Source organism: Streptomyces sp. NPDC031265 (assembly GCF_055570295.1).
Genome location: NZ_JBVIHM010000031.1, coordinates 1 through 50,971 on the forward strand (window position 1 = coordinate 1; position 50,971 = coordinate 50,971).

At 69.5% G+C, this 50,971-nt stretch carries 47 protein-coding genes, 1 tRNA gene and 5 pseudogenes; 24 read left to right on the forward strand and 29 right to left on the reverse strand.

Features of this window, described 5'->3' with window-relative positions:
* Positions 1-224: 224 nt before the first annotated feature.
* A complete protein-coding gene (locus ACZ499_RS33180) occupies positions 225-2,624 on the reverse strand; it encodes an Orn/Lys/Arg family decarboxylase (protein WP_468679991.1) in 2,400 nt (799 codons plus the stop codon).
* 544 nt (positions 2,625-3,168) lie between these two features.
* Positions 3,169-4,035: an AraC family transcriptional regulator gene (locus ACZ499_RS33185; protein ID WP_468679993.1), complete on the reverse strand. Its 867-nt coding sequence runs from the start codon at positions 4,033-4,035 to the stop codon at positions 3,169-3,171.
* A 686-nt stretch (positions 4,036-4,721) separates the two neighbouring features.
* On the opposite strand from ACZ499_RS33185, the pseudogene ACZ499_RS33190 reads away from it, so the two are divergent.
* A pseudogene (locus ACZ499_RS33190) lies at positions 4,722-5,385 on the forward strand (glycosyltransferase); the annotation flags it as partial.
* 35 nt (positions 5,386-5,420) lie between these two features.
* Here the strand turns inward: ACZ499_RS33190 and ACZ499_RS33195 are convergent.
* A complete protein-coding gene (locus ACZ499_RS33195; RefSeq protein ID WP_385542048.1) occupies positions 5,421-6,065 on the reverse strand; it encodes a LysE family translocator in 645 nt (214 codons plus the stop codon).
* A 280-nt stretch (positions 6,066-6,345) separates the two neighbouring features.
* Positions 6,346-7,077, reverse strand: coding sequence for a hypothetical protein (locus ACZ499_RS33200; protein ID WP_468679995.1), 732 nt, complete (start codon positions 7,075-7,077; stop codon positions 6,346-6,348).
* A gap of 377 nt (positions 7,078-7,454) precedes the next feature.
* On the opposite strand from ACZ499_RS33200, the gene ACZ499_RS33205 reads away from it, so the two are divergent.
* A tRNA-Trp gene (locus ACZ499_RS33205) sits at positions 7,455-7,529 on the forward strand.
* Positions 7,530-7,872: 343 nt separating this feature from the next.
* Complete coding sequence (locus tag ACZ499_RS33210; RefSeq protein ID WP_468679996.1) at positions 7,873-8,595, forward strand: DinB family protein; 723 nt, start codon at positions 7,873-7,875, stop codon at positions 8,593-8,595.
* Between the two features lie 67 nt (positions 8,596-8,662).
* Here ACZ499_RS33210 and ACZ499_RS33215 read toward each other — a convergent pair.
* A pseudogene (locus ACZ499_RS33215) lies at positions 8,663-9,112 on the reverse strand (DUF4291 family protein); the annotation flags it as partial.
* Between ACZ499_RS33215 and ACZ499_RS33220 the strand changes: the two are divergent.
* On the forward strand, positions 9,098-9,412 hold the full coding sequence (locus tag ACZ499_RS33220) for a hypothetical protein (protein WP_468680146.1): 315 nt from the start codon (positions 9,098-9,100) through the stop codon (positions 9,410-9,412). The pseudogene ACZ499_RS33215 and the gene ACZ499_RS33220 overlap by 15 nt on opposite strands.
* Here ACZ499_RS33220 and ACZ499_RS33225 read toward each other — a convergent pair.
* On the reverse strand, positions 9,361-10,509 hold the full coding sequence (locus ACZ499_RS33225; RefSeq protein ID WP_468680144.1) for an RNA polymerase sigma factor: 1,149 nt from the start codon (positions 10,507-10,509) through the stop codon (positions 9,361-9,363). The two genes, ACZ499_RS33220 and ACZ499_RS33225, sit on opposite strands and share 52 nt — an antisense overlap.
* An 8-nt stretch (positions 10,510-10,517) precedes the next feature.
* The gene (locus ACZ499_RS33230; RefSeq protein WP_468679998.1) at positions 10,518-10,925 is read right to left on the reverse strand and encodes a YciI family protein; all 408 of its coding nucleotides are present in this window, start codon (positions 10,923-10,925) and stop codon (positions 10,518-10,520) included.
* A 273-nt stretch (positions 10,926-11,198) separates the two neighbouring features.
* Between ACZ499_RS33230 and ACZ499_RS33235 the strand changes: the two genes are divergently transcribed.
* Positions 11,199-11,702: a hypothetical protein gene (locus ACZ499_RS33235; protein WP_468679999.1), complete on the forward strand. Its 504-nt coding sequence runs from the start codon at positions 11,199-11,201 to the stop codon at positions 11,700-11,702.
* Positions 11,703-12,021: 319 nt separating this feature from the next.
* Here the strand turns inward: ACZ499_RS33235 and ACZ499_RS33240 are convergent, their stop codons facing one another.
* Positions 12,022-12,477, reverse strand: coding sequence for a hypothetical protein (locus ACZ499_RS33240; RefSeq protein ID WP_468680001.1), 456 nt, complete (start codon positions 12,475-12,477; stop codon positions 12,022-12,024).
* Between the two features lie 104 nt (positions 12,478-12,581).
* Between ACZ499_RS33240 and ACZ499_RS33245 the strand changes: the two genes are divergently transcribed.
* Both ACZ499_RS33245 and proP read left to right on the forward strand, forming a co-directional pair.
* Positions 12,582-12,767 carry a hypothetical protein gene (locus tag ACZ499_RS33245; protein WP_468680002.1) on the forward strand — a complete coding sequence of 62 codons (186 nt, stop codon included), beginning with the start codon at positions 12,582-12,584 and terminating at the stop codon, positions 12,765-12,767.
* A 229-nt stretch (positions 12,768-12,996) separates the two neighbouring features.
* On the forward strand, positions 12,997-14,523 hold the full coding sequence (gene proP, locus ACZ499_RS33250) for a glycine betaine/L-proline transporter ProP (protein WP_468680004.1): 1,527 nt from the start codon (positions 12,997-12,999) through the stop codon (positions 14,521-14,523).
* Positions 14,524-14,609: 86 nt separating this feature from the next.
* On the opposite strand, the gene ACZ499_RS33255 is transcribed toward proP, so the two are convergent.
* Positions 14,610-15,008 (reverse strand): Imm32 family immunity protein, encoded by a 399-nt coding sequence (locus tag ACZ499_RS33255; protein ID WP_468680007.1) that lies wholly within the window; start codon positions 15,006-15,008, stop codon positions 14,610-14,612.
* Positions 15,009-15,201: 193 nt separating this feature from the next.
* Positions 15,202-16,053: a hypothetical protein gene (locus ACZ499_RS33260; protein ID WP_468680009.1), complete on the reverse strand. Its 852-nt coding sequence runs from the start codon at positions 16,051-16,053 to the stop codon at positions 15,202-15,204.
* Between the two features lie 483 nt (positions 16,054-16,536).
* Here ACZ499_RS33260 and ACZ499_RS33265 point away from each other — a divergent pair, with 483 nt between their 5' ends.
* Together ACZ499_RS33265 and ACZ499_RS33270 are read left to right on the forward strand one after the other, a co-directional pair.
* Positions 16,537-16,743: a hypothetical protein gene (locus ACZ499_RS33265; protein WP_468680011.1), complete on the forward strand. Its 207-nt coding sequence runs from the start codon at positions 16,537-16,539 to the stop codon at positions 16,741-16,743.
* Between the two features lie 61 nt (positions 16,744-16,804).
* A complete protein-coding gene (locus ACZ499_RS33270; RefSeq protein WP_468680013.1) occupies positions 16,805-17,170 on the forward strand; it encodes a nuclear transport factor 2 family protein in 366 nt (121 codons plus the stop codon).
* A gap of 67 nt (positions 17,171-17,237) precedes the next feature.
* On the opposite strand, the gene ACZ499_RS33275 is transcribed toward ACZ499_RS33270, so the two are convergent.
* Positions 17,238-17,744 carry a carboxymuconolactone decarboxylase family protein gene (locus ACZ499_RS33275; RefSeq protein ID WP_468680015.1) on the reverse strand — a complete coding sequence of 169 codons (507 nt, stop codon included), beginning with the start codon at positions 17,742-17,744 and terminating at the stop codon, positions 17,238-17,240.
* 238 nt (positions 17,745-17,982) lie between these two features.
* On the opposite strand from ACZ499_RS33275, the gene ACZ499_RS33280 reads away from it, so the two are divergent.
* Positions 17,983-18,273 (forward strand): winged helix-turn-helix transcriptional regulator, encoded by a 291-nt coding sequence (locus ACZ499_RS33280; protein ID WP_468680017.1) that lies wholly within the window; start codon positions 17,983-17,985, stop codon positions 18,271-18,273.
* 71 nt (positions 18,274-18,344) lie between these two features.
* Here ACZ499_RS33280 and ACZ499_RS33285 read toward each other — a convergent pair whose 3' ends face one another.
* The 5 genes and pseudogenes from ACZ499_RS33285 to ACZ499_RS33305 form a co-directional block, all read right to left on the reverse strand.
* A complete protein-coding gene (locus ACZ499_RS33285) occupies positions 18,345-18,986 on the reverse strand; it encodes an endonuclease (RefSeq protein ID WP_468680019.1) in 642 nt (213 codons plus the stop codon).
* Between the two features lie 135 nt (positions 18,987-19,121).
* Positions 19,122-19,592 (reverse strand): universal stress protein, encoded by a 471-nt coding sequence (locus ACZ499_RS33290; RefSeq protein WP_468680021.1) that lies wholly within the window; start codon positions 19,590-19,592, stop codon positions 19,122-19,124.
* A gap of 393 nt (positions 19,593-19,985) precedes the next feature.
* Positions 19,986-20,969, reverse strand: a complete 984-nt coding sequence (locus ACZ499_RS33295; RefSeq protein WP_468680023.1) for a DMT family transporter — start codon at positions 20,967-20,969, stop codon at positions 19,986-19,988.
* Between the two features lie 198 nt (positions 20,970-21,167).
* Positions 21,168-21,332, reverse strand: a pseudogene (locus ACZ499_RS33300) (hypoxanthine oxidase); the annotation flags it as partial.
* Positions 21,333-21,417: 85 nt separating this feature from the next.
* Entirely contained in the window at positions 21,418-21,849 is a 432-nt protein-coding gene (locus tag ACZ499_RS33305; protein WP_468680025.1) for a hypothetical protein, read from the reverse strand.
* 573 nt (positions 21,850-22,422) lie between these two features.
* On the opposite strand from ACZ499_RS33305, the gene ACZ499_RS33310 reads away from it, so the two are divergent.
* From ACZ499_RS33310 to ACZ499_RS33320, 3 genes are all read left to right on the forward strand, one after another.
* The gene (locus ACZ499_RS33310; RefSeq protein ID WP_468680027.1) at positions 22,423-23,271 is read left to right on the forward strand and encodes an aldo/keto reductase; all 849 of its coding nucleotides are present in this window, start codon (positions 22,423-22,425) and stop codon (positions 23,269-23,271) included.
* 159 nt (positions 23,272-23,430) lie between these two features.
* Positions 23,431-24,018, forward strand: coding sequence for an RNA 2',3'-cyclic phosphodiesterase (gene thpR, locus ACZ499_RS33315; protein ID WP_468680029.1), 588 nt, complete (start codon positions 23,431-23,433; stop codon positions 24,016-24,018).
* Between the two features lie 520 nt (positions 24,019-24,538).
* On the forward strand, positions 24,539-25,000 hold the full coding sequence (locus ACZ499_RS33320; RefSeq protein ID WP_468680030.1) for a lamin tail domain-containing protein: 462 nt from the start codon (positions 24,539-24,541) through the stop codon (positions 24,998-25,000).
* Between the two features lie 105 nt (positions 25,001-25,105).
* Here the strand turns inward: ACZ499_RS33320 and ACZ499_RS33325 are convergent, their stop codons facing one another.
* Entirely contained in the window at positions 25,106-26,518 is a 1,413-nt protein-coding gene (locus ACZ499_RS33325) for an aminopeptidase P family protein (RefSeq protein ID WP_468680032.1), read from the reverse strand.
* Positions 26,519-26,659: 141 nt separating this feature from the next.
* Here ACZ499_RS33325 and ACZ499_RS33330 point away from each other — a divergent pair, with 141 nt between their 5' ends.
* Positions 26,660-27,643 (forward strand): LuxR family transcriptional regulator, encoded by a 984-nt coding sequence (locus ACZ499_RS33330; protein WP_468680034.1) that lies wholly within the window; start codon positions 26,660-26,662, stop codon positions 27,641-27,643.
* Between the two features lie 30 nt (positions 27,644-27,673).
* Here the strand turns inward: ACZ499_RS33330 and ACZ499_RS33335 are convergent.
* Positions 27,674-28,006, reverse strand: a pseudogene (locus ACZ499_RS33335) (helix-turn-helix domain-containing protein); the annotation flags it as partial.
* Between the two features lie 79 nt (positions 28,007-28,085).
* Positions 28,086-28,736: a TetR/AcrR family transcriptional regulator gene (locus ACZ499_RS33340; protein WP_468402047.1), complete on the reverse strand. Its 651-nt coding sequence runs from the start codon at positions 28,734-28,736 to the stop codon at positions 28,086-28,088.
* 142 nt (positions 28,737-28,878) lie between these two features.
* Between ACZ499_RS33340 and ACZ499_RS33345 the strand changes: the two genes are divergently transcribed.
* Positions 28,879-29,910, forward strand: coding sequence for a medium chain dehydrogenase/reductase family protein (locus ACZ499_RS33345; protein ID WP_468680037.1), 1,032 nt, complete (start codon positions 28,879-28,881; stop codon positions 29,908-29,910).
* Here ACZ499_RS33345 and ACZ499_RS33350 read toward each other — a convergent pair.
* A pseudogene (locus tag ACZ499_RS33350) lies at positions 29,897-29,968 on the reverse strand (hypothetical protein); the annotation flags it as partial. The gene ACZ499_RS33345 and the pseudogene ACZ499_RS33350 sit on opposite strands and share 14 nt — an antisense overlap.
* 54 nt (positions 29,969-30,022) lie before the next feature.
* Here ACZ499_RS33350 and ACZ499_RS33355 point away from each other — a divergent pair.
* Positions 30,023-30,463: a hypothetical protein gene (locus ACZ499_RS33355; RefSeq protein ID WP_468680038.1), complete on the forward strand. Its 441-nt coding sequence runs from the start codon at positions 30,023-30,025 to the stop codon at positions 30,461-30,463.
* Positions 30,464-30,561: 98 nt separating this feature from the next.
* Here the strand turns inward: ACZ499_RS33355 and ACZ499_RS33360 are convergent, their stop codons facing one another.
* Together ACZ499_RS33360 and ACZ499_RS33365 are read right to left on the reverse strand one after the other, a co-directional pair.
* The gene (locus ACZ499_RS33360) at positions 30,562-30,879 is read right to left on the reverse strand and encodes a hypothetical protein (RefSeq protein WP_468402050.1); all 318 of its coding nucleotides are present in this window, start codon (positions 30,877-30,879) and stop codon (positions 30,562-30,564) included.
* Positions 30,880-31,354: 475 nt separating this feature from the next.
* Positions 31,355-32,092, reverse strand: a complete 738-nt coding sequence (locus ACZ499_RS33365; protein ID WP_468680040.1) for an SDR family oxidoreductase — start codon at positions 32,090-32,092, stop codon at positions 31,355-31,357.
* Between the two features lie 448 nt (positions 32,093-32,540).
* On the opposite strand from ACZ499_RS33365, the gene ACZ499_RS33370 reads away from it, so the two are divergent.
* On the forward strand, positions 32,541-33,074 hold the full coding sequence (locus ACZ499_RS33370) for a putative immunity protein (RefSeq protein ID WP_468680041.1): 534 nt from the start codon (positions 32,541-32,543) through the stop codon (positions 33,072-33,074).
* A gap of 28 nt (positions 33,075-33,102) precedes the next feature.
* Here ACZ499_RS33370 and ACZ499_RS33375 read toward each other — a convergent pair whose 3' ends face one another.
* Positions 33,103-33,984, reverse strand: a complete 882-nt coding sequence (locus tag ACZ499_RS33375) for a LysR family transcriptional regulator (protein ID WP_468680043.1) — start codon at positions 33,982-33,984, stop codon at positions 33,103-33,105.
* A 174-nt stretch (positions 33,985-34,158) separates the two neighbouring features.
* On the opposite strand from ACZ499_RS33375, the gene ACZ499_RS33380 reads away from it, so the two are divergent.
* The gene (locus tag ACZ499_RS33380) at positions 34,159-34,989 is read left to right on the forward strand and encodes an alpha/beta fold hydrolase (protein ID WP_468680045.1); all 831 of its coding nucleotides are present in this window, start codon (positions 34,159-34,161) and stop codon (positions 34,987-34,989) included.
* Positions 34,990-35,058: 69 nt separating this feature from the next.
* Here ACZ499_RS33380 and ACZ499_RS33385 read toward each other — a convergent pair whose 3' ends face one another.
* From ACZ499_RS33385 to ACZ499_RS33400, 4 genes are all read right to left on the reverse strand, one after another.
* Entirely contained in the window at positions 35,059-36,639 is a 1,581-nt protein-coding gene (locus tag ACZ499_RS33385) for an alpha/beta hydrolase (RefSeq protein ID WP_468680047.1), read from the reverse strand.
* A gap of 340 nt (positions 36,640-36,979) precedes the next feature.
* The gene (locus ACZ499_RS33390) at positions 36,980-37,549 is read right to left on the reverse strand and encodes a chloramphenicol phosphotransferase CPT family protein (RefSeq protein WP_468680048.1); all 570 of its coding nucleotides are present in this window, start codon (positions 37,547-37,549) and stop codon (positions 36,980-36,982) included.
* 135 nt (positions 37,550-37,684) lie between these two features.
* Complete coding sequence (locus ACZ499_RS33395; protein ID WP_468680050.1) at positions 37,685-38,428, reverse strand: SOS response-associated peptidase; 744 nt, start codon at positions 38,426-38,428, stop codon at positions 37,685-37,687.
* 52 nt (positions 38,429-38,480) lie between these two features.
* The gene (locus tag ACZ499_RS33400) at positions 38,481-38,840 is read right to left on the reverse strand and encodes a hypothetical protein (RefSeq protein ID WP_468680052.1); all 360 of its coding nucleotides are present in this window, start codon (positions 38,838-38,840) and stop codon (positions 38,481-38,483) included.
* A 568-nt stretch (positions 38,841-39,408) separates the two neighbouring features.
* Between ACZ499_RS33400 and ACZ499_RS33405 the strand changes: the two genes are divergently transcribed.
* The gene (locus tag ACZ499_RS33405; protein ID WP_468680054.1) at positions 39,409-39,885 is read left to right on the forward strand and encodes a hypothetical protein; all 477 of its coding nucleotides are present in this window, start codon (positions 39,409-39,411) and stop codon (positions 39,883-39,885) included.
* Positions 39,886-40,179: 294 nt separating this feature from the next.
* Here ACZ499_RS33405 and ACZ499_RS33410 read toward each other — a convergent pair whose 3' ends face one another.
* The gene (locus ACZ499_RS33410) at positions 40,180-41,328 is read right to left on the reverse strand and encodes an MFS transporter (RefSeq protein ID WP_468680056.1); all 1,149 of its coding nucleotides are present in this window, start codon (positions 41,326-41,328) and stop codon (positions 40,180-40,182) included.
* Between the two features lie 18 nt (positions 41,329-41,346).
* Here ACZ499_RS33410 and ACZ499_RS33415 point away from each other — a divergent pair, with 18 nt between their 5' ends.
* From ACZ499_RS33415 to ACZ499_RS33430, 4 genes are all read left to right on the forward strand, one after another.
* Positions 41,347-41,670, forward strand: coding sequence for an acyl-CoA-like ligand-binding transcription factor (locus ACZ499_RS33415; RefSeq protein ID WP_468680059.1), 324 nt, complete (start codon positions 41,347-41,349; stop codon positions 41,668-41,670).
* 1,159 nt (positions 41,671-42,829) lie between these two features.
* Positions 42,830-43,159: a CU044_2847 family protein gene (locus ACZ499_RS33420; protein ID WP_468680061.1), complete on the forward strand. Its 330-nt coding sequence runs from the start codon at positions 42,830-42,832 to the stop codon at positions 43,157-43,159.
* 78 nt (positions 43,160-43,237) lie between these two features.
* The gene (locus tag ACZ499_RS33425) at positions 43,238-47,482 is read left to right on the forward strand and encodes an nSTAND1 domain-containing NTPase (RefSeq protein WP_468680063.1); all 4,245 of its coding nucleotides are present in this window, start codon (positions 43,238-43,240) and stop codon (positions 47,480-47,482) included.
* A gap of 699 nt (positions 47,483-48,181) precedes the next feature.
* On the forward strand, positions 48,182-49,744 hold the full coding sequence (locus ACZ499_RS33430; protein ID WP_468680066.1) for a S8 family peptidase: 1,563 nt from the start codon (positions 48,182-48,184) through the stop codon (positions 49,742-49,744).
* A gap of 90 nt (positions 49,745-49,834) precedes the next feature.
* On the opposite strand, the gene ACZ499_RS33435 is transcribed toward ACZ499_RS33430, so the two are convergent.
* Positions 49,835-50,041 carry a hypothetical protein gene (locus tag ACZ499_RS33435; RefSeq protein ID WP_468680068.1) on the reverse strand — a complete coding sequence of 69 codons (207 nt, stop codon included), beginning with the start codon at positions 50,039-50,041 and terminating at the stop codon, positions 49,835-49,837.
* Positions 50,042-50,495: 454 nt separating this feature from the next.
* Here ACZ499_RS33435 and ACZ499_RS33440 point away from each other — a divergent pair, with 454 nt between their 5' ends.
* On the forward strand, positions 50,496-50,822 hold the full coding sequence (locus ACZ499_RS33440; protein WP_468680070.1) for a hypothetical protein: 327 nt from the start codon (positions 50,496-50,498) through the stop codon (positions 50,820-50,822).
* The last annotated feature ends 149 nt before the right edge of the window (positions 50,823-50,971 follow it).

Genomic DNA, 50,971 nt, shown 5'->3' on the forward strand with positions numbered 1-50,971 from the left:
GGACCCTTCTCGCCCCCCCCCCGACCACCGACCACCGCCCACCCACCCTCCCCCCCCCCGCCCTTCGGGCGGACGACGCTACTTTCGAAACACGCCCTAGGACCCACGGTCCGGCGCCCGCAGGGATCAGCAGGTCGGCCGTCTCGCGCGCCGCGTCCCGCGCGCGGCCGGCGGTCTCCACCGCCTTGCCGCGCGCGGGCAGACCCGCGCGGATGTCCATCGACTCATACAGGCGGTTGGGAAGGCTCCGTACCTCGGCGCTGCGCCGGCGTCGACGCGCTGAGCGTACGCGAGCCGCTCGATACTTCGTCCGCCTCTGGGCGCAGGCACTCGATCAGGTAGTCGCCGGTGGCGGAGTCGAGAGTCACGCCGTGGGTTTCGCTGCGGAAGCCGGGGAAATGCCGGTCGAAGGACTCCAGTGCGGTGAGGTAGCGGAGCAGGGGGCCGTCCGGGTCGCCGACGCTCTCGCCGGGCATGAGCACGGGGATGCCGGGCGGGGTGACGGTGACCATGGCCGCCGCCACCCGGCCCGCCGCATCGACCAGCCGTACCCGCTCGGTGCCGCCTCGGATCAGGCGCTGATAGCACAGTTGAGGCGGCGCGACGGGCTCGGGAAGCTGCTGGAAGGCGGCGTCGAGCAGAGCGACCAGGCGGACCGAGCGCAGATGGTCGTGCATCTCCTGGCACAACTCGCGCAGGGTACGGCCCGAGTAGCGCTGCGGGTACTCGGCGACCAGGGCCGGCAGAACGCGGCCGAGCGGTGCGTCGTCGTCGTAGAAGGCCTTGAAGTCCATCAGGGCGTCCAGAAGCGTGCCCCACTTGCCCTTGGTGATGCCCATGGAGAACAGCACCAGGGTGGTGTAGCTGTCGGTCTTCTCCACGACGATCTTCCGCGTGTCCAGATACGCGGTGAGCACCCGGGCCGGGATGCCCCAGTCGCTCATGTCGCCGGTGGCGTTGATCCCCGGGCAGGTCAAGGTGACCTTGATGGGGTCGAGCATGCAGTGGCCCTCGGTGAGACCGGGGAAGCCGTGCCAGTCCGCACCCGGTTCGAGATGCCAGCAGGACGGCTCGGTGCGCAGCAGATCGGCCGATGCCTCGTCGAAGGGCACGTGTGCGCCACTCGCCGGGTCGGTCACCGCCTCGGGCTGCCACACCCCGAAGAACCAGGGGGGCCGGTCGCCTGCGGCCTCGATCCGCCGCCCGATGCGTACCATTTCCTGACGGAAGCGAATCGCCTCGGTCACCGCCTCGTCGATCAGCCAGCGGCCCTGCGCACCGTCCATCATCGCGGTGGCCACATCCAGCGAGGCGATCATCGGATACAGCGGTGACGTCGTGCCGTGCATCATCAACGCCTCGTTGAAACGGGCGTCTTCCACCGGGGCCCGGGGCGCGGGCCTGACGTGCACCATGGCGCCCTGCGACAGGGCGGCCAGCAGTTTGTGCGTGGACTGGGTAGCGAAGACGGTGGGCCGCTCGGGGCCGGGGAGGGTCTCCTCGTCCACCGACATGCCGTAGCGCCCGCGGTACAGGGGGTGGAAACGGGCGTAGGCGAACCAGGCTTCGTCGAAGTGGAGACGGGGGGTGCTGGCGGCGAAGGACCGGGCCGTTGACACCGCGTCGTAACAGAGGCCGTCGTAGGTGGAGTTGGTGAAGACCGCGTACTGGCAATCCAGGGAGGAGGCCTCCCGGGCCAGCGGGTTGGCGGCGACCCGGGACGCCACCGAGCTCGCCTCGATCTCGGCCGGCGGCAGGGGTCCGGCGAGGCCGTAACCGTTGCGTGTGGGGATGAGGAAGACCGGCCGGGCGCCGGAGACGACAAGGCCGTGCAGGACCGACTTGTGGCAGTTGCGGTCCACGAGCGCGATCTCGTCGCGCGTGACGCTGAAGTGGCCGACCAGACGGTTGCACGTGGAGTCGCCGTGCAGAACGAAGAAGGTGAGCTCGGAGCCGAACACGCGCGCCGCGTTGCGCTCCGCCTCACCGATCGGGCCGGTGTGCTCGAACAGCGACCCGAGTTCGCCGACCGAGATGGAGAGGTCACTGCGCAGCAGACGTTCCCCGAAGTAGTCGTGGAAGGCGCGGCCCACCGGCGACTTCAGGAACGCTACACCGCCGGAGTGCGCAGGGGTGTGCCATGAGTACTCGTGCGCGTCGTCGAAGCGGCGCAGGGCTTTGAAGAACGGTGGCAGGAGCGCTTCTTGGTAGGTGCGAGCGGCGGCGGTGATCCGTCCCGCGATGAAGGCCGGAGTGTCCTCCAGCGGCCACACGTACCCGATCACGGACTGCGACACCCACAGCGGCAGGTCGCGCAGGCTGTCGTCCCTCATGACGAGGAACACCGGAAGGTCCTCGAAGCGACGGCCGATCGCCCGCAGTACGGTCGCGCCACCCGGTTCGTCCTTCGCGTCGTGCCCCGCCGGAAGGTCCCAGGCCACGAGTACCGCCACGAGGCCCGCCTCCGTACGCAGCACCGCCTCGGCGTCGGAAACGCTCACCACCCAGCGGACGTCGTACCCCTGGGACTCGATGGCCCCACGAATCCTGTTCAGCTGATCCACACCGGCACTGTCGTCCCGCGGGTGTTCCGGTACCGCCACCAGAACAGCGTTGTCACCCATGTGTCCCCTCCCGGTCGGCTCCTGCCTACCTCGGTCAGTCTCGGCCGGACCGCGCCGGCAAGACCACCGAAACAGGCTTAAACCACCCGGCTGAAGGAATGTGGGGCCGTGGGGCTGACTTGCCGTACGCAACCTCGCCAACGGGCCGGCCGTCCCCGGCGACGCACTGCGCGGAGCCACCCGGCCATGCATTCCATGGCAGGGGGGCGGGCAGCCCTGTACGCCGCGTCGGCACTCCTCCGGCTCCCGGCCCGCTCGGCGGTCCGCCCGCGCGCGCCCCGGACGCCGACGGCCCTCGCCGACGACCACGAGCCGCGCACGGGACGCGTCCGCGGTCAGGCGTCGGCAGCGAACCGGTCGAGAGCTCCGAGTACGTGATCGCGCGTCGTCGTACCCCCGGCCCCGAGCTCCGCGGCTGCGGCGGCATCCGTTACGCGTCCGTCGGACCGCCGCGAGTCCTTCCGGGATCGTTCCACGAGCTCGATCACCGAGTTCGACAGACGTCCGCAGTGCGCGGTGGCCCTGGGCCGCCGCGCACCACGGCTCACAGCGCGGTCCGCTCCACGGGGATCCACAGCTCCGCGTCCGCCTGTGCCGCGTCCTGCGACAGACGTGTCCGCAGGATCTCGGGCCCCGGCCTGCTCCGGTACGGATTGGACGGGAACCACTGGGTGAACACGTCCCGCCACATGTACTGGAGCGCCTGCGGAAACGGCCCGGAACTCTCGAAGACGGCCCACGCCCCGGCCGGGACGGTGAGTGCGTCCATGTCCTCGGGCACGGCGGCGCCGGTCACCACACCGTGGTAGTAGTCGAGTTCGGTCCCTTCGGCACGACTGTCGTCCAGATTCTCAGTCACCGAGACGATTCCCTCCGGCTCCTGGTCGGACAGGCTGTGGATGCGCTGCAGCGTCTCCTGGCCGATGCCCCGGATGAAGTCGGCGATGGCCGGGTTCACCCCCTCGTGCACGAGGGGGACGCGCGCCTTCCTGCCCACCACACGAAACTCCTCCTTCTCCACGACCCTGTACCGCATGCTGCTGCTCCCTTCGACGACGAGGCGGAAGGACATCCGTGGCTGGGACTGCAGACTCGCACCGACCCGTCTGGCCTCTCCCGGACCGACGCCGTGCATAGCGCGGAACGCGCGCGCGAACGCCTCCCCCGAGGTGTAGCCGTAACGCACCGCGACCTCCAGCAGCGTCCGCTCGCCGGTCAGCACCTCGGCACCCGCGACCGTCAGCCGCCTGCGCCGGATGTATTCCGACAGCGGGATCCCCGCCAGCGCGGAGAACAGCCGCCGCAAGTGGTACTCCGACGTCACCGCGATCCGCGCCAGGTCAGCCGCCTCGATCCGCTGATCGAGATGGCCCTCGATGTGCTCCATGGCCTGGTTGAGCCGCTCCAGCACCCCGGTCTCCTTCCCTTTCGATCACTCACATTAGGAAGGACTCACCTTGCCGCACCCGACATCCTGTGCCCGGTCCGGTCGGGTACGGCTGACGACGGGCATCAGGGTCGGCACCCAGGTGGCCGACGCCTTGGAGGAGCTGCGCCCGACGGCGGCCTCGATCGAGGCCGTACTCGCCCTTCTCCGCCAGGGTGAGCATCAGCAGGCCGCGCGGTTGTTCGTGGAGGAGGTCGCGTTGGGCCCCGGTATGTGGGACCAGTTGCCCGGCATGGTTCACGACGGTCCTCGACCGGCCGGCCGCGGCACTGCCGCACGTGCAACGCCACACCATCGAAGGGGCGGGGCACCTCCCCCACGCCACGCATCCGCAGCAGTACGTCGCCGTTCTCACCCGATTCCTCCAGGGTCGGGAGGTCTGACACCCCGCGATGCGTGGTGCCGTGCGTACTTCCCGCACGCCTGCGATCCGATTGGCGCCCCTCTCCCCAAAGAGGTCGCCCAGACCAGAGCCGAGCGGCGCTGCCGTTCTCGTCCTGAACGTGACCTGAGGCAGCCGCCGGCCCAGCTCTGATTCAGCGACCCCGAAGGCTCCGTGCACGCTTCACGGCCGTGCCCCTGGCGAGGCCAGACGGGCCTCGGGCCCAGGCGTTCGGCAGTGGTGACGAAGGCACGCACGCGTGCGCGTCACCGACCAGCCGTTGCCGGCCACGGACCCGGTCCTGGCTGCGTGGCAGCAGTCGGCGGACCTCGACGTGGTGCAAGACCGGCGCGTGGGTGCTGCACGAACGCCCGCTCCCCGCCGAGCTGGTGGCGTTCCTGGACGCCGGCACACCGACGGTGTACGTGGGGTTCGGCAGCATTCCCGTCCGCGATCCGCAGGACGTCGCCAGGGTGGTCATGGCCGCGGTCCGCGCGCAGGGCCGCCGCGCGGTCGTCTCCCGCGGTTGGGCCGAGCTGGGCCTGATCGACGAGGGGAACGACTGCTTCCCCGTCGGCGAGGTCAACCACCAGGCACTGTTCCGCCGGGTGGCCGCCGTCGTGCACCACGGCGGCGCGGGCACGACCACGACGGCCACCTGCGCGGGCGTACCGCAGGTGGTGGTGCCCCAGGGCGGGGACCAGCCCCACTTCGCCAGCCGGGTGGCGGACCTGGGCATCGGCGCGGCACACGACGGCCCGACGCCGACCACCGAGTCCCTGTCGGCCGCGCTCAGGACGGCCCTGACCCCCGAGACCCGCGTACGGGCGACCGCCGTGGCCGAGGCGTTCCGTACCGACGTGGCGACGGTGGCCGCCAAACTGCTCCTCGATGCCGTCGGCCAAGGAAGGCCGCCCGCGGTGCCCGCGTGAACCTGGTGGGATGGTCGAGCGCGCCCAGCTTGCGCCTAATCGGCGTGGCCTGTCGCTGCCACGGTCACGCCCAGGCCGATCATCGCGATGCCGCCCGCCCCTCCGACCATCGACAGGCGGCGGTCCGAGCGGGCGAACCAGGAGCGGGCCGCCGAGGCGCCCAGGCCCCAAAGGGTGTCCGTGATCATGCCGATGGCGACCGGGACCAGCCCCAACACCATCATCTGGAGCGGCACATGGCCCGCCGAGTGGTTGACGAACTGCGGCAGCACCGCCGCGAAGAAGACGACGCCCTTCGGGTTGGTGACGCCCACGAAAATACCGTCCAGGACGGTGCGCAGATCGCCACGGCGCTCACCCGCCGGGGCCGCCATGTTCGACGCGCGCATCTCCTTGCGGTGCCGGAAGGCCTGCACGCCGAGGTAGACGAGATACACCGCCCCCGCCAGCTTCACGCCCACGAACACCGTGGCCGAGCTCTCCACCAGCGCGCCGAGGCCCCACGCCACAGCGATCACCAGGAGGTACGAGCCGATCAGGTTGCCGACGACCGTCGCGAGCGCCACGCGGCGGCCGTGTGCGAGGGCTCTACCGATCACGAACAGCACGCTTGGCCCCGGAATCACGATCACCAGCAGCGAAATCGCCGCGAACGCGAGAATGCTCTCCGTGGACACCATGTATCCGCTACCTCCTGCGATTGTCTCCCAGAGGTCATGGAAACAGACGGCGGGCCGTCCGCTCTAGACACATCCACCCACCAATATCACCGGGCACCGACAGGCACGGTCTCTTGACGCCGTGGGTGGGCGGGGACCCTGCGACCGTGTGGCATGTCCTACGGTGCGGCGCCGTACGGTCACTGCCGGAGCGGCGGGGCGAACCGGTTCCGGCCGGGAGCCGCCGCGTCACGGTGGCTCCCGGCCGGATGGGCTACTCCTGGGCGGGTGCAGAGGCAGGTCAGTACAGCGGGCAGCCCTTGGGGAGCTTGGGGAAGTCGGTGAACCCATACTCTGTGGGACCGCCTTGAGTCTTGGACTTCAGCTGCGGGTCCCAGCCGGACGGCTGCACTATCTCGGCGTAAATACCGGCCGACGCGGGCAGTTTGGGGTGGCTGCGGTTGAGCGTGCCGAGCCGCGTGACCTGGCTGCCGTCGGCCTCGTCGACGAAGGTGACCGAGGGGCCCTCCGGGCTCATCGTCAGCCGGGCGTCGAGGCCGGCGCCAATGCCGTCCTGATGGGAAACGGTGCATTGCTTGACGATCGTTCCCTCGTCGAGCGAGCAACCCTTGGGCAACTTGGGGAAGTTCTGGATCCCGTAGTAGCCGTCCCTGCCGCCGTTGGTTTTGGCCAACAGCTGCGGGGTCGAGCCATAGGGGTTGAGTATCTCCGCGTCGATGCCCGCATCCCGCGCCAGCGCCGGGTGACTGCGGTTGAGCGTGCCGAGCCGCGTGACCTGGCTGCCGTCGGCCTCGTCAAGGAAGACGACCGAGGGGCCCTGAGGACTCATCGTCATCCGGACGTCGAGGCCCGCGCCGACTCCGTCCCTCTTGACCACGGTGCACTGGTCAGCGGCCGTCGCGGCTGAGGCGCTGCGAGCACCATGGGAAGTGGCCGCGAAAGCTGCGGACGGGACGATGACGGATCCGGCGAGCGTGGCGACAGCTAAGCCGGCGCGAAGGGTGTAACGCATGACAACTCCTGTGCATGGAAGAACGGATGGCCGCGAGAGCGAGCAAGGACACGAACCGCCACCGTTCGGTCTGACCCGGTGTGTTGCGGCGGTGTATGAGTGAATCTATTGGGACATGTGCGACGGACGAGTGCACTCCATGTCACGGAACCGTCACGGCGCACCGGCGTATTGCACAGAGGCCGGGAACTGGGCATCTATCGCTCCGGGGGCGGGAGTTGCAAACCGAGCGGGCTTCGTCGGAGACCTCATCGGGCCGCGGGTAGATCTGCTCGGATGGCTACGGCCGCATAACCGCAACCGGCCTGCCTTCGAGTTCGACCGGCCGGCCCACAGCGTCCTGCGACACGCTTCACCGATACGATGCGGGGGCAGGCGGAGCCGTAGCGCAGAGGTCGACGCGCGCGGTCTCCAAAACCGCGAGGACGCCGGTTCGAATCCGGTCGGCTCCGTCTGCTGAGATCATGCGCCCGCTGTCAGCGGAAGTAGGCTTCAACATCGCCCACGTAGCCGCCGACTGGTGGCGCCGCCCCACCCGCTTGCACCGGTCACTGCCGACGCGCTCGTACGCAGAGCCATCATCGGGCGAGGTGTCGGGAACAGGAAGCCGCTGGCCTGCACGGAGGTGCCGACCTCCTGGTCACGGCATGGCCTGCGGTGGCGACGGCGCGGTGATGCGGGCGGTGCCACACCCCTCTGCGGGTGAGGAAATCGTTGGCGCCCCCGTGAGGTGAGCCGTTAGCTTCCGCCTGAGCGCAGTGAGGCAGGAGACGCGGACCGCGAAGGGAGCCATGTATGGAGATCGAGGGCATGCGGACCGACCGATTGGGCATATTGCTCGACCAGTTCGACCGGGCAAGGGAGATGGCGCACATACGGCTGACGGGGCTCGGCGACGAGGAATACCTGTGGGAGCCGGCGCCAGGTAGCTGGTCGATCCGGCGCCGGGAAGAGGCAGTGACGCCCCGGGCGTTCGGGCCGGGTGCGTGGGTGCTCGACTTGGGCGCCCCGGACATCCCGGCCAACGAGTACGCCGAGGTTGCCCGGCAGGCTGCCGACGGCATGACCGTCGCCAAGATCGCCGATGACTGGAGCGTGAGTGTGGAGCGGGTCGAGCAGATCCTCGCCCACACCGGTGAGCCGGAGCCTGACCGTACGCCGATCACGACCATCGCGTGGCGGCTGGCGCACCTGCACTTCCACTTCGCGGGCGCATGGGAGTGGACCTTCGGTGAACGGCGGCAGGAACCGAAGCTGCTGGTCGACTTCACACCCTCCGCCACGGTGGCAGTCGAGCGGTTCTGGGCGCTGATCGACCGCTGGCGCGACAGTGCCGCCACCCTGACCGACGCGCAGCTCGACACGGTCGGCTTCTCGCAGTACCCGTACAGCAACGACTCCGAATACCCCTACGTTGGCGTGCTGGCGTCAGCCAACCTCGAATTCATCCATCACATGGCCGAGATCGCGCTGCTCCGCGACCTGTGGCAGGCCCGCTCCACCACTGACGGGAGGTAGGTACGAGCGCGGTGGCGTGGAGCGTGAACGGCATTCAGCACCCACTCGCGCGCTTGATCAGCTCGGGTCAACCAATCTGCTCAGCAGCACTGTCCAGTGCATTGGCTTCGCCCCGAAGCAGCCCCTCGTCGATGGGGTAGGGCCGTTCGCCGGGCAGGAGTTGCCGGGCGGTTTCCAGGTCTCCGTCCCGTACGTGGGCGTGGACCGTGCGGGCGAGCGGGCGAGCGGGCGAGCGGGCGAGCGGGCGAGCGGGCGAGCGGGCGAGCGGGCGAGCGGGCGAGCGGGCGAGCGGGGTGACGTCGGTGATGGAGGCGATCCACTCGTCGGCGTAGAGATGTGCGGCTTCGCCGGAGAGGCCGAGCTGGAGCGCACGACGGGGAAGGGGCCGGGGGCGCGGGTCGCGTTCGGGGTCCCATTGCATTCGGGCTGGAGCCCGCTTCAGCCGGCGCTTCCACGCTGCGCGATCGGCGTGGAGGCCCTGCTCGTAGTGGGACAGGCAGGTGTGTTCCAGCGCCCACGCGTCGACCGGATCATCGAGGTCGCCCTGTCCGACAACGCCGACCTCGACAACGCCGTCGCCGCGAACGAGGCCGTTATCGCCGCCCATGCCACTCGCGCGGACCGCACCGAAACCCCCTTCTGGCCCCTCCTGTTCAGCAACGTCACCCTGCGGCTCTTCGGCAGCGCCGACTTCCCCGCCGAGGCCGAGCGCCAGGCCGCCTCCGGCCACCGGGCCGCGCCGAGCGCCGCTGGAGAGTCACTTCGTCAGCCGCGGCCCCGGCGGCCGTTCAGCCGAGCGGCCTGGCGAGTGAGGTGATCGCGCTCTGCGAGGTTGGGGGCCTTCTGGGCCGCCTCGGCGTACAGCCGTGCCGCGGTCGCCAGGTCGCCGTCGCGCTCGTGGAGGTACGCCGCCACCGCGGTATGGCGGGGCAGGGAGTCGTCCAGTGCCGCGAGTGCCGCCAGGCCGGCGCGCGGTCCGTCCGCCTCCCCGACGGCCACCACGCGGTTGAGCCGGACGACCGGGCTGTCGGTCAGGCGCGCGAGCTCGTCGTACCACTCGACGATCTGCGCCCAGTCGGTCTCCTCGGCAGTGAGCGCGTCGGCGTGGAGGGCCGCGATGGCAGCCTGGGCCTGGAACTCGCCAAGGCGGTCACGGGCGAGAGCCGCCTGGAGGATCGCGACGCCCTCGGCGATCGACTTGGTGTCCCACCGGCCGCGGTCCTGCTCGGCGAGCGGCACCAGGCTGCCGTCGGGCGCGGTCCGGGCGGCGCGCCGGGCGTGGTGGAGCAGCATGAGGGCGAGCAGCCCCGCCACCTCGGGGTGGTCGATCGCGGCCGCGAGCTGCCGGGTGAGCCGGATCGCCTCGGCGGCGAGGTCGACGTCGCCGGAGTAGCCCTCGTTGAAGACCAGGTAGAGGACGCGCAGCACGGTGGCGACGTCGCCGGGCTGGTCGAACCGTATGCCGGAAACCGTGCGCTTGGCCCGGCTGATGCGCTGCGCCATGGTCGCCTCGGGCACCAGGTAGGCCTGGGCGATCTGGCGGGTGGTCAGCCCGCCCACGGCGCGCAGTGTGAGCGCGACCGCGGACGACGGCGTCAGCGACGGGTGGGCGCACAGGAAGTAGAGCTGGAGCGTGTCGTCCACCGCGGGCGCGGGCCCGGGCGCCGGATCCTCGTCGGCGACGTCCTCCCGCCGGCGGCGGGCGGTGTCGGCCCGGGTCGCGTCGAGGAACCGGCGCCAGGCCACGGTGACCAGCCAGCCCTTCGCATCCCGCGGAGGGTCGGCCGACCAGACGCGGACCGCCTCGACCAGCGCGTCCTGCACGGCGTCCTCGGCCGCCGCGAAGTCGGCTCCGCGGCGGACGAGGATCCCGAGCACGCTCGGCGTGAGGCTCCGGAGCAGGGCCTCGTTCATCGTTGAGGTCACTCCGTGATGGTGGGCGACACGCCGTAGAACGGGCGCAGCTCCAGCCACTCGTGAATCGGCTTCCCGCCCGCCCCGGGTGCGGCCGACAGTTCCCCGGCCAGCTCGACGGCGCGGTCATAGCTGTCGACGTCGATCACCATCCAGCCGGCGATGAGGTCCTTGGTCTCGGCGAACGGGCCGTCGGTGACCGGCGGGCGCCCCTCACCGTCGTACCGGACCCATGTCCCCTCGGGGGCGAGCGCCTGCCCGTCGACGAACTCGCCGGTCCCCTCGAGCCGGGCCGCGAAGTCCTGCATGTACTGCACGTGCGCCGAGATCTCCTCCGGCGTCCACTGATCCATGGGCACGTCGTTGGCCGGAGCCGGAGCGCCGCGGTAGCGCTTGAGAAGCAAGTACTTAGCCATGGTGGTTCTCCTCGGTACTGGTGCGACCCATTCTGGCCGCGTTCACTACGGGGACGGAGCCAGCCACGGGTTCTCGACATCGCCGCCCGAATTCTTGTGAACCAGTCTGTGCATGGGGTTCAAGCCTTTCGCTTTCAACGCGCCTCTTGGACCCTGGAGCGCCACCATCTCCCCGGCCTGGGCCAATGGAGCGCCGGGATCATGGGCCACTCCGGCGGCAGCCGGTTGGGCCTGGCGGATCGCGCCCCGGCGCCCGTGAGGCATGCTGACGCGGTGAGTGATTCCCCATCCGAGTGGCAGGCCTGGCTGAACAGCCTGGACTCGCGCCGAAGCGCGGCCGCAGAGTCGCTGCGTGCCCAGTTCGAAGCGCTCGGCGCGGCCGATGCCGAGGACCGGGCCAAGTCGGAGATCCGCGAAGACCTTCCGCACCTCGCGCGGTTCATGCTGCTGCGCAGCCTGTGGCGCGGTCCGATCGACGGTTGGGCCGATGCAGGCGCGTTCGATCAGCTTCCGGCTGCGCAGCGACTCCTTGCCGCTGGGGCGGACAACCAGGACCTCGTTCGTCTGGCCCGAGCCGTCGCCTACGAGGCGGTTTTCGCGACGCTCGACGAGCTCGGCGCCGGCAGCGATGTGAACGTGTCGGGCATCGATGTCGGCTGGGTTGTCATGGAGACGGGCGAGGACGGCTCCCCGACCGGCAGAACCCTCTCAGGTCTGCATGAAGACCTCATGACCTTGGACCCGAGCGGACGTGATGGTGCTGATTTCTGGCAGTAGTTACTGGACGAGGCGCCGCAGGAATGAATAACAGTTGGGGTGACGTTCCGGGCGCGGCGGAGAGGGTCACCGCTGCCGACTCCCGCGACGAGACCATGACCCGGCTCCTGCTCTGGCGCCCGCGGCTCCCACACCCTCAGATCACCCGGGTGTGGGCCGAACCCGCCTACGCCCGTGACCTGCCGCCAACTTGGGCCGCGTATACGCCTGTGACGTGACTCGTCACGCGAACGCAGGTGCGGGTGCGGGTGCGGGTGCGGGTGGGACAGGGAACCGATCGTCGCTGCCCCACCCACCTCAAGGAACTCGCCCGGGCTGACTATCCGGGCCAGCCCCACTGCTTCACACGCCTGAAGCCGCCGTCCGGGCGGTACATGCTGATGCCACGGCGGTCGCCCTGCCACGGTCCGCGACCGTAGTTGAGCTGCTTCTGCAAGGATCCCTTCTCGCAGAGAATGCTGACCCCGTACCGGGCGGGCCCATGCCCGTCACACCACACGTTGGCCGAGGTGCTGTTCTGCCAGTTCGTATGACACTTCAGGGCCTGCACGCTCACCTGACCGGACGACGAGTTGCTCGCCGTACCAGCCGCCACCGCCGGCGCCACAGGGGCAGCGACGGCCAGCGCCGTCACAACCGACAACACCGCTCCGCGCAAATGCACTTGGTTCCTCCCTTTTCGACTGCCGTGCCACGCCCTGCCTGCCGGGGGGTCAGTCCCGACCCGGGCGTCGCGGTCGTCATCGAAGCTACAAAGCACGTTGCGGGCGGTCATCCAACGGACGGTTGAGCTTCCGGTGGACCGCGCGCGGCAGCGCCGTGGGGAGGTCGACTCCGGCGTTACGCAGCCCACCAACCCGAGGCTGGGAGCGAGCCCCGGTGCGCGTCCACGCCGAAGCCGCCGGCCATCTCAGGCTGTACTTCGAGCGCACCCGCGATGAGCGGGACTGGGGCCAGGAGGAGGTGGACGGCAACCTCTGGTTCTACAAGGGCAACGGCGCGGGCGGCTACGCGCCGCGCGTCCAGATCGGCAACGGCTGCCCCGACAACGAGCCGCTCTTCTAGACCCGGTCCGGGCGACCACCGCTGTCCGGGCGACCGCCCGCCTCCGGGGGACGCCCCCCTGCTGCGCAAACGTCACCCGGAGGGACCCGCCGACGTGCCCGAATGCGGTGCGGGCTCAAGAATGAGGGGCCGCCGGCGTTGCGGCGCGCCCCGGCAGAGAGGCCCTCCCATGCCAGGACCTACTCGTCGTCCGCCCGGGCCACGCCGTGGGCACGCGCGCACCGACCGCATGCTCCGTACGGTGCTCCGCCGCCGCAAGCGTTCCCTGAGCAGCGCGGACGTGACGGTCGCCGATCAGCCCCAGGTCCGCCGCGCGGTGACGGCGGCCGCGCTCGGCAACACCATGGAGTGGTTCGACTTCGGTGTGTACGCCTATCTGGCCGGGACCCTGGGCAAGGTCTTCTTCCCCGCGAGCTCTCCGGGCGTCCAGGTCGTCTCCTCCTTCGCGACCTTCGCCGCGGCCTTCCTGGTCCGACCGCTCGGCGGGCTGGTGTTCGGCCCGCTCGGCGACCGGATCGGCCGGCAGAAGGTGCTCGCCGCAACGATGATCATGATGGCGGCGAGCACCTTCGCGGTCGGGTTCCTCCCCACGTACGCGGCGGTCGGCTTCGCCGCTCCCCTGCTGCTCCTCGTCTGCCGGCTCGTCCAGGGCTTCTCGACCGGTGGCGAGTACGCGGGAGCCACCACGTACATCGCCGAGTACGCGCCCGACCGGCGCCGGGGATTCCTCGGCAGCTGGCTCGACTTCGGCACCTTCGTCGGCTACGCCCTGGGATCCGGCCTGGTCACGATCCTCACCGTCACTCTCGGCGCGCAGGGACTGGAGGACTGGGGGTGGCGCATCCCCTTCTTCGTCGCCGGGCCGCTCGGCCTCATCGGTCTGTACATGCGGCTGAAGCTGGAGGAGACCCCGGCCTTCAAGAAGGAGGCCGCCTACGCCGCCGCGGAGAGGGGAACCAGCAGGAGCGGTGAGCCTACGACCGAGGAAGCCCCTCCGACGGCCAGGGGGACCCTCAAGGAGATCTTCACCCAGCACTGGCACGCGGTGCTCATCTGCATGGGCCTCGTCCTCCTGTACAACGTCACCAACTACATGGTGACGTCCTACCTTCCGACGTACATGACCGTCACCCTCGGCGAGGACGACACCACCGCGCAGTTGCTGGTGCTGGCCACCATGCTGCTCGTGGTCCTCACCATCACGACCGTGGGCCACACCTCGGACCGCTGGGGCCGCAGACCGGTCTTCCTCGCGGGCAGTGTCGCCCTCATGGTGCTGGCCGTCCCGGCGTTCCTGCTCATCCGGGAGGGCGGCATCCTGCTTCCGGCCGTGGGCTGTGCGGTCCTGGGCCTGCTGCTGGTCTGCTTCGCGGGTACGGCCGCCTCCACCTTGCCGGCGCTGTTCCCCACCCGGCTGCGTTACGGCGCGCTGTCCATCGCCTTCAACATCTCGGTTTCGTTGTTCGGCGGTACGACGCCGCTGTTCACCTCCGCGCTCGTGGAGGTGACGGGGAACGACCTGGTCCCGGCGTACTACCTGATGGTGGCCGGGTTCATCGGTCTCGTATCCACACTGTTCCTGCACGAGACGGCGGGCAAGCCGCTGCGCGGGTCCGGCCCGATGGTCGAGACACCTGACGAGGCGGAACGCCTCGTCGCCCACAGCCGGGCCGCGGCCGGTCGGCAGGCGCGGGACATCTGGATCCGGCTGCGCCACCCGTGGGCCCACCACCCTCCCGAGGACCGCCGCGACTGACCACTGCCCTGTCCACCCTCGCGGGGTGACGTCCTCTTCGCGACAGCACGTTCTACGAACGCAGGCCGGCCTCTGCCATCAGGCGTTCATCGAGTCGGCATGCCCCCATGAGGGCTGTTCACCACCATGGCCAGTGATCCAGCGGCAAGGTAGTAGTGACCGGGGTAGTACTCGATGTGCTGGTGACCGCCGTCGTCCATCTCCGCTGTCGACCGCAGCCCGTCAGCGAGTGCGGTCAAGCCCATTCGGTCGCCCTCGATCAGTAGAGCGCTGTGTTCCGAGTCAACTCTGATACTGACACCCGGCCCCCTACGGCCCAGTACCTCGACCGACGCCAGTTCAGTGCCACCAAAGGTCGGTTCAGCCGAAGCCGTGGTTTCCGTAGTGCCCTTTCCCGTGCTGAGGGCGAGGGCCAGGCCGAGGAGTTCCGCCGCGCTGCCCGAGAGGTCTACTGCGTCTTCATCGGGAAAGAACAACACCCTCATCTGTCACAACCCCTTCAGCTCCACAGCACAGGACTCCACGATCAATGCGGTTGTCCCTGGTCAACCGGCTCCCGCGGTCAAGGCCAGCCCCTCACGGACGATACTCACCGCTTGGCGAAGAGCAGAGGGGTGCCCCCCCCACGCCGGGCCTGAGCCCTCCGGGACTCCTGGTCCCTCCGGCGCCGCTTGGTTCTCAGCTCCGCGGGACGGCCCAGACCGCGGCGACGATCACGCCTCCGGGAAGCAGGAGTCCGGCCTCGCCGAGGGTGTCCACCAGCCATGGGGACAGCGAGGTCCAGTGGTCGTACGCGATACCGACGGCGACTCCGCTCGCGACCGCCAGGGCGCCGCCGATGTACAGAGTGGCCCAGGACGCGATGCGGACCCGGCGGTTGAGGAGGACGTCGTCCCGCCACAGGGTCTCCGTCTGATGCCGGGGGCGTGGGGAGGGCGCGGCAGGCAGCGGCTTCCACCAGAAGAAGAAGACCGCCGCTGACAGAAGGCCACCACTGCCCCAGACCATGGCCTCGGTCCATCCGGCGGCGCGGTGGTGGAGGACGGAGTTGTTGAATCCGGACGCGGAAACGATGAGCATCAGCGTGGAGAACTGCGCCGCGAACTGGATCAGCCCGCGGAAGAAACTGGTCATGTCGTTGTTGTCGCGGCCGTACGCGGGCAGCAGCCAGGCGAGCGCGACGATCACGACGACGGCGTCTCCGGCGAGGATGGCCCCGGCGAACAGCTGTTCAGTGATGGCCCGGCTGCAGACCAACTCCCCGGAGGTGAGGGCGTACAGGTAGGACGCGGTGGCAAGGCCGATGAAGCAGGGCAGCAGAAGCCTCAGCCCGCGCGAGGCGTGACCGTCACCGCCGGGCGGGTTCTTCTCGCCGATGACCACGATGATGCCGGCGAGGACGAAGCCGGCCATGATTCCGCAGAAGGCGCTCATCGCCCCCGCGGAGGCTATCGCGCTCCAGTCGATGCCTCCGATGCCGCTGCCGCAGGTGTCGGGAGTGAACGCTGACTGTCTCTCAAGTGGCGCCATGGCCATAGATGTTGACAGCCCGTCACCAAGGGCGGCGCCGGGATCGACGGGATCGTGAGGCACCACTTGGCGTACTCGGGGCGCACGTCACCGGCGCGCCGATACCCGTTACACGCCCCCGGATACCACCGCTCCGGGTTCATTCCACCCCGGAGTCGAAGCGACCCCTGGGTCAGCCGGCGACCACTTCCGCCGAGCGCACCGCCCGCGTCGCGGTGACACCGCGAGGCGCACCACACTGCCCGGCACGACGGCCGGTGCCTCGGGCGGCAGGGCCCAGGCGATGGTGCGGTCCGTCTCGCCCGTATCCAGCGCCAAGAAGCTGGCGCACTCTCACGCCTGCGCGGCTCCATGCGCAGCACCTCACCCGTGACCGTGTGCGGAGCACGCCGCTCCAGGACGGCGAGGGTCGCGTAGTACGCGGCCGGCGCGCCGAAGCAGACGATCACGACCATCTCCTCCACCAGCGGCCCGGAGCCGTCCATGGCGTGGCCCAGCCGGCCGTGGGCGCTGCCGAAGTTGCCGGGCAGCAACGCGAGGAACGCCAAGAACAGCGTCCAGCGGCCGAAGCGGCCCGCCACCAGCACGCCGAGCAGTGTGATGCCCACCCAGCCGGCGCTCAGCAGCAGCCCGGGGCGGCGCAGCGAGTGGTCCGCGTCCGGGCCCGTGGTCGCCGCCCAGTCGGGCTGACGCAGTACCGCGAAGAGGTTATTCGCTGTGACCCGGGATGCGGTGTCCGTAGGGTTCCTGCATGGCGGATGAGACCGAGCAGGCCGTGCAGGCGGCAATGGAGGGGGAGCTGCGGCTTCTCGACCCTGAGGTGCGCGCTTCCCCGGACCGTGTCCTGGAGCTTCTTGACCCGGAGTTCACCGAGATCGGGGCATCTGGACGCCGGTGGGACGTGGCGTCGATCCTCACGGTGACGGGTGACGGCACGGTGTCCCCGGAGTCTCCGGTCAACGTCGGCGAGATGGCCGGCGTCGTCCTTGCCCCGGGCATCGTGCACCTGACGTACTTCGCCCACCACCAAGGCCGCCGGGCATGGCGGAGCTCCTTGTGGCGCCTGACGGAAGAGGGCTGGCGCATGTACTTCCACCAGGGCACTCCGGTCGGCTGATCGGAGGCGTAAGTCCACAGGGTGAGGTAGGTGCCGTTGGCGTGCGTTGTACGCGTCACCCTGCGGGTCAGACACCTCCCGAGAAGTCGGAGAACCGCGGTGTGCCGGGCTCCAGGGGGAGCCGGGTGGCGCGGGCGGTGTAGCTGATGGCGTGGTACCAGCCGCACAGCATCAGGAGGTCCAGGAGTTGCCCGGGGCTGAACTCGGCGGCCAGTCGGTCCCATAGCGCGTCGTCGATGTCGTGGTGGGCGTGCAGCGCGTCGGCCGTCTCGATGAGCAGCCGGTCGCGTTCGGTTTCCCAGCATGCGTCCGTGCGGGTTCCGTGTGTGAGCGAACGGATCTGCGCTGTGTTCAACTCCGCGCGGGGTGCGAAGCGTTGAACGTGCACGCCCCATTCGTACTCGCACCCGCACAGCGCGCAGGTGCGGTCGATGACGATCTCCCGGTCGCGCAGGCCGAGACTGAGTCGGCGGCTGAGCTGGTAGGCGCCCCAGGCGTGGAGCGCCTCCGTCAGTCGCGGATTGCGCGCGTAGGTCCGGAAGAGGGCGATCGGCTCCTCCCTGGTGGGCATCATGCCGCGCAGCACTGACGCAACGTCAGTGGAGTACGGGGCAGTGACAGGTGAGATCCGGGCAGTCATGGAGCCTCCCTCTCGAATGCTTCTCTTTTAGAAGCGCCTGGAGGGAAGATACTGTCTCTGAAACCGAAGCGCCATCCCGGGCACAAGAGAGCAGAAGAGAAGGGCAGGCTCGATGACCGGCACACCAGTACCCCGGCGTCCCGTCCGCGGGTCCTCCACGGGGCGCCCCCTCATGGCGGCCCTCGACCTGTTCGGCCGACGCTGGACCTTGCGCATCCTGTGGGAACTTCGCGACGAGGCTCTTGGATTCCGGCCGCTGCAACAGCGGTGCGACGGCATGTCGTCCAGCGTGCTTCAGCAACGCCTCACCGAACTCCAGGAAACCCGCCTCGTCGAGCGCGACCTCGAAGGCGGCTACCGCCTGACCCCTCTCGGCAAGGACGCCTGCCATGAACTTCGCGGCCTGCACCGCTGGTCCGAGCGCTGGGCCGCCGAACTCGACCGGACACCGCCCGACGGCTGAAAGCGAGGTCCCAAAGCGATCGCTCGGCCCGCTGAAGACCGGCCCAGGGTGCCCGGCGGACGTTGCCTCTCTCAGCTCGTCTCTCGCAGGGCATCGGCGGCCCCGCTGGAGAGCTCGACTCGTACCAGGGCGGCCGCCAGCTTCGGCAGGTCCTCGGCTGCGACGAGACGCGCCAGCCCCTGAGGTGTCTTCGGAAGCCCGAGCTCGCCCGCAGCGTGGCGGGCCCGGCTGTCGAACGCGGGGCGCAGCTCGGGCCACACGCCCTGCGCCTCCCGGCAGAAGATGCCGGCTCCCACCGGGCCGATCCGAGGGACCTCCTGCAACAGCTCGCTCACCCGGTCCGGGTCGCCGCCGGCCTCCTCGCGCAGCCGCCGCAGGTCCCCGCCATACCGGTCGAGAACGAGCTCGGCTCCGGCTCCCAGCGCGGTGGCCGTGCTCTCGTCGTAACGGCGATAGTGCGCACGGCCGAGCGCGTCCACCCGCGCCTGCCACGACGACGCGGCCATCGCCCGGGGTGTACGCATCCCGGCCCCGAACAGCTCGCGGGCCGCGGCCACCGCGATGTCGGCCTTGATGCGCACCGAGAACAGTACGCAGAGGGTCAGCAGCTGGTACAGCGGTGCCGGCGTGTTCCGCAGCCGGATGCCCGCCTCCTCGGCGTGGGTCCGCCCGCACTCCTCCAACAGGTACTTCGCCGTGACTCGCCGTGCCATGGTGCTCCTCGGGGCCGCAGTCGAAAACGGGCAGGTCACGCAGACTCGGGTTGCGGGATGACTCCGGACCCGCGCGTAAACGCCACGACAGGCGCGCGGTGGAGCCGCACCCGGTCACGCGGCGCGCCCGCGCCCTCACGCCTTGGGTGCGACACCAACATCGTCGGCAGTGCCCTGGCGGATGATGACCACCGGGCACGACGCATGCTGGGCGCACTGCAGGCTGACCGAGCCGAGCAGGAGACGGGCGAACCCTCCCCTGCCGCGGTTGCCCACCACCAGCAGCTCCGCGTCGGCCGATGCACCGATCAGCACCTCTGCCGGGTTGCCCCGCACAACGTGGCTGGTCAGTGCCACGTCTTGGGCCTGTACGAGCACGTTGTGAATTTCATCGGCAAGATCCTTTCTCGCCTGTTCCTCATCGAGGTCCGCGTCCACCGCCGGAGCGGACCACCCGGCCGCCCCGGGCACGTCGTAGGCCGCCACGGCGTCCACCGTCGCCCCGATGAGCCGGGCGTGCCGCACCGCCCAGCGCAGCGCCTCATGAGACGCCTCGGAGCCGTCGACACCCACCACGACACGGGGATTGCCGATATTGGTATCCATGGCCGCTTCCCTTCTCCCTGGCCGCCGCCCAAGGCCGTCTTCACGCAGCCGCCGGCCGTCCTTCTCGAAGGCCTCCGTCTTTACCCGTCCCGGCGCGCCCTCACGGTCCGGCCATGAGCGGGGCCCGACCTCAGGGGGAAAGGGGAAAACCGGGGCGCTTCGTGTTGCTTTCTACTCGCGCGACCTTCCCTCCTCCAGGGTGCTACACACGCTGCGGCGTGACCAGCGGCAACGCACCGGACCGGGCGGGCGGGGGCCGCCACACCGCCTCACCCGCAGCACACCCCCGGCTATCGAGGGTCTTCGGGCGTTGGCTTCAGAGCCGGGCGCGGCGGCCTCACTGGCCGGGTTACGGGTGGTGGCCGAGGCCCTTTTCGTACGCGCTCCAGCCCTTCACGCGCTCCGGCGCGGCGGCCCGTGTCGCACCGCTCGAAGAGACGGCCCGGCCGCCCGCGCACCCGAGAGGGCCGCGAGCGCGATGGCAGCCAGGGCGAGCACGACGCCCGCGACGGTGGCCGCCGTGACCTGCGTATCACCGCGCGGCAGCAGCAGGTCCAAGGCGAGGGAACCCGCCAACTGACCGCTGATCGTGCACAGTCCGAGCACCAGGACGCCGAGCTTCTGCACCGTGGCGACCGCGATGGTGATGAAGGAGATGCCGACCAGCCCCCCGAGATAGAGGTACGGCTCGGTCGGCAGACGAGCAGGCAGCCCCGTCGCCACGGCATGCACCAGGAAGATCACGCTCAGCGCGCCGGTACCGGCGACGAAATTGAAGAGCGTCCCCGTGTAAGCGGACCCGGAGGCGTTCCTCACATGCCCGTTGACCGCCTGCTGCCAACTCACGCACACGCCCGCCACCAGCGGGAGCACCAGCATCAGATACGGGAATCCCCCGTCCAGCTTGTCCGCCGTCGACAGACCCACGGCCGCGAGCACGAGCACCGCGCCGACGACCCGGCGCCGCGTCGGCCGCTGCGGTCCGGCCGGCCCGAGCCCCATCCGGTCGAAGAGCAGTCCCCCGGCGACCTGGCCCGCCACGATCGCCACGGTGAACAGTGCGACCCCGAGCTCCCCGACGGTCAGCCCCTGCGCGAGCAGAAAGGCCGCACCCCCGAAGCCACCGAGCACCTGCCACCACTTGAGCCGCCCGCTGCGTACGTCCGCCAGCACCAGACCGATCCCACGGCGCGGCTTTCGCAGCACGAGCAGTCCGAGGGCCAACACCACCAACCCCGAGCCGAACGAGATCACCGCGGCCGTGAAGCCGTCGCCGCCGAGCCTGGCGGCGAGCTCGCCGGTGATGCGGGCCTGGAGGGATATCAGGGTGCCGGAGAAGACGGCGAGGAACAGCCAGGGGGCTGCGGCTGCGGGCATGTGCGTACGACCTCTGAGCTGGGCATTGCCGACGGGAACGAAACGGCCCGGAAGCACCTGCGAGCGGCATCCGGGCCGGTCCCTTTTTAGCTGATCAGCTCATCGCCGGACAGGGCGGGCCGGATGACGAGACATCCGGAGCGCCGGCCCGTAGCAGGCTGCGCACGCCGCACCCCAGTGCTGACCGCCCACCCAGTTGGCTCCGAGCGGGCCTATCGTGTCGGTCGCCTCCATGAAGTGGACCTCGGTACGCGGCACGTCGGCGTACGGCGGGAGGCGATAGCGCCGGGAGGCCGCCGTGGTCACCTCGCCGCGTTCGTCGAGCCGTACGCTCTCGAAGAGCGTGGCGCCCGGCGCCTGGGCGGCTCTCCGGCCACGGACGCAAGCTCCGGGGGGCTGCCGGGCCGGAACCCGGCAGCCCCCCGGAGGTCTTCAGCGGTCGCGGCGGCTAGTTGTAGACCCAGCCGCTGCACGCCGGGCTGGCGCCCGTGGAGACGTCCTCGACGCAGACGTTGTCCTCAAGCCGTCCGCCCGAGGAGGCGAAGCCGTGCCAGTAGGTGGCCGTGTTGGCTCCTTGCTCGGGGGCCGCCACGTAGCCGGAGTTGGAAGAACCCTGGTTCGGGCGGGCGCTGTCCCACTGATAGATGGTGACCTTGCACGTGTCGTACGAATGGTCCCAGGTATGGCCGGTGACATGGTTGGCGTCCCAGGTCGTCCAGCCGAAGCAGCTCCCCGACCAGCCGCTCCAGTTGGCGCCGGCCGCGCTCGCGCTGGGCGCCGCCAGGAACGTGGTGGCGAGTGCGGCGGCGGCGATCGCACCGGCCGCACCGATGCGGACCTTGCCCCGGCGTGCGCCGGGAGCCGTGAGTGATCTGCGCATGGAATTCCTCCTCGTGCCGTTGAAGTCGTCCCGGGAGACTAGGAAGCGCGCTGCCTGGCCGACAACAGGTTGGGACAGGGTGGGACGACTTGGGACAGCCACCGGGCAGCCCAGGACAGCGTGACTCCCACTGTCTCCGCGCGCCGTTGTCACTTCGAAGCCCGCTCGTAGTGGCAGCCGTAGGCGGGGCCGACGTTCTCCCCTGACCAGGGCCAGGGGGCGGAAGCCATCTGTCTGGGCCGCGACACGCACGGTCTGTCACCGGCGTGAGGGGGCAGGCTGGACACCATCGCGGGATGCCCACATGGAGCACTGGCCGAGAGGCGCTGCCGCCTGGCGGGTACCGCTGTATCAGCCGAGGCCGCGAGGGCCGGTCGGGGTGACGAACGATGAGAGGTGACGAAGGATGCAGCACGTCAGGCCGGGTGGCCTTGAGCAGATCGACGAGCTCAGCGGCCGGCCTACCTCCGGCCGCCGGAAAAACCACCCGGAAGGCGCCCGGCAGATGCCCGAGCGCTGACACCCGCCCCACGAACCCACGGCCCCAGACGCCCCTCCCCGTAAGGATCCCGCATGCAGACCGTCACCCTGAACAACGGCGTCGAGATGCCGATCCTCGGCTTCGGCGTCTATCAGATCCCGGCCGAGCAGACCGAACAGGCCGTCAGCGACGCCCTCGCCGCCGGCTACCGCTCCCTCGACACCGCGGCCGCCTACCGCAACGAGGAGGCCGTCGGCCGTGCGATCAAGAGCAGCGGCATCCCGCGTCAGGACCTGTTCGTCACGACCAAGGTGTGGGTCTCCGACGCCGGCGAGGACAAGGCCAGGCGCGCTTTCGACGCCTCACTGCGCAAGCTCGGCCTGGACCACCTCGACCTGTATCTGATCCACCAGCCCTACGGCGACGTGTACGGCTCCTGGCGAGCCATGGAGAGCCTGCACCGCGAAGGTCTCATCCGGGCCATCGGCGTCTCCAACTTCTACTCCGACCGGCTCGTGGACCTCATCGACCACAACGAGGTCACACCGGCGGTCAACCAGGTCGAGACCCACCCCTTCCACCAGCGCATCACCGATCAGGACCTGATGCGCGAGCGCGGGGTCCAGATCGAGTCGTGGGGCCCCTTCGCGGAGGGACGCAACAACCTGTTCACCCATCCGGTACTCGTCCGGATCGCCACCGCGCATTGCAAGTCGGTGGCACAGGTCGTACTCCGCTGGCTCGTCCAGCGGAACGTCGTGGTGATTCCCAAGTCGGTCCGCGCCGAGCGCATGGCGGAGAACCTCGACGTCTTCGACCTCGAGCTCCCCGACGACCAGATGACGGCTATCGCTGCCCTGGACACCGGAGAGTCGCTCTTCTTCGACCACCGCGACCCGGTCATGGTCAGCCGGCTCGGCAACAGCACCCTGGACAGCTGATCTGCCCTGCGGCCGTGGGGGCCCGAGCAGCGCCTGCCTGACCGGCTGCCGACCGCAGCCGGTCCGCGACCTGCCGCGGCGGTCCGCCGCAAGCGGGCGGCCCCGGCAACGGCGGAGCCTGCTCCCCGTTCCCGCAGCCGATGGTGTACGAAGTCCTTCGTGAACGAACAGATTCAGCCCTCGACCGTCCGCGTGTTCATAGCGCTCGCGCCGCCCGACGACGCGAAGGAAGAACTGGCGCGAGAACTGCGGCACGCCTACTCCGCGTACCCCCGTCTGCGGTGGAACCGCATCGAGGACTGGCACATCACCCTGGCGTTCCTCGGCGAGCTCCCGGTGGCAGCCGTCCCGCTCCTCCAGCCGCCACTCGCCGACCTCGCGGCAGTGAACCCACCCCTGCGACTGGCACTGCGCGGCGGCGGGCACTTCGACGAGCGGGTGCTGTGGAGCGGGATCGAGGGGAACCTCGAAGGGTTGCACCTGCTCACCAAAGAGGTCCGCGATGTGATCAGAGCGTGCGGTGTCGTCTTCGAGGACCGGCCCCTGCGCCCCCATCTGACGCTGGCCCGGTCACGCCGCGACGACTCCTCCAGCGTGGTGGAGGCCGCCGCCGAACTCGCCGCCTTCACCGGCCGGCCATGGCGGGCCGAACACCTGCACTTGGTCGCCAGCAACGTCGGCCGCGGACCGGGACCGATCCACTACCGCGACATCGAAGCGTGGCGTTTCGGCGCGGAGCCTTCCTGAAGCACGGTTGAGAAGGCCCGGGTTCAGCAGGTCAGGGGCCAGGGCCCGCGCCCCACCCAGGACGCTTTCAAGCCGGACCAGCTCCCGCCCCTTCCCGACCGCACCCCGCCGAACCCCGACGAGCCTTCCCGACGCTTCCCCGGCTCGGACGCTACGAGCGCCACGTCATCCCCCATTCCGACTTCCTCTGACCGGCCCTGGATTCATCGACACCGTACGCAGATAACCGCTCTGAGCTGGGCCTCCCCCCAAGGACGTCCATCGCAGCACGGCGGTCCGTGACCTCCAGGGGCTCGCAGGGGCTTGGTTCACGCCGGGGCGCGTGCGCGCTATGGGTTGACGGTGTGTCACATTCTAAGTCTGGTCAAGCATTTAACTTCCCTGCCCGAGTGGCCGGATTCAGGGGTCAGAGTGTGGTGTCCGGCCGAATCGGCGCCGTACACGCAGTACACGCACGCAGCACATCCGCACATCCCGGCACCCCCGTGCTCGTCGCCGGTGCCGTGAACTGGGGGCTCACATGTCTTCTCGTTCCATCGCCCGCGTCCTCGCGCTCGCTCTCGCCACCGCCGGCCTCGCCGGCGCCGCAGTCGTCCCCGTCAACGCCGCCACGGCCGCCGCCAAGCCGGTGCCGCGTTCGCCGATCGTGCTGGGGGCGATCCAGTACGACAGCCCCGGACGCGACGACCACTCGCAGCGCTCCCTCAACGCCGAATGGGTCACCGTCACCAACACCGGCCGCGGCACGGTGAACCTGAAGGGGTGGACCCTGACCGACCGGTCCCGTCACACCTATGCGTTCCACAGCCTGCGCCTGGCCGGACACCAGTCCGTGAGGGTCCACACCGGCATCGGTCGCGACACCGGCCGCGATGTCTACCAGGACCTCCGCAACTACGTGTGGAACAACTCCGGCGACACCGCGACCCTCCGCGACAACCACCGGCACGTCGTCGCCGCCAAGTCCTGGGGCCGCCGCTGACCACCACAGGCCGGCGCCGCCGCCACAGTGCCGGAAACCAGGAGGCCGGCACCCCTGAACCAGGGGGTGCCGGCCTCCGGCCTGCGGCTCTCCAGAGCCGGAGGCTCAGCCCGCGAGGCGGGCCATCCACTCCTCGACCTCGTCCGCCGAGCGCGGCAGGCCCGCCGACAGGTTCTCGTGGCCGTCGGCGGTGACGACCAGGTCGTCCTCGATACGGACACCGATGCCGCGCCATTCCTCGGGCACGGTGAGGTCGTCCGGCTGGAAGTACAGGCCGGGCTCGACGGTGAGCACCATGCCCGACTCAAGGACGCCGTCGACGTACTCCTCGTTCCGGGCGTGTGCGCAGTCGTGGACGTCCAGACCGAGCATGTGACCGGTGCCCGCCATGGTGAAGCGGCGCTGGAGGCCGAGCTCGTAAGCGCGCTCCGCCGGGCCTTCGATGAAGCCCCACTCCACGAGGCGGGCCGCCAGATGGCGCTGGGACGCCTCGTGGAAGTCGCGGTAGGCGGCGCCCGGCTTGACGGCGGCCATGCCGGCTTCCTGGGCCTCGTACACCGCGTCGTAGACCATGCGCTGCAGCGGCGTGAAGGTGCCGCTGATGGGGAGCGTGCGTGTGACGTCGGCGGTGTAGAGGGTGTGCGTCTCCACGCCGGCGTCGAGCAGGAGGAGGTCCCCGGGGCGGACCGGGCCGTCGTTGTCCGTCCAGTGCATGATCGTGGCGTGCTCGCCCGCCGCGCAGATCGTGCCGTAGCCGACGGCGTTGCCCTCCAGGCGTGCGCGGCGGAAGAACGTGCCCTCGATCCACCGCTCGGACGACGCGATCGCCCGGGAGAGCTCACCGATCACGTCGGTGAAGCCACGCACGGTGGAGTCCACGGCCTTGCGGAGCTCGGCTATCTCCCACTCGTCCTTGACCAGGCGGAGGTCGCTGAGCGCCTCCTCCAGTTCGGCGTCGCGCTCCTCCTCGGTGGCGACGGCGGCCTCAAGGGACGGGTCGATTCCTCGGACGATCCGGGTCGGCGCACCGGAGGCGGCGGCGAGGTCGTCGGCCGCCGTGCGGACGTCGCGGCAGGGCAGTCCGAGCACGACCTCGGACTCGGCGAGGGAGCGGCGCCGGCCCATCCACAGCTCCGCCGTGGCCCCGGTCCAGAACTCGTTGTCGTCCCTGCTGTCCCGCGGCAGCTGGTAGCAGTAGGCGTCGTGGCCGCCGTCCGCTCGGGGTTCGAGGACGAGCGCGCCGTCCCGGGCCTGGTCTCCGGTCATGTGGACGTAGCCCGTGTACGACCGGAAGGGGTAACTGTCGTCGTTGGAGCGGGTCTTGAGGTTTCCCGAGGGGATCACGAGGCGTTCGCCCGGGAAGCGAGCGGAGAGCGCGGCGCGGCGGGCGGCAGCGTACGGGGCCTGCTCGTCGGGCCGCAGGTCGTGCCGCTCGGTGTCCGCCCACCCCGTCCGCATCAGCGCGGACAGTTCCTCGGAGATCCCTGAGTAGAGACCGTTCTTCCGGCCTTTCGCCACGGCGTACACCTTCCTCTGAATGGGGCTGCTGGGTGCGTTTCCTCGGCGGACGGTACTCCGCGCCACGCACACTCGGTGCCGAAGAGTGCCACTGGCACGAATCGGCCACGGCCCCGGCCGGTGCCGTTGATAATGCGGCGTATGACGAACGCGAAACTCGGCGAGGCCCTGCGGCTTCTGGGCATCGATCATGCGGCGGGCCGGGTCTATCTGGCGCTGCTGGAGCTGGCCCCCGCGCCGCTGAGCGCGATCGCGGCCGCGGCTGGTCTGGAGGGTGCGGAGCTCGCCGCGGCGTACGGCGCGCTGGTCGACGCCGGTCTGGCCAGTGCCGCCGAGGAGGGTGGGGACGTGGTGGCCCCGGTTCCGCCGGCCGCCGGTCTGGAGATCCTGGCCCGGCACCGGGCGGCCGAGGTCGAGGAGTCGCGCATCGCCGTCGGGGGCGCGTTCGAGTCGTTCCGGCGTCAGCGGCTCGCCGCGTACAACGACAACCTCGTCGAGGTCGTCACCGGCGACGCCGTCGGCCCCCGGATCCGTCAGGCCTGGGCGAGCGCCCGCGAGCAGATCCGGCAGCTTGAGTCGCCTCCCTACCTCACCCTGCCCGGCTCCACGGACGACGCGCTGGCCACGCTCGCCCGCGGGGTGACGCAGCGCGTCGTGTACTCGCGCGAGTCGCTGGAGTACCCGGGCCATCTGAAGGAGGCCATCGAACCGTGCGTCAACGCCGGCGAACAGGCCAGGGTGCTGCCGTCGGTTCCGGTCAAGCTCGTGATCATCGACGAGGCGTACGCGCTCGTGTCGTTGTCGATCAAAGAGGCCGACGTGCACAACACCATGCTGGTCGTACAGCCCTGCGGCCTGCTCTCCGCGCTCATCGCTCTGTTCGAGCAGTCCTGGCAGAACGCCCTGCCGTTCCACGGCAGCACCACCCGCCCCGGCGGCGTGCCACCCGCCGACCGCCGTCTGCTGTGGCTCCTCGCGGGTGGCGCGAGCGACGACGTCATCGCCCGCGAGTTGGGACTCAGCCGCCGCACACTGTTCCGCCGCCTACAGATCCTGATGGCCCAGCTGGGGGCGGCGAACCGCTTCCAGCTCGCGCTGCAGGCACAGCGCCACGGGTGGCTGTGACACCGTCCTGCCTGAACGCCCCGGCACGGTTCAGGCGGAGCCCGTACGCAAGCGGAAGGTACGGCGGCAGTCGTCGGGAGGCACGCCCACCGTGCGGTTGAAGTGCCGCCGCAGCGTCGTGACGGTGCCCATGCCGGTCGCCGTCGCGACGGAGGTGACGCTGTCGTCGGTCTTCTCCAGCAGCTCCTGGGCGCGGCGGATCCGCTGGGTCAGCAGCCACCGCAGCGGAGTCGTGCCGGTCGCCGCGTGGAAGTGGCGGCCCAGGTTGCGCGAGCTCATCCGCGCACGGCGTGCCAGGTCCTCCACCGTCAGCGGCCGGTCGAGCCGTTCGAGCACCCGGGGCAGCAGCACCGCGAGCGAGTGACTGGGCGGTGACTGCGCGAGCGAAGGACTGAGCCCGGACGCGGTGCGGCGGCCGGCGGGACACCGACGAACCTGACCGTCAAGAGGTGGTGAGGGCTCGCGTTTCGGCGGTGTAGAGCTCCGCGGGGTCGAATCCCATACCCCTGAAGTGGCCCGCGAGTTCGAGGGACAGTACGCCGTGGAGGCGGGTCCAGAAGAGGAGGGCGCGGGTGAGAGCCGACGCCGGTGCCTGGTGTTCGCGCGCCCAGGACCGGTGCTCGGCGAGGTGGTCGTCGAGGGGAGCCGCCGGGGATGCTTCCGGTGTGCCGACGGTGCAGGCATCGAGGAGGACGGCCATGATCTCTGAGGCGATCCGGGTGGTGTCTTCGGGGGCCTGGTATCCGGGCACGGGGGTGCCGTAGACGAGGAAGTACCGGTGAGGGTCGTCCAGGGCCCACCGGCGCAGGGTGTGCGCCAGTCCGGCGAGGTCGGCGCCGGCCGCGGCGCGGGCCAGGAAGGTGTCGGCGAGGCTGCGATAGGCGTCCCGGATGAGCTCGGTGATCAGCTGGTCGCGGTTGGCGAAGTACCGGTAGAGCGCGGGCCCGCTCACGCCGATCTGCTTGGCGATGGCGTTGAGGGACAAGGCGGAGGCCCCGGCGTGGGCAATCTGCTCCCAGGCGTGCTTCTTGATCTCTTCCCGTACCTGAGCGCGGTAGCGCTCCCGGGGGGTCCTCGCGTCCGACTCTGCCACGTCCGCCTCCAGGCTCCACGACTACAGCATCAACCTCTAGTTAGAGGCTATCACTTTCCCTCTTGACTCTCACCGAAGCTGCCAGTTATAACTTCTAACGAACGCAACAGCTTCCACAGAGCATCTACAGAGAGGGATCGTCATGACCAGCGAGCACCTGACCGAGGTCGTCCTGCCGGGGATCGTGGCTCCGGAGGGCCTCAAGATCCGCCACGGAGCCGTACCGGAGGCCGGCCGGGGCCAGATCCTGATCGCCATGGAGGCGAGCGGGGTCTCCTTCGCCGAGCAGCAGATGCGCCGGGGGCGGTACTACGACCAGCCGCCCTTCCCGTTCGTGCCCGGCTACGACCTGGTGGGCCGCGTACTGACCACCGGAGAGGGCGTCGACCCGGAACTGGCCGGCCGGCGGGTGGCCGCGCTGGTGAAGGTCGGCGGGTGGGCCAGCCACGTCGTCGTCGACGCCGAAGACGCCGTACTCGTCCCGGACGGCCTCACGGCTGCGGAGGCGGAAACCGTGGTGGTCAACGGCATCACGGCCTGGCAGATGCTGCACCGCCGGGCGCGGGTTCGCGCCGGGCAGACCGTCCTGGTGCACGGCGCGGGCGGCGGAGTGGGCTCCGTCCTGGTCCAGCTGGCGCGTGCGGCCGGTGCCGAGGTGATCGGCACGGCGTCTCCACGGCACCACGAAGCCCTGCGAAAGGTCGGCGTGATCCCCGTCGACTACCGTGCGGGCAACGTGGCTTCCCGGGTTCGGGAGCTGGTGCCCGGCGGGGTGGACGCGGTCTTCGACCACGTCGGCGGGCGCAGCGTGATCGACTCCTGGCACCTGCTCGCACCCGGCGGCACGCTCGTCTCCTACGGCAGCGCCTCCACCCGCGACGACACCGGCTCCAAGCAGTGGCCCGTACTGAAGATCCTCGCCCGCACCTGGCTCTGGAACACCCTGCCCAACGGCCGCCGAGCCCACTTCTACAACATCTGGGCCGGCCGCGCCCTCGGCAGGGACCGGTTCCGCGCCCGCCTCCGGGCCGACCTCACCGAGGTGTTCGCCGCCGTGGCCCGGGGCGACGTCAGCGCCCGTATCGCCGCGCAACTCCCGCTCGCCCAGGCCGCCGAGGCGCTGCGCCTGGCGGAGTCCGGCACCGCCACGGGCAAGGTCGTCCTGACGCCCTGAACCGCGCCACGACTCCTCCGCCCGGACCAAGCACTCTCCCTACCGCTTCTACAACCATCGGGCCCGTTCGGCGATCAACTCCCGTGCACACAGCGCCAACACTGGGAGAGCCGTGAACCGTACCGCCATCGCGTTATGCACCGTCTTCGTCACAGCAGCAGGGCTGACCGCGTGCAGCAGCGACGACGACGCACCCAGAGCACCCAAGGCATCGACGTCCGTCGTCATTCCGAAGGCCTCCGCATCCAAGCAAATAGCGGACGGCCTGGCCAAGTTGGGCATCCCGCGACGGCCTGATGCCGCGACTCAGGCGAGGTACATCGTCGCCTTGACCTCGATCGACCCCGACATCGTGCACGGCAAGCCCGACAAGGCAGTCGACCGTGGACTCAATCATTGCAGCACCATCGCGAGCAGCCCGAAGGACCACGCCAAGCAGGTGGACCTCGCGAACAAGCGGTTCACCTCGCCCGCGCACCCGGATGGCTTCGGCCTGGCCAAGGCGGCCAAGGTCAACGAGGCGGTGCACGCGCAGCTCTGCCCCGGGAGCTGACGCTCGACCGCCCTCGACGCGCCCCGAGTCCCTCATCGTCGTATCGTCGAGGGCTGAGCGGCAGCCTGCCGCGCGTACGCGAAGCACCCTGGCACAGTTCAGAATTCGCGGTCGATCCCCGTGACCGCTGCAGGCCCCAAGGGGGCGTCCTCCTCGGTGAATCCGCTGTCGCGCAGGGCAGTGGAGACCAGCCGCACCGCGTTCGCTTCGGCCTCGGTGCGGCTGGCGGCCTCCACTTCGAGCCGGACGGAGAACGTGTTGCCGTCCTGGACGGTCAACAGGCTCAACTCCTCGTTCTCCCCGAAGTCGGTGTTCGCCGGGTCCTGGGGACGCAGCTTCCGCTCCACCGCGGAACGCTGGGCGTCGGTGACGCCGTGCACGAACGTGCCCGGCACGGTGATGACGTAGTCGGTCATGGAAACTCCTGACGTGCAGGCCCCCGCGGGTGTCGGGGGCATCCTCTTGGAATGCCCCGCAATGGGGATACCAACCAACCCACTCCCCCACCCGGGTGGTCGCCCGCCGAGAGCCCGCCGTGCTTTTGCCCACAGCTGCTCGAACTCCTCCGCGGAGATCTCGGCTGCCTGGGACTGGCCCTGCCAGCCATCCATGGGACCCTCGGCGAGAACGCCGTACCGGCGTTCGTAGCGACCCATCGCCGCCAGATCGGCATGATCACGCAAGTGCAGCACCTCCGCCAAAGAGGCAGCCACCAACGGCCGTGAATCCTTCCTCCGGATCTCAACCTGACGTGCCGCCCAACCCTGGCCATCGGCCTCGAAATACCGCCACAGATCCTCGTCCTCGCAGTAGATGCGGAACCAGGTCGTCATATCGCCATCTCACCGACCACCTCGACCAATACAAAGGGCCCCTGCGTGCGCCCGTGGGTCAGTGGACCTGCCCGATGGGGCGGACCACCACGGTGTTCACATCCACTCCGGCCGGCTGGCCGAGCGCCCAGGTGATGGCGTCGGCGACGTTCTCCGCAGTCATCACCGGACCTGTGGGTGCGGCGCCCTGCGGGTGGCTGCTCCAGAACGGGGTGTCGACCCGGCCGGGGGCGATCAGGGTGACGCCGACTCCGGCACCGGTGACCAGGACGCGGGTGTTCTCGGCGAGGGAGGTGAGGGCGGTCTTGCTGACCGAGTACATGTTGCCGGGGGTGTTCTTGATGCCCGCGGTACTGCCCACCAGGATGATCCGGCCCCCGTTGGCCATGAGCTCCGGGAGCGCCGCCTTCACAAGGAGAGCAGGGCCGAGGACGTTCACGAGGAGCATCTCGCGCCACTCCTCGGGGTCGCCGTCGGCGAGGTTGTCGTGGGTGGAGAACCCCGCGTTGGCGACGACGTGGTCGAGCCGCCCGAAGACCTTGACCGTGGTGTCGACGGCACCTTGGACCGCCGCGAAGTCGGTGGTGTCAGCGGCTATGGGCAACAAGGCCTCCCCGGCGCCCAGTTCGGCGGCGAACCCGTCGAGCCGTCCCTGGTCGCGGCCGGTTACGGCCACCCGATGCCCGGCCCCGACCAACCGCCGCACGGTCGCCGCACCGATCCCGCTCGCCCCGCCGGTGACGAGGGTCACCGGTCCGCCGTGCTCGCCGCTCATGACTTCCTGACTGCTGCTCATAACTCCCCCTGGAATCAAGCCTGATGATCAGCGACTGTCTACCACGCGCACAGGCGCCGCCGCGCGCGGATTCCGATCCCGTACGGGCGAGCAGCGCGGTGTACGCCAGGTGCTGGCCAACGCACGGGCCCGTGGCCGTCCCACGGACGAGGAACCCGTGCGTGGGCTGCGAGGCAGCCGGTGCCGACTCCGCGCCGTCGGGCTTCTTGGGCGTCGCTCCGCTCTTGGCGTCACCGCCGCCGCCCGAACATCCCGCGACCAGTACGAGAGAGCCGACGGCAAGCGCGGTGAGCATGCGAGTCGACACGTGATCCCCCGGAGATCAGAAAGCCGAGGCGCATCACAGCGACTGGAACCGGATGCACGCGCTCCACCAAAAAGTGGGGAGTGGGTGGGAGCGCACAGCATGGGATCGTCCCGGGGAGTCTGGCTGCGGCAGGATTGAACCGTGCCGAACGAGTCAGAGGACATTGAGCTGAGCGAACACGAACTGCGCGAGATCACGGGCTACGCGGCCGACTGCGCCCGCAGAGTGCTGTCGCTCTTCGAGCAGCATCTTCCTGCGGACACGCGCCCTCGCGACGCCATCGACGCAGCACACGCCTTCGCCGGGGGCGGTCGGCGCACGGGCGCCCTTCGGCAGAGCGCATGGGCGGTGTACAGAGCGGCACAACAAGCCCCTTCACCCGCCGCGGCCGACGCGGCACGAGCGGCGAGCCATGCCGCCGCCGCTGCCTACCTCCATCCCAAGGCAAGCGCTCATCAGGTCAAACACATCCTCGGCGCGGCAGCACACGCGGCCCGCGCGGAAGAGCTGGCAGCCGCAGAGGACGGGCGCGTCCCTGCGGAAACCCTCGACTGGGCGCGCCATCACGCGCCTCCGGCGGTCAACGCGGTGCTCGGCCGTCTGCCTGTCGCACCTCCCGGAGGCGGACGCGTCGGAGAGTTCATCCGCGATCTCGACGCCGCTCTCCGTACCTGAGGACGATCAGACTCGGCAGCCCGCGCCGTTATTCCTGGGCGTTGCAGGCGGCGAGGAGAGGAGTGAGGCGGCGCGCGGGAGTGGCGGGATGGACGGCGAGAAAGGTCTCGGCCATCGGGACGGGAGGCGCGAAGGGCCGGAAGACAGTGCGCCCGGCGGGGAGGCGGGCGGCCTGGGCGGCGTAGAAGACCGTCCAGCTGGCGGCGCCGGTGGCGATCGCGGCAAGGGTGTCCTGGTCGGTGGTGAAGGCGGGGCCGACGACTGGCTCGAACCCGGCGCCGTTGCACGCCGCGACCACCAGGTCCACCAGATGGGGGTTGTTCTCGCGAGGGACGATCCGCAGGGGCAGAGCGGCGAGGTCGGCCACGTGGACGGCAGTGCCGGTGGCCAGGGGGTGGGCTGCGGGAAGGGCCACGACCAGGGGATCCTTCCAGACCGGGATGAGGTCCAGCCCTTGGCTGCGACTCGCCCCGCGTACGAAGGCCGCGTCCAGCTCACCGTCCCGTACGGCTTGCAGGCGGCTGGCCGTCGGGGAACTCGTCAGTTCGACGGTGATGTCAGGGGCACTCGCCGCCAGCGAAGCCAGGACGTGTTCGAGGCGGGTCCCGAGGCCGACACTGGTGCCGATGCGCAGCACGGCGTTCTGTTCGGCGCGGTGGTCGGCCATGGCATCGAGGCCCGCGCGCTCGGCTGCCAGGACGGCCCGGGCGTGAGGCAGGAACGCGGCGCCCGCGGCGGTGAGGGCGACCTGGCGTGTGGTGCGGTCGAACAGGTCCTGTTGGAGTTCGCGCTCCAGGCGCCGGACCTGCTGGCTGACGGTGGGCTGGACGATGTGCAGGCGCTCCGCGGCCCGGCCGAAGTGCAGTTCCTCGGCAACGGCCACGAAGTACCGCAACTGACGCAGTTCCACTACCTACCTCCGGCCACCCCGAATTCATCACGATCCTTGATGAGTGTACGAGCGAACCGGACCTTGGTCGTCGCTCGGTAAGGCGGTGAAGTGGCTCAGTGAAGTTGCCCGCACAACGCCGCGTTTCCCGCGTGGCGAGTCAGAGAGTCAGAGCGTCAGAGAGGAAAGCCGCTCATGCCGTACGCGACCGTCAACGGGGTCAAGCTCTTTCACACGGACACCGGAGCGGGTGCCCCGGTGCTGTTCCTGCACGGCTGGGGCACCAGCGGCCGGGCCTGGGACGCCCAAGTCGCCGACCTGGCCGCCGACCACCGCGTGATCACCGTGGACTGGCGGGGATGCGGACGCTCGGAGCATCCGTCCACCGGCAACACCACACGGACCAACGTAGAAGACATACTCGCCCTCATCGAACACCTCGACCTGGAACGGCCGTTGCTGGTGGGCAGTTCGCTCGGGGCCACCTTCGCCCTCGAAACGGCTCTTCGCGCACCGGAGCACGTCGCCGGTGTGGTGTCGGTCAGCGGACCCGGCCACTGGCCGAGCCAGGGCATGGCGAGTGCCCTGCGCTCCCTGATCTCCTCCCTCGCCGTCGACCGTGCGGCAACCGTGGCCAACTGGGTCCCGAAGTGGTTCGGTCCTACGGCACCGGTGGAGCCCGTACGGCAGACGGTGCGCCAGATCCTCGAATCGGGGCGCTTCATCGACGAGTTGTTCACCGAGGCCATGTCCCACGACCCGCGCGAGGCACTGACCGGGATCGCCGTCCCGGTGGCCTACCTGCACGGTCGGTACGACTCCGAGATACCGCTTGAGGTGTCCCGTACGCTCGCCGCGCTGACCCCGTACGGCACCTTCCACGTGATCGAACAGGCCGGGCACATGGCCCACCAGGAGCAGCCCGCCGCCGTCAACGCGCTCATCCGCGCGGCACTGGAGCGCATCACGGCCGACGCGTTCCCGAGGCCGGCGACGGGCAGCCCCTCCATCAGCCCTGCCGTCTAGGGCGTGTTTCGAAAGTCCCGTCTGCCCGGCCCGCCCTTCGGGCGGACGACGCTACTTTCGAAACACGCCCTAGGGCTGGCCGGCCTGCTTGGAGCAGGTCTGGTCGTTGGCGGGCAGCTTGCCCGTGGCCAGGTACTGGTTGACGCTGTTGTCGACGCAGGCGTTCTCATAGAGGCCGTAGATCGCGTGCCGGTTGGCGCCCTTGAGGGTGATCAGCTTGGAGCTCGGCAGCAGGCCGTGCAGGGCGACGGCACCCTTGTGCGCGGTGCGCGGGTCGCCGGTGGCGGACACGATCAGCACCTTGGCGTCGCGCTTCACCTGAGTGGGCTCCTCGCGGGGCCGGTCCCAGAAGGCGCACGGGCCGATGTTGTTGACCAGCGCGCCGAAGCGCGGGTACGCGGCACGGCTGCGCTCGATGTCCCGCCAGTAGACCTCGGGGTCGCGCGGGGCCGCCTTGTCCCCGCAGATGACCGCGGACTGCACACTGCCGTGGTGTGACTGCTCGCCGGTCATCGCGAGCCGCAGGGTCGCGGCGAAGATCGGCGACAGGCGGGTCGGCTGCCCGGCCGCGGCCTTGTTCAGCACGGACACCTGTTCGGCGAGGGTCGCCCGGGACGTGTCGGTGTCACTGTCGACCCCGGCGAGCAGGATGAACGGGACCTGGGTGTCGTCGAGTTGGAAGGTCTCGGGCGCCGTGCCGACGGTCAGCGGGCCGCGCGCGGAGGTCTTGATGATGTGGTCGATGGTGGCCAGGACCTGTGCGCGGGTGCGGCCGAGGCCGTACGTGCCGTTGCGGGCGGCAACCCACGCGGCCCAGTCGGCGAGCGCCTGCTCGTTCTCGCCGACGGCCGCCTGGAGCAGCCGGGGGCCGAACTTGCGGGGGTCGACGGCACCGTCCAGGACCATGCGGTCGGTGCGGCCGGGGAACATCTGGGTGTAGACCGTGCCCAGGTAAGTGCCGTACGAGTAACCGAAGTAGGAGATCTTCTTCTCGCCGAGCGCTCCACGGATGACGTCCATGTCCCGGGCCGTGTTACGGGTGGTGACGTGCGGCAGCACGGAGGCGTTGGTGGCACGGCACTTGGCGGCCAGATCCTTCTGCAGGGCGACCTGGCGCTCGAAACCCGCCCGGCTGAGACCGGCCGAGAAGATGTTGGTGCCGACGGACCAACCGCAGTCCAGCGGGGTACTACGGCCGACGAAGCGCGGGTCGAAGCCGACTATGTCGTACCGCGGGCCGGTCCTCTTCATCCACGCATGGAATTCCGGCGGGGACTCAAGCGCCTTCCCACCAGGACCACCGTTGTTCAGCAGGATCGACCCGATGCGGTGGCGGGTGTCAGTGGCCTTGAGCCGGGATATCGCCACGGTGATCGTACGACCCCGGGGGTCGGCGTAGTCGAGCGGCACGGTGACGTCCGCGCACTGCACCCCGGCCTTGTCGAGATCGCGGCCCATACTGTCGCCCGGCCCCTTGGCACAGCTGCCCCAGCCCAGGCGCTGATCGTAGTAACGGTCGAGCGAGGCTCCGGACTTCGACGCGGTGGGCACCGCCGCCGTGGCCGTTACGGTGGGTACCGCGCCGAGGCAGGCGGCGAGAGCGAGGCCCACGGCCGAAGTGCGGCGCAGGGCGGGGCTGGGGGTGATCACGAAGTCTCCTCGGGATGCGGGGGGTTGCGGTCGGGAGTGCAGGCGGTGTGCGCCGCGCTCGCCGTGGCCAAGGCGAGCGCCACAACGGCTGAGCTTTCGGCCAACGGCCCTACGGACGCGGCTGGTTGACTTCCACCAAAGGGGTGTCTCTTCACCCTGTTCCGTATATGTCTCACACCGTCAGACGCTAAGCGGAACGGCCGTCCCATTCACTACGGCTGTCCCCCGAGCATCGATGGGGGGCACCCCTACCAATGGCCCGTCAAAGCCACACTCCGCGAGAACAATCAGCCGGAATCCACATCGGCGACGTACTGTCGCCCGAGACCGAGGCGTGGCGTCAGTCTGTCCTTCCTTCCGTCAGGTAGCGTGCGCGGAGGCGGGTGAAGGCGGTGGGAGTGGGGCGGTACGGGAGAAACTCCTTGATCCGCCGAGCGCATTCGCGTGGGCTCGCCGTGCTGGTGTCGCACTCCAGGTCATAGTCCCCGTGACCGTGAACCACGTCGTACTGGTGCGCTGCGAGGCCCGCCGGGCGGTCACCTCGGGCCTGCTCACGGCGCATCAGTTCGTCCATCGGGCAGTGGACGCCGACGAACAGCACGTTCTCGGGTGGCAGAACCGTCAGGCAGTCGAGCAGCCGCCACGGTTCGCTCAGGACATGGTCGACAACAATGTCGTTGCCCACCGCGGCCATCGCCGCAGCCGAGCGGTGGAAACCCATCCTGGTCCGCCGCAGCGCGGCGTCCAACTCCTTGGTCCCGAGCTCCCGCTTGCTGCGCATCGCGTTGAAGCCGTCCACCGCCAGGTGGAAGAAGACGCCGTCATCCAGGATGTCCAGAAGGTCCCGGGCGATGCTCGTCTTCCCTGAACTGGAGGTGCCGTTGAGGAAGATGATCCGGCCGCGTGTCATATCGGCATGATGACACGGTGCCGCGTTGGCGCCGCGCCCACGGCACCTTTGTGCCTGGCACTCTCCGTGGGAGAGTCCGTCACGGAAGCCAAGTCCATGGCCGCAGACAGCGGGACGTCTTCCCCCCTGAGCGATCTACGGCGCGGCCCCCTCCAGGAGTTCCGGGCCGTTGTTGCGCACATTGTTCACGGCCGGGGAGACCGGGCGGGCGTCCAGGTGGCCGCCCGCGGGCTGGGTCAGTAGGGTGCGCAGCTCATCGGGGTCCTGGTGGTGGGGGTCGAGCCAGGCGTCGTAATGGTCCTCGGTGAGCGCCAGCGGCATGCGCGGGTGCACGCGGCCGGCCGCGTCCGTGGCCTCGGTGGTGATGATCGTGCAGGTCACCAACCAGGCGTCAGGATCGTCGTCGTGCTTGACCGAGCGATCGCGCCAGTACTCGTACAGCCCGGCGAGCGCCATCACCTGGTCGTCCTCGGGATGGATGAAGTACGGCTGCTTGCGCACTTTGCCGGTGTCCTGGTCCTTGACCTGCTCCCACTCGTAGAAGCCATCGGCCGGCAGCAGGCAGCGGTGCTTGAGGAAGGCGCGGCGGAAGGCGGGCTTCTCGTGGACGGTCTCCACTCGGGCGTTGATCATCCGGGCGCCCACCTTCACGTCCTTCGCCCATGACGGCACCAGCCCCCAGCGCAGCGGCCGCAACTGCCTGCCGTGCGGCGCGGCATCGTCATGTCCGCGCGCGGTGCGCTCCAGGACGGCCCATACCTCGTCGGTCGGCGCGACGTTCCAGTTCGGCGCCAGGCTCTCCTGGGCGTGCCAGTCGGTGACCTGGAAGAGCTGGACCAGGTCCTCGGGGCTGCGGGTGGAGACGTAACGGCCACACATAGAACCACTCTGCCACCGGGAGCACCGAGGGAAACACTGTTCCGCGGCCTGTTTACGGGTCGGCGAATATGGCGGTTGCCACCCAGGTGCCATTCTGCTCGTAAGCCGCCACATAGGCATGGAATCCCGGCTGAAGGAATCCGTAGCGGTACGTTCCCTTGGCGAGCTCGAAGGTCACCTCTCCGTTGGTGGTGGCGAGCTCAAGGTGACCGTCCTTGAATTCGATGACCTTTCCGCTGAACCCCACGGTTTGGGGCGCTGTCGACGCGGCGCCACCGCCGACCTGCCGCACAGCAGCATGCCCTGTCGGAGCCGCGTGTGCTGCCTGTGCCGCCGGTCCGCAGACGGCCAGCATGCCCGTCATCCCGACACCGATGATCGCCGCCTCGGCAAGCTTCCTGGAATTTCGCATGTGCATTCCCCTTCTTCAAGCCTTCACGAGTGTCCGATTCAGCCGTCGAAATCCATCGGATCCGACCCGCCGTTCGGACGCTGGCAGCGTCCCCGGCACGCACGTGATTCACTTTCGCATTGCCTTCAGGATTCGCCTCTTCGGGCGCCGACGATGACGCCGACGCGGTGGTCATCCCTCGATACTCGGGTGCGGACGAGACCGGGGATTCCGGTGCGGGCGAGATGTTAAGTGCCGTACGGGACGGGTGCGTTGCGGCCTGCTCCTCTCGGCCTTCCCCGACCAGGCCCATACGTTCCAGGCCCGCTGTGCCGAGTACCGCCTCCTGGCCGTCGAGATCGAGGAGGTGACGGGTGGCGGCTCCCCCGGGACGATCCTGATGAAGGCCCTGGGACGCGGAACCGGGAAGGGACACCCGCGTGACTCCGTCCGTCGTGCACCAGAAGTTCCTCTACCTCTGCGCCGCAATCGGGTTCGCCGCACTGGTCTCGGGACTCGCGGTCGGCGTCCTCACCGAGAGCAGCTGTGGGCCTTGTCGGCGGTGGTTCTGGAGTCGCTGGGATCGGCCGTGCTCTTCCCCATCCTGGTGTCGTTCTCCTACGACCGGCTCAAGGAGAAGTGGCCCGGGGACGAGGTGTGGCGCATCTTCAACGAGCTGTCCGACGCCGGGATCAGCCTCGTCTACAAGGACCGCGAGACATCGCCCCGCCGCGACAACGCGCAGACCCGGCTGTCGGAGGAGTTCCGCAGTTTCGAGAACCGCGAGATCCTCACGATGGGCGTCTCTCTGCGGATGTTCTGCAACCCCCTCGGACCGTTCTACCGCGACATCGAGACGATGCTGCGGGAGACCGGCGGTCGGGTCCGGATCCGGGCGGCCGGGCGGCCGTCTGCGATCCGGCCAACCCCGATGTCCCCGTCCGGGGCCGCGACCGAAGAGGCCGGCCGAAGCCCCGAGCACACCTCTCAGCTGGAGCGCGCCGTCGAGTCGACGAGGGTGACCGTCGCGGCCTGCGGGCCACGATGGGACCGCACATCCATCTGAGACTGGCCATGGCCGCCCCCTAGTGCACGACGGCCATCTTCCCGCACGTCTGCTACTGCTCGCCCAACCTCCACGCCCCCAGGGCCCCGGCGGCCCTGCCGATGACCCTCTTCCGCTCCGGGGCACACGGCTACAAGATGATTCACGCCTGGTTCGAGTACGTGTGGCAGGTGCCGGCCACCCGCGATCCGGCGGGGCGGTACGAGCCGGAGTCGGCCCCCGGCGTGGCTTCGCTTTTGTACGTGTCACTTGTACGCGCCAGAGGGGTGTGGCAGTCGTGCCGGCCATAGGGCCTCAACTCGCCTGTACTGCCGTGGCCTTGTGTGTCGCGGGCGCTGCGGTGGGCTTGCCGCGCAGGGGTATTTCCTTGATGAAGCAGGCCGCGGCGATGCCGGCGAGGCAGATGAGCGCGCCCCACAGGAAGAGCGCGTGGGTGCCGGACGCCACGGCGTCGAGGTAGGCGTCCTTGACCGTGGGCGGCAGGCTCGCGAGCGCCGACGGATCGAGCTGGGTGCTGTCGGCACGGGCGCCGTCCACGTGCGCGGCCTGCATGCCGTGGTCGACGTGACGGGCGAAGAGCGACCCGAAGAGCGCGACGCCGAAGGAACCGCCGACGGTGCGGAACAGGGTGGAGGAGGCGGAGGCGACGCCCATGTCCTTCATCTCGACGCTGTTCTGCGCGATCGTCATCGGCATCTGCATCACCAGGCCCAGCCCCGTACCGAGCACCGCCATGTAGAGGGAGGAGGTCAGGCGGCTGGTGGAGGTGTCCACGGTGGAGAGCAGGGAGAGGCCGAGCACGATGCCGGCCGCGCCGACCACGGGGAAGATCTTGTACTTGCCCGTCTTGGTGGTCACCCTTCCCACGAGCTGCGCGGCCAGCACGATCGGGAGCATGAGAGGCAGCAGCAGCATTCCTGAGTTGGAGGCGGACGCGCCCTGCACGGTCTGCTGGAACATCGGCAGATAGCTGACGACGCCGAACACCGCCACGCCGACGACCAGGGCCAGCACGGAGGACAGGGCCAGGTTGCGGCTGCGGAAGATGCGCAGCGGCAGCACCGGCTCCGCTGCCCGGGTCTGGGACCACAGGAACGCGGCGAGGGCGAGGACGGTGAGGACGGCCAGGCCGACGATCTCGGCCGAGCCCCAGGCGTACTGGGTACCGCCCCAGGTGGTCACGAGGATGAGCGAGCAGATGGTGACGGCCAGCAGAGCGGCCCCGGGGTAGTCGATCCGTGCCTTGGTGCGGATCCTGGGCAGCCGCAGCATCAGCTGGAGCCAGACCAGGACGATCAGGCCGATCGGCAGGTTGACGTAGAAGCTCCAGCGCCAGCCGAGATGGCCGGCAAAGAGGCCCTGGTCTTCGACGAGGACGAGGGCCGGGAGGCCGCGCTCGTCGCCGCCGTACGGGACCGCGCTCCCGGCCAGTGGGTCATCCACGCCCTGCGCGACCATCTGATGCAGACGTACGCGTCCCGGCCCGGCGACGACCCGGGGTTCGCCGCCTACAAGGAACTGGTGGAGTCGACACCTGCTCTGCGGGAGGCCTCCGACCGCATGTGGCGGCGGCACGAGAGCGCCCTGACGGCCGCCATCGCCGAAGCGACCGGCGCCCCCGAGGACGACATCGCCTCCGCGGCCCTGGCCCGCTTCGCGCTGGAGACCCTCGGCCTGCTCCGTGGCCGCGACGACCCGCCGCGGATGCTGGGCGAGGTGTTCGCCCTGCTGGAGAACGGCTGGGGTCACGGGCCGGCCGGCGAGGCGTCCGCCGCGGGGCGGTGACGCAACCGGGGGCACGGCGTTGTGCAATCACCGATTCGGGTGGCCGCACCCCCAGGGGTGGATCGAACGAAAGATCACAACAGTGAAGCGCGGTACCACGGCCCCGCACCGGCACATAGAACATTCATACGGCCACTCGCCCCCGCTTCACCGTTACGCATGACCAACCGTGCCGGTTTCCCGAGCACCAGTCCGTACTGATGCCACCGGAGGACCTCCATGGGAACCCAGCCCAACATCGTCGGCGTACACCTCGTGTTCGAACAGGCCGGGCAGGTACTCCTCCAACGGCGCTCCCCCGACGCCCGGTTCGCACCCGGTACGTGGCACGTTCCAGCAGTTCATCAGGCAAGCCAGTTGTCGGGATCGATGTTGTCGGACCGGTCATCGGCCCCTGACGGGGCGCCCGGGCAGGAACACCGAGCCCCTCGACCAGCTCCGCGAACACCTCCCGCGGCTCAGGCCGCCCCGTCGGATAGAACCCGCCCAGAGACGCCACCAACTCAGCGCCCAGCCACCGACTTGCTCTTCCGTCACGCTCATCAGCATGATCGCTCGACGACACAAGCGATCACTAGTCACATGATCTGCCGCTGTGATACTCGGTACGCCCAAGGTCGAGGACGCACTGGCCGGAGTCCACGACCAGGTCTGGACTGCACCACGGACGACGCCAAGGGAAGCACGAAGCCGGCGTGAACGACGAGACGCGGCTGCGCATTCGGCGTACCTTTGACCGGCTCTCCGCGGGCGGCAGAGCGCGCTCACGGAAATCGACCGCGCGCTGATGGAGACGTTCGAGCGACTGATGCACGGGCTGCACGAGCTCGCCGACGGCAAGATCACGGTCGTGAATCTGTGCACCGAGGCCGGCGCCTCCTACCAGATCTGGAGCTGACCTTGCGCAACGCCGAACTGAAGACGCACAACGCCCGTCCCCTAGAACGGTTGCGCCATTTGGGAGAGATCGTCGCATCCTGCCAGCCCCGATCCCTCCTTTGCCCTTGATCGGGCGCATCACCTGCGGTACGCACCGTCTTCGACGGTGTGACTGTGCGTCGCAGGAAGGGGCCGTGCAGGTTGTTCCAAGCCCCGCCTTATCTGATGCGCGACCAGATAACCTTGGGGCAGCTGGATTTCAACGGGGAAGGGTGGGCCAGTGCGCAGTCTTGCGCGTCTTGCGCTAGAAGATGGCAGCTCGATCCTGGTCGAAGCGCCGGACGTGTCCGAGGGGCCGGTGAAGGCCGGGCGAGTCGGCGACGCGATTCGTGAACTTCCGCTGAGTATGCAGGCGGCTCTGCGTCCGGTCACGGAGATGGCTCGGACGGCGGTGCAGCAGTTGCGGGAGGCGGGACCGGACTCGGTGGAGATCGAGTTCGGGGTGGACATCGCAACTCAGGCGGGTGCGGTGATTGCCCGAAGCGAGGCGAGTTGCCACCTGAAGGTGACTGTGGCCTGGCAGCGCGAGTCCAACAACGCGGCCAGCTGATTCCGCGAAACGAGGAGGACTCGCGGGGTGTCGGAGGATATTGCAGCTTCACATCCCAGCCATGAGCCCAGCCGCAAAATGCAGGCAGCGGTTGCACAGGTGTTGTCGACCAAGGGCGAGGTGGCCGGAGCGGCATTCCTAACCGCTGAAGGCGTGGTGTTCACCTGCGCGCATGTGGTGCGGGATGCCGGGTTCGGGCCTGGCGACGTCGTACGGCTCAGGTTTCCGCAGGCGGTGGGGGCTCCGCAGGCCGAAGGAGAGGTGCTGGCCGAGCCGTGGCGGTCCCCAGAAGGCGATGATGTCGCGGTGATCCGACTGCGGGACATACCGTCAGCGGTGCATGGCCTGGAATTGGGGTCCCCTGCCGGGTGCCAGGGGCACCGGGTGCGCTGCTTCGGGTTTCCCCACCAGGCCCCACCCGCAGGACACTTCGGCTACGCACTGTCCGGCGACCTCTTGTCCAAGGGCGGTGACGGCGAGCATGGCGATCACTATGTGGCTGATAACAACGGTGAAAGACTGTTATTGCAGCTGACCGCGGCCAACGATCTGACCCGGGGATTCAGCGGTGGGCCGGTCGTCGACGACGTCACTGGTCTGGTTATCGGCATGGTCACCGCCATCACCGCGCCCGACGAGCACCTGCGAGGCCAGGACATCGCCTACGCGACTCCGACGCAGATACTGCGTCGGGTGTGGCCTGACCTGGCCGTGCGTGAGGTGTGCCCGTACCGCGGCCTGGAGCCCCTCACTGCCGAGCACACGGCCTGGTTCCACGGCCGCGACACTGCCATGAACGCCGTAGTGGCTTCGCTGGCCGGGCAGCGCCGCACCCTACTGCTCCTGGGCCCGTCAGGCTCGGGCAAGTCCTCACTGATCCAGGCCGGCGTTCTGCCTAAACTCCCTGGACTCGCAGAGCTGCCGGGCAGCGACCGGTGGCAAACCATCCTGGTTCCCCGGCCCGGAGAGGACCTGGCAGTCGAACTGGAACGGCAGGGCCTGGCCGGTGCCGCCACCGACGGCCTTGTCACCGCCGTGCAGCACCACTTGGCGGCCAACCCAGCCTGTGAGCGTCTCCTGCTCGTCATCGACCAATTCGAAGAGCTCCTCGCCCGCTCCGGAAGCTCTCAGCCCACGCAGACAAGACAGCAGGGCGAAACGGACTCGACCGACCACACCCCGGAGACGGTGTTCGCACAGTTGACGTCACTGGTCAAGGCCCCAGTGGCGGCCACGGTCATCCTGATCATGCGGGATGACTTCTATCCGCACCTCGCCGCCCGAGCCCCGGAACTTCTCGAGGCCGCCGCTCCCGGCCTGCTCAACGTGCCCGCCACGTTGAACAGAAGAGACCTGCGCGCCATCATCACCGGACCCGCCCGAGCCGTCGGCCTACGGATCGAAGCAGGACTGACCGAGCGCATCATCCGCGACGTACTGGCTGCCGATCCACGGGCCGCCACCGGAACAGCGCCCGCCACCCTGCTCACGCCCCTGCAACTGACCCTGCAGCAATTGTGTGAGCCCGAACGCTGCACTGATGGTCTTCTCACTCATGCCGCCTACGAACGCGTCGGTCAGATCACCGGAGCCCTCACCAGATGGTCCAACGACGCCGTCAACAATCTGCCCTCAAGGCATCGGGCCACCGCCCGCCGCATCCTCACTGCCCTGGTACACCCTGCCGATCCCGCTCGCCAAGTCCCTGCTACTCGTCAGCAAGTTCCCCTCGACACGCTGCGCGACCTCGCCACGGATACGACCGACCAAGCGGATCCAGCCGTCGGCGACACTGCTGATGCAGTACTGGACGCGCTCGTTGGCCACCGGATCATCACCACTCACGCGCGCGACCCCGGGCCTCCCCCCGTCGGTGTGGTCGCCGAACTCATCCACGACATCCTCATCAGGGACTGGGGCGATCTACGCGAGTGGGTGGCCCTGGACCGCAAGTTCCACACCTGGCTCCACCGCGCCGAGGGACAGCGCGCCCGTTGGCGTGAACACCACGACCCTGACGACCTACTGCATGGCACCGACCTTGCCGAGGGAGAGGACTGGTCCCGGAAGCGCGGACTACCCATCGATGTCACGGCGTTCGTCGACGCCAGTCGGCGGAGCCAACAAGCCGCTCTGCGCCGCACGAGACGCCTCAACATCATCCTGGTCGGCGCGCTCATCGGAGCCCTCATCGCCGCCGGTCTGGCCTTCTGGCAACGCCAGACCGCAGTCGAGGCACAACAACGGGCTCTGTCCCGACAGCTCGCCGCCCAGTCCAGCGCCCTCATCGGCACGGATCCCGACCTAGCTTCCCTGCTCGCTATCGAGGCTTACCGCACCAGCCACACAGAAGAAGCCAGCCAAAGCCTCTACACGGCCGCTGCCATCCCTCTCAAACGCCGCTTCACCGTACACGGCAGCGGCATTGACGGAGAAAGCACCGACATTGAGATTGGGCCGATTGCGTTCAGTCCGGATGGTCGCACCCTGGCGGGCGGCGGCGGCGATGGCACAGTGCGGATATGGGATGTGGCCACTGGCCGTAGCCGCACTGCCGTCCCCGACGTTGCCGACCTCAGCGTGGGGGCGATGGCATTCAGTCCAGACGGCCGCACCCTCACCGCTGTCTACGACGACGACACAGTAAGGCTGTGGACTATGGACGGCTTCATGAGGCAAACCTTCTTCGTCAGCCGTGCCGGTGACACCGTGTCATCGGTGCTGTTCAGTCCCGACGGCCGTACCCTCGCCACCGGCGACGAGAAGGACGGCACCGTGCGGCTGTGGGACGTGGCCACCGGCCGTACCCGCACCACCCTCAACGTCGGTGGCAGCGAGACGCCCAAGGCGTTCAGTTCGGACGGCCGTACCCTTGCCACCAGGGACGACGGCACGGTGAGGCTATGGGACGTGACCACCGGCCGCCGTACCCGCACCATCGTCACCGGCCACGCCAAGTACGCGTTGTCCGTAGAGTTCAGTCCGGACGGCCGTACCCTCGCCACCGGCGACGAGAAGGACGGCACCGTGCGGCTGTGGGACGCGGCCACCGGCCGCCATACTCGCACCATCACCACCGCCCCCGCCGACACCGCGGGCAGCCTGGGCATGTCGCTGGTGTTCAGTCCGGACGGCCGCACCCTTGCCACCGGCAGCAACAACGGCATCGTGCGGCTGTGGGACGTGGCCACCGGCCGTGCTCTCGCCACTCTCACCGACCGGAGCCGCATGGCACGGTCGATCGCGTTCAGTCCGGACGGCCGCACCCTTGCCACCGGCGACATCGGCACAGTAGAGCTGTGGGGTGTGACCACTGGCCATACCCGCGCTGCCCTCACCAGCCCCGGCGGCGCGTGGTCGCTGGCGTTCAGCCCGGATGGCCGCATCCTGGCGGGCGGCAGTTGGGTCGGGGCGCGCATGTGGGATGTGGCCACCGGCGGTACCCGCACCACTCTCGCCGTCCCTCGCAGTCCGTTGTCTGTAGCGTTCAGCCCGGACAGCCGCACCCTCGCCACCGGCGACGATGACGGCACCGTAGAGCTGTGGGATGTGGCCACCGGCCGTACCCGCACCACCCTCAACGTCCCGGGCGATTACGGCTTCCGTGGTGTGCCGCTGGCATTCAGTCCGGACGGTCGTACCCTGGTGGGCGGCGGCGACGATGGCACAGTGCGGATATGGGATGTGACCACCGGCCACATCCGAACCACCCTCACCGCCCATATCCGCGAAGTGTGGTCGGTGGTGTTCAGTCCGGACGGCCGCACCCTCGCCACCGGCGACAATGACGGCGTGCGCCTGTGGGATGTGGACACCGGCCATACCCGCACCATCTTCACGGACAAAGGCAACCGGCGTACTTCGGTGGTGTTCAGTCCGGACGGTCGCACCCTGGCGGGCGGCGGCGACGATGGCACAGTGCGGATATGGGATGTGGCCACCGGCCGCACCCGCACCACCCTCGCTGTCCCCGCCGGCCTTACCACCCGTGGCGTGCCGCTGGCGTTCAGTCCGGACGGTCGTACCCTGGCGGGTGGCAGCAGAGACGGTACGGTGCAGCTGTGGGACACGGCCACCGGCCACATCCGAACCACCCTCACCGATCAAACCCGCGCCGTGTGGGCGGTGGCGTTCAGCCCGGACGGCCGCACCCTCGCCACGGCTGAAATGGAGAGCCGCACGGTGCGTTTGTGGGAGGTGGATCTTCCTGACCAACCGCGGGCGATCAGGAAGATCTGTGAGGTAGTCGGCCGGAACCTCACCGCGGGGGAACGGGCAGAGTATCTTCCGGGCCAGCCGACCAGGCGGCAATGCCCTTCCTGAGTCGATCGGAGACAAAGCCGGAGGAAAGCGCCAACGGGGTTTGTTGCACCCGGAACTGACGACAGTGGAATACGAGAGGACCTGCGCGTCGCCGTCTTGGAGATGCTCAGGATGATCGCCGACGAGAACGTCCCTGTAGGGGCCCGCCTCAACTACGTTGTGCGCTCTCCGTGATGCCGTTCTTCGATGATGACGAACTGCGCATCGCTCTGAAGTACTACGCGGCGCTGCCACCTGGCCCTTCACACGTCCCCCTTCCCCCGCACGTTGCTGCGTTCCACAGCTCTGTCATGTGGCCAGGCAGCAGTGGGTCATACCGACGCCAGGTGCTTGCTTCGTGTGCCGCCATACGCCCCGTACGGAAGAACAGGTTGATGCGAGGGTCCGGCCGACCTGACGGAGAGATGATCACAGGGGGTTCCGTGGCGTGCGCCGTTGCGGGCCGCTCTGGCGAGCAGATCACCGAACCTCAGAATGTCGGGATCATCGGTGGGTGGGGGCGGGACGGTCACCGCCATCGCGGTCAGCCGGTCCTACACCGCGATGGGGTGGGGCGCATGACCGCCACGGACCCCGGTGGCGCGAGCGTGCGCCTGCAATCGGGCACACGTTGCTGCCCCCTCCCCTCATCCGCACCAGCGTCCCCAGGGGCTGCGGCATGCCCTTGTGCGGGTGACCGGCACCGGCCACCCTGGCCTGATGGCCATCACACCGCGCTTAAGACGGCGCTGCGGCGCCGTGATCGCGCTCGCCGCAGCGCTCGTACTTGTCGGGACCACGGAGGCATCCGCTGCCGGGCCGCCGGAAGGCGTCGTTCAGTACGCCCATGCTCCGGGGGCCGTCGCCGACAGCTACCTCGTCGTCCTCAACCCCTCCCGCGCCGCCTCGCGTACGCCGGGGGGCAGAGCCGTCGTCGAGCGGTACGGAGGCAAGATCCGCCGCACCTACGACGCCGCGCTCAACGGCTACTCGGCCCATCTGTCGGAGCGTCAGGCCCAGCGCCTCGCCGCCGACCCGGCGGTCGCCGAGGTGGCGCAGAACCGGACGCTGAGGCTCGATGCCACCCAGCCGGATCCCCCCTCCTGGGGCCTGGCCCGCCTCGACCAGCGGCGTCTGCCGATGGCCGGGGGCTACACCTACCCGGATTCGGCCGGGCAGGGGGCGACCGCGTATGTCATCGACACCGGTGTGAACATCACCCATGAGGACTTCGGCGGCCGCGCCTCCTACGGCTACGACGCCATCGACGACGACATGACCGCGCAGGACGACCACGGCCACGGCACACACGTCGCCGGTACGGTCGCGGGCACCACCTACGGGGTGGCGAAGAAGGCGAAGATCGTCGCGGTGCGCGTGCTCGACTACACGGGCGAGGGCACCACCGAGCAGGTGGTGGCGGGCATCGACTGGGTGACCCGCAACGCGGTGAAGCCGGCCGTGGCGAACATGAGCCTGGGCGGGGACCCGGACGACGTCCTGGACGCCGCCGTCCGTAACTCCATCGCCTCCGGCATCACCTACGCGGTCGCCGCGGGCAACCAGGACATCGACGCGGTCGGCCACTCCCCCGCCCGCGTCCAGACCGCGCTGACGGTCGGGGCGGTCGGCGACCAGGACCACCGTGCCTCCTACTCCAACTACGGGCCGCTGGTGGACCTGTTCGCTCCGGGAGACTCCATCACCTCCGCCGCGTACTGGTCCGACGACTGGTACACGACCATGTCCGGCACCTCGATGGCCACGCCGCACGTCACCGGTGCGGCCGCGCTCTATCTCGCCGACCACCGCACGGCCACCCCGGCCCAGGTCGGTGCGGCACTCACCGCCTCGGCCACGACCGGCTCCGTGATCGATCCGGGCGCCGGCTCGGCCAACAGGCTTCTGTACGTGGGCAGTTCACCGCAGCGTCCGCCCGGCAGCCGCTTCGCGAACACCACGGACTACCCGGTGGCCGACCTGGCGACCGTCAACTCCCCTGTGACCGTCAGCGGAGTGTCCGGCCGAGCCCCGGCGGACCTCGACGTCGAGATCGACATCAAGCACCCCGACTCCGGCGACCTGCGGATCGACGTGATCGCCCCCGACGGCACCGCGTATCCCATCAAGGACGAATGGGAGGGCTGGGCCGTCACGGACTTCACCGTGGTCTACGCGATCGACGCCTCCTCGGAGACCGCCAACGGGGTCTGGCGGTTGCGGGTGTTCGACGCCCGCGCCGGAAACACCGGCTACGTGAACTCCTGGGCGCTGCGCTTCTGAGCGAGTCATCGGCGCCCCCGGCTTCGGGGAGCGCCGATGACCGGTCGCGTGGCGGCCCGTCGAGCGGCCCGCCACGCTCGCCATGGTCGGTCAGGGTGTCTGCTTCGACACGTCCGGGTTCGACACCTCCAGGTCGGCTGTGGGCTTGTCGGCCTTGCCACCGGGCGGGCCCGCGGTACTCGAACTGTTGCCGGTGGCCGGGTCCTCGGTCGCCGGCGACACCGTTGCCGTGTTGTGGACGCCGGAACCGTCACCCGTGTACGTGGCGGCGAGCTTCACCTTGAACACCCAGGTCACCGACGCACCGGGCGCCGGTACGGCCTGCGGGCCGCAGGTGACGGCCCGAGCAGGGCCGCACTGACGGCGACGGCGCAGCCCAGCGGGAATGTCACCACCCGGCACGGGCCCAGTCAGCTCCTGCACGACGTCCGGGGAAGGGCCTCATCGGGGAACTGTCCTTCGCCTTGCGCGCTGCGAACCAGCACTGTTGCCCGCATGGGAACAAGGCATACGAATGAGTGAGGGCCCGCGCGATCCGCCCGGCCACGAGCCCCCCGCAGCCCACACGGCGCAACGCCACGTCCAGGAGGTTTCCCGGCCCCGACGCCCCCTCGGCAAGCCGACGGGCAGACAGCGGTGAAGTTTCTCGGATGTGGTCGCAACCTCCGGCGAAGTCGCACGTCTGGTGGGATGAAGGCGCCCTTCAGCTGATGTACCAGACCACGTTTTCTCACTTCCTCGGGAGATTGCCATGTCATCGCACGCCAAGCGGAACTACCGTCCCCGTCCTCGGGTCCTGGGCGCCGTCACCGGAGTCGCGCTACTGCTGGGCGGCGGCTTCGCCGCGCAGGCCGTCGCCGACTCCGGCGCCACGCCGGCCCCCGCCGCGCCGAAGGTCGCCACGACCGGGGACACCGCCCCGCAGGCGGCGTCGCAGCCCGGCGTCTCGAAGGCCGCCGGTACACCGAAGGTCACTGAGGCGGGCAAGCCGGCCGCCGCGGCCAAGCCCGGCGCCGCGGCCGCCCCGGCCGAGAACGCTCCCCGGGTGATCCAGCCGGGCAGCGGAGTCCGGAAGTAGCAGCAGCGCACCATGAAGCGGGGAGGGCGTTCCCCCGGGGGGGACCGCCCTCCTGCACAGAGCGAGGGCCACGTAATACGCCCCACCCCCCACACTTCCCCCGTGGTCCCAGCTGCTCTTCCGTCTGTTCCGGACCGGGGAAGGCCCCA

What these genes read in the sequence shown, in the direction of transcription:
- ACZ499_RS33180 (WP_468679991.1), bottom strand. Translation starts at nt 2,624, where the DNA reads ATGGGTGACAACGCTGTTCTGGTGGCGGTACCGGAACACCCGCGGGAC.
- ACZ499_RS33195 (WP_385542048.1), bottom strand. Translation starts at nt 6,065, where the DNA reads ATGGTGTCCACGGAGAGCATTCTCGCGTTCGCGGCGATTTCGCTGCTG.
- ACZ499_RS33200 (WP_468679995.1), bottom strand. Translation starts at nt 7,077, where the DNA reads ATGCGTTACACCCTTCGCGCCGGCTTAGCTGTCGCCACGCTCGCCGGA.
- ACZ499_RS33210 (WP_468679996.1), top strand. Translation starts at nt 7,873, where the DNA reads ATGGAGATCGAGGGCATGCGGACCGACCGATTGGGCATATTGCTCGAC.
- ACZ499_RS33225 (WP_468680144.1), bottom strand. Translation starts at nt 10,509, where the DNA reads ATGAACGAGGCCCTGCTCCGGAGCCTCACGCCGAGCGTGCTCGGGATC.
- ACZ499_RS33230 (WP_468679998.1), bottom strand. Translation starts at nt 10,925, where the DNA reads ATGGCTAAGTACTTGCTTCTCAAGCGCTACCGCGGCGCTCCGGCTCCG.
- ACZ499_RS33240 (WP_468680001.1), bottom strand. Translation starts at nt 12,477, where the DNA reads ATGACCGCCCGCAACGTGCTTTGTAGCTTCGATGACGACCGCGACGCC.
- proP (WP_468680004.1), top strand. Translation starts at nt 12,997, where the DNA reads ATGCTCCGTACGGTGCTCCGCCGCCGCAAGCGTTCCCTGAGCAGCGCG.
- ACZ499_RS33255 (WP_468680007.1), bottom strand. Translation starts at nt 15,008, where the DNA reads ATGAGGGTGTTGTTCTTTCCCGATGAAGACGCAGTAGACCTCTCGGGC.
- ACZ499_RS33260 (WP_468680009.1), bottom strand. Translation starts at nt 16,053, where the DNA reads ATGGCGCCACTTGAGAGACAGTCAGCGTTCACTCCCGACACCTGCGGC.
- ACZ499_RS33265 (WP_468680011.1), top strand. Translation starts at nt 16,537, where the DNA reads ATGGCGTGGCCCAGCCGGCCGTGGGCGCTGCCGAAGTTGCCGGGCAGC.
- ACZ499_RS33270 (WP_468680013.1), top strand. Translation starts at nt 16,805, where the DNA reads ATGGCGGATGAGACCGAGCAGGCCGTGCAGGCGGCAATGGAGGGGGAG.
- ACZ499_RS33275 (WP_468680015.1), bottom strand. Translation starts at nt 17,744, where the DNA reads ATGATGCCCACCAGGGAGGAGCCGATCGCCCTCTTCCGGACCTACGCG.
- ACZ499_RS33280 (WP_468680017.1), top strand. Translation starts at nt 17,983, where the DNA reads ATGGCGGCCCTCGACCTGTTCGGCCGACGCTGGACCTTGCGCATCCTG.
- ACZ499_RS33285 (WP_468680019.1), bottom strand. Translation starts at nt 18,986, where the DNA reads ATGGCACGGCGAGTCACGGCGAAGTACCTGTTGGAGGAGTGCGGGCGG.
- ACZ499_RS33290 (WP_468680021.1), bottom strand. Translation starts at nt 19,592, where the DNA reads ATGGATACCAATATCGGCAATCCCCGTGTCGTGGTGGGTGTCGACGGC.
- ACZ499_RS33295 (WP_468680023.1), bottom strand. Translation starts at nt 20,969, where the DNA reads ATGCCCGCAGCCGCAGCCCCCTGGCTGTTCCTCGCCGTCTTCTCCGGC.
- ACZ499_RS33305 (WP_468680025.1), bottom strand. Translation starts at nt 21,849, where the DNA reads ATGCGCAGATCACTCACGGCTCCCGGCGCACGCCGGGGCAAGGTCCGC.
- ACZ499_RS33310 (WP_468680027.1), top strand. Translation starts at nt 22,423, where the DNA reads ATGCAGACCGTCACCCTGAACAACGGCGTCGAGATGCCGATCCTCGGC.
- ACZ499_RS33320 (WP_468680030.1), top strand. Translation starts at nt 24,539, where the DNA reads ATGTCTTCTCGTTCCATCGCCCGCGTCCTCGCGCTCGCTCTCGCCACC.
- ACZ499_RS33330 (WP_468680034.1), top strand. Translation starts at nt 26,660, where the DNA reads ATGACGAACGCGAAACTCGGCGAGGCCCTGCGGCTTCTGGGCATCGAT.
- ACZ499_RS33345 (WP_468680037.1), top strand. Translation starts at nt 28,879, where the DNA reads ATGACCAGCGAGCACCTGACCGAGGTCGTCCTGCCGGGGATCGTGGCT.
- ACZ499_RS33360 (WP_468402050.1), bottom strand. Translation starts at nt 30,879, where the DNA reads ATGACCGACTACGTCATCACCGTGCCGGGCACGTTCGTGCACGGCGTC.
- ACZ499_RS33365 (WP_468680040.1), bottom strand. Translation starts at nt 32,092, where the DNA reads ATGAGCAGCAGTCAGGAAGTCATGAGCGGCGAGCACGGCGGACCGGTG.
- ACZ499_RS33380 (WP_468680045.1), top strand. Translation starts at nt 34,159, where the DNA reads ATGCCGTACGCGACCGTCAACGGGGTCAAGCTCTTTCACACGGACACC.
- ACZ499_RS33390 (WP_468680048.1), bottom strand. Translation starts at nt 37,549, where the DNA reads ATGACACGCGGCCGGATCATCTTCCTCAACGGCACCTCCAGTTCAGGG.
- ACZ499_RS33395 (WP_468680050.1), bottom strand. Translation starts at nt 38,428, where the DNA reads ATGTGTGGCCGTTACGTCTCCACCCGCAGCCCCGAGGACCTGGTCCAG.
- ACZ499_RS33400 (WP_468680052.1), bottom strand. Translation starts at nt 38,840, where the DNA reads ATGCGAAATTCCAGGAAGCTTGCCGAGGCGGCGATCATCGGTGTCGGG.
- ACZ499_RS33415 (WP_468680059.1), top strand. Translation starts at nt 41,347, where the DNA reads ATGCAGACGTACGCGTCCCGGCCCGGCGACGACCCGGGGTTCGCCGCC.
- ACZ499_RS33425 (WP_468680063.1), top strand. Translation starts at nt 43,238, where the DNA reads ATGCAGGCAGCGGTTGCACAGGTGTTGTCGACCAAGGGCGAGGTGGCC.
- ACZ499_RS33430 (WP_468680066.1), top strand. Translation starts at nt 48,182, where the DNA reads ATGGCCATCACACCGCGCTTAAGACGGCGCTGCGGCGCCGTGATCGCG.
- ACZ499_RS33440 (WP_468680070.1), top strand. Translation starts at nt 50,496, where the DNA reads ATGTCATCGCACGCCAAGCGGAACTACCGTCCCCGTCCTCGGGTCCTG.